The following is a 55,811-nucleotide window of genomic DNA, read 5'->3' on the forward strand; positions in this document are numbered from 1 at the left end:
TCGGCGTCTACCTCTCGGTCGACCAGGCGCTGATCACCCAGGTGCTGCCCGGCGCCGAGGACCGGGCCCGCGACCTGGGCGTCATCAACATCGCCAACTCCGCGCCCCAGGTCCTCGGCCCGGCCATCGCCTTCCCGCTGGTGTCCTACCTGGGCGGCTACCCGGTGCTCTACCTGGCGGCGGCGGCCGTGACCGTCCTCGGCTCGATCCTGGTCACACGGATTCGATCGGTCGAGTAGAAGGCCGTCGGCTGAACGGCACCGCCAGCACCAGCACGGCGGCCAGCACCATCACCGCGACCTCGATCCACGCGGCCGCGTGCAGGCCGCCGACGAAGGCGGACCGGGCCGCGTCCACCAGGTCGGCGCCGGCCGGGGACGGCATCTGCGCGGCGGTGGCCAGCGCGCCGCTCAGCGTCTCCCGGGCCGCGTCCGGCGCGCCGTCCAGCCCGGCCCGGTAGACCGCCGTGCCGATGCTGCCCAGGATCGCGATGCCCAGCGCCCCGCCCAGCTCCGAGGCCGTCTCGGTCAGCGCCGACGACGAGCCCGCCCGCTCCGGCGGGACCGCGCCCATGATCAGCTCGGTGGCGGTCGACATCACCACGACCAGGCCGCCCGCGTACAGGGCGGCGGCGATCAGCAGCCGCACCAGGCCCGCGTGCTGCGGCACCGTGCTCGCCACCAGGAAGCCCGCCGCCGCCAGGCCGAAGCCGGCGGCGATGATCCGGGCCCGGTCGACGCCGCGCTGGGCGAGCTTCGAGGCGATCGGGGCCGCCGCGCCGACCCCGATCGACGGGGCCAGGCTCCACAGCGCGCCCTCGAGCGGGCTCATCCCGAGCACCAGCTGGAGGTACTGCGTCACGAAGACGGCGAAGCCGACCAGCGCGAAGGTGCCGAGCAGGCTCACCACGACCGAGCCCGCGAACGCCGGCCGCCGCAGGATCGCCAGGTCGAGCAGCGGGTCGGGACGCCGCCGCTGGCGCCGGACGAAGACGACGGCGAGGGCCAGGCCACCGGCGATCGCCGCGCAGCGGACGGTGCTCATCCCGTACGCCGCAATCTGCTTGATGCCCCAGACGGCGGCGAGCACCGACACCATCGAGAGGGCCGCGCTGACCAGATCGAAGCGGCCCCGGGCCGGGTTGCGGTGCTCGGGCAGCAGGAACGGCGCCGAGACCAGCAGCAGGAGCATCGCCGGGATGTTGATGAGGAACACCGAGCCCCACCAGAAGTGCTGCAGCAGCACGCCGCTGATCACCGGGCCGAGCGAGATGCCCGAGGTCATCGCCGCCGTCCAGACCGCGATCGCGGTGGCCCGCTGCTTGGCGTCGTGGAACATGTTGCGGATCAGCCCGAGCGTCGAGGGCATCAGGGTGGCGCCGGCGACGCCGAGGATCGCGCGCGCCCCGATGAGCATGCCGGCGCTGGTCGAGTACGCGGCGAGGGCCGACGCCGCGCCGAAGCCCAGCGCCCCGGCCAGCAGCAGCCGGCGCCGCCCGATGCGATCGCCGAGCGCGCCCATGGTGATCAGCAGCCCGGCCAGCACGAAGCCGTAGATGTCGAAGATCCACAACTGCTCGGTGCTGCTCGGCGCGAGGTCGTGGCTGATGAACGGGACGGTGAAGTAGAGGATCGAGACGTCCATCGACACCAGCAGCAGCGGCAGGATCAGCACCCCGAGGGCGATCCACTCGCGTCGTCCGGCCTTTTCGAGCGTGGCTTGCATGACGGCCCCTCCGTGGAAGACTATTGCGTATGGCATACGCACTACTGCGTAATACATACGCAGTAATAGGATGAGCTGTCAAGACCGAGGGAGAAAGACGACACATGACCGACCTCAGCGCGCTGCCGCCGCCCCTCCGCGCGGCCTGGGGCCACCGGGAGCGGCCGACGCGGGGGCCGAAACCGGCGCTGAGCGTCGAGCGCATCGTCGGCGCGGCGGTGGCGGTCGCCCGGGCCGAGGGCTTCGGGGCGGTGTCGATGAGCCGGGTCGCGGCCGAGCTGGCGACCAAGCCGATGTCGCTCTACCGCTACGTGGCGAACAAGGACGAGCTCACGATCCTCATGCTCGAGGCGGCGTCGGGGGAGCCGCCCGCGCCGCGGGCCGAGGGCGAGAGCTGGCGGGCGGCGCTGGAGCGATGGGCGTACGCGATGATCGCGATGTTCCGTGCGGAGCGCTGGTTCCTGCAGGTGCCGGTCGCCGGGCCGCCCGCGACGCCGCGGCAGCTGGCCTGGATGGAGGCGGGGCTGGCGGCGCTCGACGGCACCGGCATCGACGAGCCGCGGAAGCTGTCGGTGATGCTGCTGCTGACCGGCTTCGTGCGCAACGAGGCGACGCTGCGGGGGCAGATGGCCGACGCGGCGGCGCACGACGGGCGCACGGTCGAGGCGACCATGGCCGAGTTCGGTCAGCTGATGCGGCAGCTGGTGCAGGCCGACCGGTTCCCGATGCTGCGGCGGGTGATCGACGCCGGGGCAATGGACGAGGCCGACGACCCCGACACCGACTTCGCGTTCGGCCTGGCCCGGATCCTGGACGGCGTCGAGGCGTACCTCTCCTAAAGAAGGCCGATCTCTTAAAGAAGGCCCAGCTGGCGGGCGCGCACGACGGCCTCGCGGCGCCGGGCCGCGCCGAGCTTGCGGTAGATCGCCCGCATGTGCGCCTTCACGGTGTTCACCGAGATGCCGAGGTTGCCGGCGATCTCGGCGGCGGTCAGCACGGTCGGCAGGAAGCGCAGCACGTCGTGCTCCCGCTCGCTGAGCGCGTCGGCCAGCGCGGCGGGCTCGGCCGGGTCCGGCGACTCCTCGAAGACCTCCTCGAGCCAGCGCTGCCGGCCGGTGAGGACCTCGATGCGGGACGCGTCGAAGCGGCGGAACGGGCGGCGGATGCCGTTGCGGCGGGCCAGCTGCCCGGCCCGGGACATCGCGTCGACCGAGCGGCTCACGTGCCCCTGCGCCTCGGCGACCAGGGCCAGCCCGATCCACGCGGTCACCGCCGCGACCATGTGCGGGCTGTTCGCGGCCCGGCTCAGCAGCTCCTCGGCCTTGTCCAGCGAGCCCAGCGCGAGGTAGGCGCGGCCCAGGCACACCTGCTCGGCCGGGCGCAGCCGCCCGCTGGGCGGGTAGAGCGTCACCACCCGGTCGGGCTGGTGCATGGCCAGCGCCACCTCGGCCTCGATCAGCCGCAGCCAGCGGTCCAGGCGGGGCGCGACCGGCATCGGGCCGGCCTCGTCGCGGGTGGACTCGAGCAGCGCGCGGGCCGCGACCGGGTCGTCGCCGGCCAGCAGCAGCTGCACCCGCACCAGCGAGGTCAGCACCGCGGTGACCGCCTCGGGCGGGTGCATGCCGGTGTGCAGGGCGCGGCGCAGCGCGGACTGGGCCTCGGCGATCCGGTGGCGCTCGAGCTCGATCAGCGCGACCACCAGGTGCGCCGTCGCGGCCTGCGGCGCCGACTCCATGGCCAGGCGGCGGGCCAGATCCTCGGCGGCGGCCGCGTGGTCGGCGGCCTCGCCGAGCGACCCCTGGAAGTACGCCAGCAGCCCCAGGTAGCCCAGGGCGTTCACCTCGACCAGTTCCGCCCCGGCCGAGCGCGCCGCCGTCATGCCCGACCACAGGAACTGGTCGGCCTGATCGAGCCGGCCGACCCAGAGCAGACCCACGCCCTTGTTGGCCAGCGCGAACGACCGCAGCTGCAGCAGCGCCGGCACCTCGTCGAGGCGGGCCGGGCGCAGCAGCTCGAGGATCGCGGTGGTGGCCCGCACGAGCTCGGGCATGTCGCCGGCGACCCGGATCACCGCGCCCGCCTCGAGCACGGCGAGCGCGGCGTCGAGGGCGATGCGCCGGGCCGGCTCGCGGGCGGCGGCCATCCGGCGGGCCTGCTCGATGCGGGCCGGGACCGCCGGGAGGTTCCCGCCGGCGTACATCAGCAAGGCGGCGCAGAGACTCAGCTCGGCGGTGGTGGGCAACTGCTCGGCGGGAATCGTGCGGATCGCGGCGAGCAGGTCGTCGCGGCGGCCGGAGAGCAGCATCGCGATCGCGCGCTCGGCGACGAGCCTTCCCGCGTACGCCCAATCGCCCGCCACCGCGGCATGCCGGAGCGCCTCGGGCACCGAGCCCTCCTGCGCGAACCACCGGGCGATCAAGCCGTGCAGCGCCGGGGTGGCGTCCGGCTCCTCCACCTCGAACTGCCGGCGCAGGGCCGCCCGCAGCTGGCCGTGGTAGCGGTACCAGCGCGGGTCGGCGGGCTGGCGCGTGACGAATCCGGTGACCCCGAGGTGGTCGAGGATCTGCCGGCCGTGCGTCTCGCCGGTCAGGGCGGTGGCCAGGTCGGCGCAGATCAGGTCGGGAAAGCAGGTGCGGAGCAGGAAGCGGCGTACGGTCGGGGGCTGTGCCGCCACCACCTCGCGCAGGAGGTAGTCGCGCGTCGCGTCGCCGGGATTCTTGGCCTCGGTCGCGAGGCGCAGGCCGAGCGGCCAGCCCTCCGCGTTCTTCGCCCCGCCCGCATGGAATGCCGCCGCCTCCGTCTCCTCGGCGTCGAAGGCCAGGTCGGTGGCGCCGATCTCGGTGAGGTCGCCGGTCGCGCGCAGGCGGTGCAGCGGCAGGCCCGGCTCGCTGCGGGTGATCAGCACGAAGTGCAGCCAGTCCAGCCCGCGGTCGATGAACTGGGCCAGCGCGTCGTTGGCGTCGGCGCCGTCGAGCACCTGGAGGTCGTCGAGCACCAGCCAGACCGGCCCGGCCGCGTCCTCGGCGCAGTCGTCGACGAGCGTGACGCCGGCCGGCTCCAGCGCCGCGCCGACCGCCCGGATCATGGTGGCGGTGTCGCGGTGCTCGGGACGCAGATCGAGCCAGGCCGTGTTCTTGCGGCGGGCGCCCGCCCAGGACCGGACCAGGGCCGTCTTGCCCCAGCCGGGACCGGCCCGCACCAGCGTCACCCGCAGGCGTGCGCCGTCGTCGAGGAGCGAAAACAGGCGTGGACGAGGGACGATTCCGGTCATGGCTACCATCCCGTCCGCCAATTCGGGGATATCCAGGGACCTCTTTGCGCTGGTCACGGATCATAAACTGGGGTTGATGGCCGCGCGTGCTTTGCGGTCGGCGTGTCGTGCTGTCCAGTTTCACTTGACGGGATCGGCCGTACCGCGTAAATAGACCCGCCGGCAGCGATGGACGCTGCCGGCGGACCCCCGATGTTTTCGTGCCAGGTCAGTTGTTCTCGAGCGGTCAGTTGTTCTCGAGCGGTCAGTTGTTCTCGAGCGGTCAGTTGTTCTTGAGCGGGAACCCGGGGATGGCCTTGGTCTTGCCGCCGGTCGGGTCGATCGCGAACCACTTGCCGTTCACGCCCTGGCCGTTGAGGTCCCCGGCCTTGGCGTCGGCGATGAAGTAGTAGACGGGCCAGCCGTTGATGGTCACCTGGCACGTGTGGTCGGCGCGCTCGACGTACCCGATGATCTTGGGGTCGATGCCGTCCGGGAAGATCTTGCCGGGCGATTTGATCAGCAGCGGCGGCCAGGCCGTGGCGCACGAGCCGTTGCAGTTCGACTTCGGCGGCTTGTTCTTGTCGCCGTCGAAGCGGTAGAGCGTGCGGCCGGCGCCGTCGGCCACGAACGTGCCGATCTGGTCGTTGTCGACCGCGTTGAGCTCGACCGTGTGGCTGCCCTTGGCCTTGTCGGCGTTGGGCGTGATGTCCTTGTCGGACGGCCCGCTGAAGATCTTCACCCACTTCTGGGTCTTGGCGACGGTGGGCTTCTCGATCGTGGCTTTCCGGCCGGAATCCTGACCGGTCGCGGACGCGCTGGGGGACGGATCCGCGGCCGCGCCGGTCAGGTCGCCGGGGCCTTCGGCCGGCGGAGGAGCGTCGGCCGACTTCGTCTGCGCCACCGGCAGCGTCAGACGATCGAACGACGGCGCATTCTGGCTGCCACAGGCGGTCAGACCGGACAGGCCCAAGCCGGCCAGCGTGACCATGATGATCATCCTGTGGTTCCTCATGGCTGCTCTCCTTCGCCACCCCGGCGGGAATCCGGGCATGCCTCCCACACGACCCCCGCGACGGGACGGTTCACCCCGGGATGCCAACTTCACAAGATCTTTGATCCGTCCGGGCGTACCTGCACGTATCTCAGGTAGCCGCGGCGCAGTACGTTCTTCGATGTCGCCTTCGGCGAGTCCGCCGCACCACGGAAGGGCGGCGGACCCGTACCGAAACGGCACCGTCGCCGGTGCCGCGGAAAAGAGAGACGCGATGCCGTCAGCAAAGACCAGACCGCGCCGGGAGGTGGCCGATGAAGCACTGGTCAGATCGCTGTTCAACGAACACGGCCGAGCCATGCTCGCGTATGCCACGCAGCTGACGCGGGACCGCGCGGCCGCCGAGGACGTCGTCCAGGAGGCGCTCGTGCGCGCCTGGCGGCATCCCGACAGCCTGGACAGCTCGAAGGGCTCGGTGCGCGGCTGGCTGCTGACCGTGGTCCGCAACATCGTGCTCGACCAGATCCGCGCGCGGAACCGCCGGCCGCCCGAGGTGCGGGAGAGCCCGCCCGACGCCGCGGTCGAGGGCGATCACGCCGAGCGCGTGGTGAACTCGATGGTGGTGGTCGACGCGCTGAGCCGGCTCTCCGACGAGCATCGCCAGGTGCTCGAACAGGTCTATCTCAAGGGCAACACGGTCACCGAGGCGGCCGCGGCGCTCGGCATTCCGCCGGGAACGGTGAAGTCCCGGTCCTACTATGCGTTGCGGGCCCTACGCGAGGCCGGCAGAGAACGGTTGGCATCATGAGCACGCCGGAGAACCCGACACCGACCAACGACCACGTCGACATGGCCGGCTACCTGATGGAGATGCTCACGCCCGAGGAGAAGCAGCGGGCCGACGAGCATCTGGCGGGTTGTGCCGCGTGCCGCGAGGAGATCGAGTCGCTGCAGGAGTGGTCGTCGGCCCTGCGCGAGATCCCCGACGAGATGCTGCTCGACGGCCCGCCGGAGGACGCCGACCTACTGTTGCAGCGCACGATCCGCCAGGTCCGCCAGGAGGCCTCGGGCGGCCGGATGCGCCGCATCGCGATGCTCTCCACGGCGGCGGCCGCGGTCATCGTGGTCGCCATCGGCGGCGGCGTGATCCTGGGCCGCGGCACGTCCGGCGACACCACCCCGCAGGCGCAGACCTCGTCGCCCGCCACCAGCGTCCCGCCCGGCACCCAGTTCGTGGCCGCCGCCGACCCGAACACGGGCGCCCACATCAACGCGACCATCACGCCCGCGATGGGCTGGGTCCGCCTGAGCGCGACGGTCGGCGGCATCCCCGCCGGCGAGCGCTGCCGCATCGAGGTCGTGGGCAAGGACGGCGAGGCCGTGCTGGCCGGCAGCTGGCTGGTCTCCCCGGCCGGCGAGGCGAACGGCACCACCTTGAACGGAAGCGCCCTGATCGAGCCGGCCGAGGTGACCGCCATCCGAGTGGTGAGCACCGAGGGCGAGCAGTACGTCAGCGTGAACGTCTGATCAGACGTAGTCGCCGAGGACGCCGGCCAGGACGTCGGTCGCGTCCTGGATGTTGACCTCGGTCATCTGCAGCGGGCCGCCGGTCTCGGTCAGGTACGCGGTGTCGGCGCGGCCCGTGAAGATCGGGGCGAAGCCCAGGTCGCGGATCAGCTTGGACGCGGTCAGCCGGGCGTCGACCAGGTCGGTGCAGACGAACTCGGCCAGCAGCGGGTCGTGTCCGCGGCGGCGGGTCAGCACGCTCGCCGGCAGGGTGTTGAACGCCTTCACCCAATGTGCCTCGGGCGCCCAGCCCATCAGCGTCTCGAGCCCGCTGCGGCCGTCCGGCGTCGCCTCGGTCGGGTTGGTCGCGTCGATCACGACCTTGCCGTTCAGCGCGCCGGCCGTCATGTCGATGGCCTGCCGGGCCGAGCTCCAGCTGGGCGCGAAGAGCACCGCGTCCGCGTACGCCGCCGCATCCGCCACCGGCATCGCCGTGACGTGATCGCCCAGCCGGTCGACCAGATCGCCGAGCCGCTCCGGATGCCGCGACGTCACCGCCACGTCGTGACCGCTCTCCGCGCACCACTCGGCGAGGGTCGCGCCGAGTCGTCCTGCCCCGATGACGCCGATGTGCATGACCTCAGCGTGCCATTTTCCGGGCCTCAGCAACCCAGCTTTCGGATTCCCACGCTCGCTGCGACCACTACCGGCACTGCCCAGGCCGGAGCCACGGTCGTACGCAGGGAAGGCGTCCAGCCTGCGTCGGCGGCCAGATCGGGGTCGTAGGCCGCGTTGTAGGCGGCGACCAGGTCGACCGGCTTGGCCTTGTTGCCGACCTGCACGAGCGACCCGATCGCGGTGATCCTCGTGCCCTTCCAGTAGTGGATCACGTTCGCCACCGGCACGTCCGCGCTGAGCTTGAAGTAGTTGTTCTCGGCGTAGATGCTCGACTCGACGCCGACGCCCAGCGAGTACTGGTAGCTGTCCTCGTCGGTGGCCACGTACAGGTTGTTGTAGACGTCGACCTGGCCGAACCGCACCCGCGGCGCCCGCTGGATCACGTTGCCGAACCGGTTGTGGTGCACGGTGACCCGCAGCTTGCCGACGTCCACGCCCGGGGTGTCGGTCGAGCCGATCAGCATCGTCTTGTCGTGGTCGTAGTAGTCGTTGTACGAGACCGTGACGTAGTCGGAGCCCTTGATGATGTCCGACGCCCCGTCGTGCACCTGGTAGGGCCGGCCGAGGTAGAGCGGCTGGTCCTCGTCGTGGTTGTTGCCGTCGCTGAGCGTGTTGTGGTCGATCCACACGTTGGTCGCGCCGGAGAGCGAGATCAGGTCGTAGAGCGAGTTCCAGTTGCCGGTCGAGCCGTCGGTCGGGTCCCAGGCCGGGAAGCAGTCGGCCGCGTCGGTGACCTCGAGGTTCCGGACGATCACGTTGCTGATCCCGGTCAGCACCAGGCTGCCGTGCGTGATCCGGCCGCCGTTGATGCCGATGATCGTGGTGTTGCTGCCGACGTTGACCTTGATCTGGTCGCCCTGCCTCTTGGCCGAGCGCACCCGGGCCTCCTCGAGGGGGCCGCTCGGCTTGCTCGCCCTGCCCCAGACGGCCGGGTCGTAGGCGGCCAGGAAGGCGTCCAGGCTGTAGGCCGGGTCGGCGTAGTCGGCGCAGGTCAGCGTGTTGCCCTCGGCGTCCCTGTTCAGGTCGATCTTGCCGCTCACGAAGACGATCTTCGGGGTGGCGTTCTGCCCGTTGGTGGCGGCGTCCCCGCCGAGCGCGGCGATCAGCTCGGCCCGGTCGTGCACGACGGCGACGTGCGCGTCATCGGCGGCCGAGCCGCCGGTGGTGCCGGTGCCGGCGGCGGCCCAGCCGTCGTTGGCGGGGAGGGCGGCGCGGCCGAGCCGCAGCGCGATGGGGGAGATGCCCTGGGCGCGCTGGGCGGCGGTCGGCGCGCCCTGCGCGGCTTGCGCGCCCTGCGCGGCTTGCGCGCCCTGCGCGGCTTGCGCGCCCTGCGCGGCTTGGAGGCCCAGCGCGGCGCGGGCCGCCTGGTCCGCGGTCATTCCGGCGGCCGCAAGCTCCGCGGTCACCCCGGCGGGCGCTGATCGGGCGCCCGCCGGGGGAGCGGCGCCGGCCGTGACGGCTTGCGGCGGGCCCGCCAACCCCATCGCGGCGACAGCGAGGAGGACGGCGGCGGTGGTGGCTGCTGCGGGCATGGCAACTCCCTCGAACGGCTCGGTGGGCGGCCGTTCCACGGCGGGGGCGCTCAGGAAAGCGCTTGCCTGGCAACGTTCACACGGAGGTCGATTGCAGTCAATGGCTAAAACGACGCAGAAAATTTGCAGTGGTTGACTGTCGGGGTGGGCATCCGCGCCAAGCTCTACATCGTGACCGGCCTGCCGTACGCCGGGAAGTCCGTCCTGTGCCGTGAGCTGGTACGACGCTTCCGGTTCGGCTATGCGTCGGTGGACGCGGAGATCGACGCGGCCGGCCTCGACGTGCGGTCGATGACCCAGCGGGATTGGGACGACGTCTACGCCCGCGCCTTCGACGGGCTGGCGCGGTTGCTGCGGGCTGGGCGGACGGCGGTGTTCGACGGCGGAAGCCTGAAGCGCGGTGAGCGCGACCGGCTGCGCGGGATAGCGGCGAGCTGCGGCGCGCCCGCGGTGCTGATCTACGTGAACACGCCGGCGGCGGAGATCGCGGCCCGGCGGCGGCGCAACGTCTCGACGGGCGAGCGCGCGCACCTGGCGGACGAGACGATGGCGGCGGCGGTGGCGATGTTCGAGGAGCCGGCGGCGGAGGAGAACCCGCTCGTCTACGACGCCTCGATGAATGTGGACGACTGGCTCGGGACGAACATCGCGCTGCGGTCCTGACCGGTGCGCCCAGCCCGGCGCGTTCCGGTCGTCGTGCCCGGTCACTCCGCGGCGGCGGAGTGCGGGCTCACTGCCTACCTACAGGACTGCTACTTACAGGACTGGGGGCGCCAGCCGTCGCCACCCCGCAGGAACGCGGCCATCGTGTAGTCGGACGCCTCGGCATCGGTCAGCTGCGGGCGGTCGGCCGACGGAATCGCTCCCGGTCCGCGGTTGTGGTACTCGGCCAGCCGCGCGTCGCGCCACGGCCACGTGCCGAAGTCGCTCCAGGCGGTCGCCCCGATGTGCGCGCCGATCCAGGAGTCGCGGATCAGCGTCTGCCCGATGGCGTTGGGGTCGTTGCTCGGGTGCCAGGGCCGCCCGAGGAACACCGTGCCGGCGGGGGCGTCCGAGGTGAGCATGCAACGGTGCATCAATAGCCCGTACGGGATGGAAATGTCCTGGCTCGGAGCGGTCACGTACCCGTTGGGGCTCGAATTGCGGTTGAGCGAGTGGATCCGGCACCGGTCGAAGACCGCCGTGCCGCGCCCGAAGATGAAGTCCACGTCCCCCTCGACGTAGCACTCGCGGAAGTACGCCCGGTTCGCCACCCCGGCCGCGCTGCTGTTGACGTAGAGCGTGTCCTGGTTGCCGAGGAACCGCACCCGGTCGAACTCCATCTTGTCCGCCCGCGTCAGCACCGCCACGGCCTGCTTCGAGGTGATCTCCGGATGCGCCGCCTCGTCGAACAGATTGGCGAACGTGAGATTGCGAGCCCGGAACCCGGCCCCGTCCACGGTCACCGACGCGCTGCCGGAGGTGCCCCAGGTCGTCCCGTCGGGCTTGAGGGTCCCGTTGGCCCGGTCGTCCCCGATGATCACGGCCTCGGGCACGGCCCCCATCCCGGTCAGCGTCACGAACGGCTTGCTCGACGGCACGACGACCTGACCCAGGTACGTGCCCGGCCGCACCGAGATCGCCCGCGGCTCGGTGTTGCCGACCGGCACCGCGTCGATGGCGGCCTGGATGGTCGCGAAGTCTCCGCTGCCGTCGGCGGCCACGACCGCGAACGGGGGATCGGCCCGGGCCGGGGAGCGGCGCCCGGCGCGGGCCGGATAGGCGGCCTGCGCCGGTGCGGCCACGGCCGCGGTAAGGGCCGTGCCGGCTAAGCCGCCGCCGGCCAGCTCGAGGAACCTACGTCTGCGCATCGGTGGAACCTCCTAAGGAAAGGCCTTTCCTGCGGAAGTTAGAACCATCGATGGCCGCCGTCAATACCAAACACCGGGACAGGATCCTCATTGCGCACCGGGAGCACATCGGCGCGGCCGCGACTTGGGCGATGTGCGAGATGCGAGATGTGCGAGTCCGCGCGGCATGCGAGACGCGCGGCGGGGGAGGCGGGTCGGGGGAAGGTGCGCGCGGTCCGGGGAGGCGGGCCGGCGGAGGGAAGCGGGGCCGGCGGAGGGAGGTGGGGCCAGGGGAGGTGCGCCGCCAGGGGAGGTGTGCGGCCAAGGGGGTGGGTGGCCCGGAGGTGACGGCCCGGGGAGGTGGGTGCGCGGGGGCGGTGGGCGATCACTCGTCCGGTCTGACGGGGCGGGCGGGCTCCGGTCGTACGGCCTAAAGAGCCCAAGTGCTCTCGCGCTGGACCAGCTCCGCCGGGATGGTCTCCACGCGCGGGCCCTCGCCGGCCGTGCTCAGCGCGAGCCTCATCGCTCGCTCGCCCATCTCGGTCAGCGGCAGCCGCACCGACGTCAGGGACGGGGTCACGTCGCGCGCGATCGGCATGTCGTCGAAGCCGATCACCGCCACCCGCCGGCCCGTGGGCCGCAGCGCCGCCAGGGCGCCGACCGCCATCGAGTCGTTCAGGGCCAGGATGGCCGTCACGTCGGGGAACGCGTCCAGCAACGCCGAAGTCGCGGCGACCCCGCCGTCCCGCGTGAAGTCGGAATGGACGATTCGCTCTTTGGCCAGCTTAAGCCGATATTTCCGTGCGGCCCGCCGGACGCCGGCCAAGCGGTCGAACGTGGTCGTCAAAGCCGGCGGCCCGGCGATCACCGCGACCGAGGTGTGCCCCAGCGCATAGAGATGCGAAGCCGCGAGGAACCCGCCCTCCTCGTTGTCCGGCACGATCGCGTCCCCGGTGTGCTCGTGCCGGCCGATCACCGCGATCCGCCCGCCGGTCGCCTCGAACGCGCGCAACCGGTCGTCGATCCGCCCCGCCGTCGCCGCGTCCAGATAGCCCGAACCCGCGATCACGATCGCCGCCACCTGGTGGGCGTGCAAGAGGTCGATGTATTCCAGCTCGCGGTCCGGCTGCCGGTAGCTGTTGCAGATGATCGCCAGCCGGCCGTCGGCCTCGGCCACCCGCTGGAGCCCCCGGGTGATCTCCGCGAAGTACGGGTCGGAGACGTCGTGGACGATCACCCCGACGGCGCTGCGGTGCGATCGGGCCAGCATCTGGGCGTGCGCGTTGGGCACGTACTTGAGCTCGGCCACCGCCGCCAGGACCCGCGCACGCAGGGTGTCCGCGACCGGCTTCGGGCTGCCGTTGATGATGCGGGACGCGGTCGCGGTGGACACGCCCGCGTGCCGTGCGACGTCCGCCAAAGTGGCCATGACCCGGGAGGATACCTGCGCCGGTCTTGCCCGCACGGCAGCGCGCCCGTTACGGTCTAGGAAAGCGCTTACCTAAGCGCCGAGGGCGAAAGCGGAGGACCAGCGGCATGGGCCGGACGACCATCGGAATCGTGCTCAACGGCGTCACCGGGCGAATGGGGCTGCGGCAACACCTGCTCCGCTCGGTGCTCGCCATCCGCCAGGACGGCGGCCTGCCGCTCCGCGACGGGTCGGTGCTCTGGCCCGAGCCGGTGCTCGTCGGCCGCAGCGAGACCAAGCTGCGCGACATCGCCGAGCGGCACGGCCTCACCGACTGGACCACCGACCTGCCGGCCGCCCTGGCCCGCCCGGACGTCCAGATCTACTTCGACGCCCAGGTCACCTCGGCCCGGGTCAAGGCCCTGCAGATGGCGATCGACGCCGGCAAGCACATCTACACCGAGAAGCCGGTGGCCGAGACCCTCGAGCAGGCGGTCGAGCTGGCCCGCCTCGCCGACGCGGCCGGCGTCAAGCACGGCGTCGTGCAGGACAAGCTCTACCTGCCCGGCCTGCGGAAGCTGGCCCGGCTGGTCGAGGGCGGATTCTTCGGAAAAGTCCTCTCGGTCCGCGGCGAGTTCGGCTACTGGGTCTTCGAGGGCGACTGGCAGGCGGCCCAGCGCCCGTCCTGGAACTACCGGGCGGCCGACGGCGGCGGCATCGTCCTCGACATGTTCCCGCACTGGCACTACGTGCTCGAGCAGGTCTTCGGCCCGGTCCGCGCGGTCACCGCCCGGGCGGTCACCCACATCGACCGCCGGTGGGACGAGGAGGGCGCGGCCTACGAGGCGACCGCCGACGACGCGGCGTACGGGATCTTCGAGCTCGACGGCGGCGTCATCGCGCAGATCAACTCGTCGTGGGCGGTCCGGGTCAACCGCGACGAGCTCGTCGAGTTCCAGGTCGACGGCACGCACGGCAGCGCGGTCGCGGGCCTGCATCACTGCCGCATCCAGCCGCGCGTCGCCACGCCCAAGCCGGTCTGGGACCCGGACGTGCCGACCACGCAGCGATTCCGCGAGCAGTGGCAGGAGGTTCCCGACAACGCGGTCTTCCCCAACGGCTTCCGGGCGCAGTGGGAGCAATTTCTGCGGTACGTCGCCGAGGACGCCCCCTACGCCGGTGACCTCTGGGCCGGCGCCCGCGGCGTGCAGGTGGCCGAGCTGGGCCTGCGGTCGTCCCGCGAGGGCCGCCGCCTCGAGATCCCGGAGCTGGCGAGATGAGTTTTCTGATCGCCGCGCGTGTCGCCCTTCTCGGCGCCTCCTCCCACTTCCTGGAGTTTCTCCGATGATCACCTTCAGCGGGCACGGCCTTGCCTACACGGCCGACAAGGTCAAATTCCGGAGCCGCATCGCGTACGCCGCGGCGCCCGTCACCGCCGACCAGCATGCGGAGAACATCCCCGGTGCGCCGGCCACCCTGGACTGGGACGCCACCCTGCGCTTCCGCCATCACCTCTGGTCCTACGGCTTCGGGGTGGCCGAGGCGATGGACACCGCCCAGCGCGGCGCCGGGCTCGACTATCCGGCCACCCGCGAGCTGATCCGGCGCAGCGCCGCCGAGGCCCGGGCGGCCGGGGGCGCGATCGTGGCCGGCGTGGGCACCGACCAGCTGCCCGCCGGACCGGCCACGATCGACGACATCCGGAAGGCGTACGCGGAACAGCTCGCCGACGTGCAGGAAGCCGGCGCCCAACCGGTCCTCATGTGTTCGCGGCATCTCGCGGCGGCCGCCACCGGGCCCGACGACTACCGCCGCGTCTACGGCGAGCTGCTGTCCGAGGCCGACGGCAAGGTCCTGCTGCACTGGCTGGGGGAGGCCTTCGATCCCGCGCTGGCCGGGTACTGGGGCGGCGACGACGTCGTTCTCGAGATCATCGGGGAGCACGCGGACAAGGTCGACGGCATCAAGATGTCCCTCTTGGACGCCGACCGCGAGATCTCGATGCGGCGGCGCCTCCCCGCCGGGGTCCGCATGTACACCGGCGACGACTTCAACTATCCGTCCCTGATTCGCGGTGACTCCGTCGGGCACTCGGAGGCGCTGCTCGGCGTCCTGGCCGTGATCGCCCCGCCCGCCGCCGCCGCGTTCCGATCACTGGACGCAGGCGACATTTCGGCATATGACCAGATTATGGAGGCGACGCTGCCTCTGGCCCGGCATCTGTTTAAGACGCCGACATATCACTATAAAACCGGCATTGTCTTCTTGAACTGGCTCGCCGGTCATCAAGAGCACCTGACGATGGTCGCCGGCGCGCAGGCCGGCCGTTCCCCGAGCCACCTGCTCGAGCTCATGCGCGTGGCCGACCAGGCCGGAATTCTCCCCGACGCCGACCTGGCCACCGCCCGTGCCCGGGCCTGGCTCACCACGGTAGGACTCGACCGATGAGTTTCTCGCTCAACCAGGCCACCACCAAGCGCTGGCCCCTCGACGACCTGGTCGCCGGGTGCGCCGCCGCCGGCGTCTCCGCGGTCGGCCTGTGGCGGGAGGAGGTCGCCGAATACGGCCTCGACAAGGCCGCCGCCCTGGTCCGCGACGCCGGGGTGACGGTTTCTTCCCTGTGCCGCGGCGGCTTCTTCCACGAGGCGGACTGGTACGACAACAACCGCCGCGCGATCGAGGAGGCGGCGACGCTCGGCACCGACACGCTGGTCCTGGTCAGCGGCGGCCTCCCGGGCCGGTCCCGCGACCTCGACGCCGCCCGGCGCCACGTCGGCGACGCGATCGGCGCGCTGGTCCCCGATGCGCTCGCCGCCGGCGTACGCCTCGCGATCGAGCCCCTGCATCCGATGTTCTGCTCGGACCGCTGCGTGGTCGCCACCCTCGGCCAGGCCCTCGCCCTGGCCGCGCCCTACCCCGCCGCCGCGGTCGGCGTCTGCGTCGACACCTACCACCTGTGGTGGGACGACCAGGTCTGGGACCACATCCGCGAGGCCGGCCGCCAGGGCCGGATCGCCGCCTTCCAGCTGGCCGACTGGATCACCCCGCTCCCCGAGGGCGTCCTGCTCGGCCGCGGCCTCCCCGGCACCGGCTGCATCGACATGCGCCGCTTCGCCACCGCCGTCCGCGAGGCCGGCTATCACGGCTGGACCGAGGTCGAGGTCTTCCACGAGGACGTCTGGTCCCGCCCCGGCGCCGAGGTCCTGGCCGAGGCCTACGCCGGCTACCGGGCGGCCACCACGTGAGCGCCACCCTGCGCGTCGGGGGCGCGGCCGTGGCCACCTACGAGCTCCCCGACCTGGACATCCGGCTGGCCCCGCGCCCGTACCTGCACCCCGTCCGCACACTCTCCGGAGTGGTGGTCACCGACGCGCTGTGTGCGGACCACCCCTGGCACATGGGCGCCTCGGTGACCATCGCCGACGTCGGCGAGTACAACTTCTGGGGCGGCCGCACCTACGTCCGCGACGGCGGCTACGTCTGGCTCGACGACCACGGCCGCATCGTCCCGGTCTCCTTCACCCCGGTCCCCGACGGTTTCGCCGCCACCCTGGAATGGCAGTCGGCCGCCGGCGAGGCGATCCTGCGCGAGCAACGCACGGTGACCGCCACTCCCGCGCCGCGCGGTTGGGAGCTGATTTTCCGGTACGCCCTGAGCACCCCCACCGACGCCGAGGTGACCCTGGGCAGCCCCGCCACCCACGGCCGCCCCGGCCAGGCCGGCTACGGCGGCTTCTTCTGGCGGTGCGCGCCCGGCCCCGCGGTGGCTTTCTCCTCGGCTTCGGACAGCCCGCACGGCAACGCCGACCCGTGGCTGGCCGTCGTCGTCGCCGACCGCTACACGCTGGTCTTCCGCGGCCTGGCCGACGCCGACCGCTGGTTCGTCCGCACGTCGGAGTACGTCGGCGTCTGCGCCGCCCTGGCCTTCACCGACCCGCTGCCGATAAAGCCCGACGCCCCGTTGGCCCGAACCATGAGAGTGCTGATCGCGGACGGCGCCCTGACCCGCCCCGAGATCGAGGAAGCCCTCGGCTAGTCAGACCGCGGATCTCCCCGCCGCCTGCTCGAGCACCGCCAGCAGCAACACCGCGACCAGCACCGCCGCCAGCCCGAACAGCGCCGCCTGCCCGCCCAGCGACGCCGACGACCGGGCGTTCCGGCTGCCGGCCACCACCCACACGCCGGCCACCACCAGGCATCCCGGCAGGAAGATGCCGCCCCACACCAGGCTGCCGGTCACCGCCGTCCGCAGCCCGTCGTCCACCCCGCCGCCGGCCGCCGCGAACGCCACGATCCCGGCCGCCAGCCCGGCCACGATCCAGGCGGCGGCGATGGCGAAGGCGCGCATCCGGCTCACCACGGCGGGCAGACTACTCCCTCAATCCACGACCGTCGATCACCGTGAGGAAGCGCGCCGCGAGGAAGCGCGCCGCGGGGAAGCGCGCCGCGAGGAAGCGCGCCGCGAGTAAGCGCGCCGCGAGGAAGCTCGCAACGACAAAGCCTGCCGCGGGCGAAACGCCGGCGCGCCCAGCCCGACCGGGATCAGCACAGGAAGAAGAACCCGAACGTCGGCGCCGGCAGCCCGGCCAGTCGCCGGTTCCCGGGGATCGGCGCACCCGGCGCCGAGAAGATCTGCTGACCGCAGAGGCGTCAGGTCACCGGCAGCCGCTGGGTGAACGGCCGCACCGCCCACGGCACGCCCATCTCGGACGGCAGCGCCATCGTCTCGACCACCTTGCGCAGCAGGTCGTTGATGCCCGGGATGGTTCGCGTCGCGCCCGAAGTGACCACCGCCGCGTCGTCGAGCAGATGCGGCGCCGGCACGTCGGGCACGGTCAGCGCCTCGAGCACGGCCGTGAAGTCGGCCGTCATCCCCAGCGGCACGAGCAGCGGCGCGCCCCCGGTGCGGTGCTCGACCAGGTTCGTCAGCAGGTCGGCCCGGCCCTCGACCGCGCGCATCTCGTCGTCGCCCGGCAGCAGCACCCGGTCGGTCGGATACTCCAGCACGGCCCGGCCGCCGGTCCCGCGCGCCGCGATCTCGCCCGGGATGAAGTCCTCGCCGGCCAGCGTCACCGCGATGACCACGTGCAGCCCACTGTCGAACGTGATCCGCGCGAACGCGGTGTCCTCGACCTCGATCGGCCGCACCCGGTAGCGCTCCGCGACCAGTTGCCGCGGCCGCCCGGCGCCGACCGCCCGCGCGCCGGCCAGAGCCTGCATGACCGCGTGGGCGAGCGGGTTGACCAGCGCGCCGTCGACCACGGGCCGGCCGGCCACGTTGCGCCGCCCGGCCCACGACGACCGGGCGTAATAGGCGTCGTCCCGCTGCCAGGACGCGGTCGCCGTGATGCCGGCGAGGTCGCCGAGCGCCGGCAGCGCCTCCCGGAAGAGCCGCCACGCCGCCGACCCGAGCGCCTGGAATCCGACCTGACAGGCACGCCCGGCCACGTCGAGGGAGGCGGCCAGCGTGTGATGCGCCGCGAGAGACGCCACCGGAGGCTTCTCGAGCAGCAGGTCACACCCGGCGGCGATGGCATCGAGCGCGATCGGCAGGTGCGTGTGCGGCGGCGTGCAGATCACCACCACGTCGGGCGCGGTCTGCGCGAGCAACGCACGGTGATCGGTGAAGACCGGCACCCCCTCCGGTACGGCCGGGTCCGTCTCGAGCGGCCGGACATCGGCGAGCCCGACCAGCCGTACGCCCCCGGCCGCCTCGACCTCGGCGATCCGCCGCCGATGCCACCGCCCGTGCCCGTTGGCCCCGATGAGCCCGACCGTCGTGGTCATGCCCCGGCCTCCAGGGTCGCCGCGACCCCGTGCTTCTCGAAATCGGTCAGCCAGTCGATCAGCAGCCGCCGCACCGTCTCGTCCCCGGCGAGCTCCGGCGCGAAGACCGTGTCGAGCCCGAGCAGCGTGTCCACCACGCCCGCCGGGGTGGCCGGCGCCGCCTTGAGCCGGGCCCGGATCGTCGCGGCCAGCGGGTCGTCGAGGGGGAGCGGGCTCCCGTCGTCGGCCGCGCCCCCGACGAACCGCATCCACGCCGCCACCACCAGCACACCCCAGCGCGGTGTGCCCCCGGCCGCCCGCCGGTCCAGGATCGTGTGCAGCACCCGCGGCGACAGCTTCTGCGAGCCGTCCATCGCGACCTGCACGGTCCGGTACTCGATGGCCGGGTTGGCGAACCGGCGCAGCACCTCCTCGCCGTACTCGATCGTGTCGACCCCGTCCGGCGGCTCGAAGCTCGGCGCGATGTCCTCGGCGATGAACCGCCGCATGGTGGCGGCCATCCCGGGCAGCGTGAGCGCCTCGGCGATCGTCGCGTGCCCGGCCAGCGCCCCGAGATAGGCGATGGCCGAGTGCACCCCGTTGAGCGTCCGCAGCTTGAGCCGCTCCCACGGCCGCGGGTCGCCGGTGAGCACGGCCCCGGCCTTCTCCCAGGCCGGTCGGCCGGCGGGGAAGTCGTCCTCGATGATCCACGCCGAGTAGGGCTCGCCCTGCACCGCGGCCTCGTCCCGGACGCCGAGCTCGCCGCACGCCACGGCCAGCGTCTCGGCCGTGCTGGCCGGGACGATCCGGTCGACCATCGTGCCCGGGCAGGTCACGTTCTCCCGCACCCAGTCGGAGAGCGCCGTGGCCGTCGCCAGGTAGTCGATCAGGCCTTGCATCCGGTGCCCGTTGGACGGCAGGTTGTCGCAGCTGACCAGCGCGATCGGCCCGCCGTCGGCCCGGCGGCGGGCCGCCAGCCCGCGGATCAGCAGCCCGGGCACGGTACGCGGCGGCCGGTCGGTCTCCAGGTCGCCGCGCAGCTCGTCGTCGAGCAGCAGCCGCCCGGTCGCCGGGTCGAGGCGGTAGCCCTTCTCGGTCACGGTCAGCGTGACCATCTTGATCGCCGGGTCGGCGAGCAGCGCGACGACCGCGTCCGGGTCGCTCGCCGCGTGCCGTAACCCGGCCACCGCCCCGATCACCCGGGTCGACCGTCCCCCGGGGGCGAGGGTGGTGACGCTGTACAGGCCGTCCTGGGCGCGCAGCGCGTCGAGAACGGCGACCGAGCGGGGCGCGACCTCGACGATGCCCCAGTCACCGCCACCGGCCGCCATCGCCTCCTCGGTGAAGACGGCCTGGTGGGCGCGGTGGAAGGCGCTGATCCCGAGGTGGACGATGCCCGGGCCGGCCGCGCCGGGGGTGATCCGCGGCCGGGACGCGGCCGGGACCCGGCCGAGGGTGCTGACGCCGAGACGGTCGCTCATCGCCACGCCTGCCCTTCGGGGAAGCGGAACTCGGTGACCGACTCGGGCTTGAGGTCGGAGCTGTAGCCGGGCCGGTCGGGCACCAGGTAGCGGCCGTCGCGCGTACGCACCGGATCCTGGAAATGCTCGTGGAGATGGTCGACGTACTCGATCATCCGTCCGTCGAGCGACGTGCCCACCCGCAGATAGTCGAAGATCGCCAGGTGCTGCACCAGCTCGCAGAGGCCGACGCCGCCGGCGTGCGGGCAGACCGGCACCCCGAACTTCGCCGCCAGCAGCAGCTCGGCCAGCACCTCGGGCACGCCCGCGACCCGGCAGGCGTCGATCTGCATCACCCGGATCGCGTCCGCCTGCAGCAGCTGCTTGAAGATCACCCGGTTCGCGGCGACCTCGCCGGTGGCCACCCGGATCGGCGCGACCGCCTGCTGGACGCGGGCGTGCCCGAGCACGTCGTCCGGATGCGTGGGCTCCTCGATCCAGTACGGGCCGGTCTCGGCCAGCCGGGCCATGTTCGCGATCGCCTCGTCGACGCCCCACACCTGGTTGGCGTCCATCATCAGCAGCGCGTCCGGCCCGACCTCCTCCCGGATGATCCGCGCCCGCCGGACGTCGTCCTCGATCGGGCCGCCCACCTTCATCTTCATCGCCCGCCACCCCTGCGCGTACGCGTCCCGGGTCAGCGCGCGCACCTTGTCGTCGGGATAACCGAGCCAACCCACACTCGTCGTGTACGACGGGAAGCCCTCCCGCCGCAGCTGGGCGAGCCGGTCCTCGAGCCCCACGCGGCCCTTGTCGAGGATGGCGGCCGCGTCCGCGGGGGTGAGCGCGTCGTCGATGTGCCGGAAGTCGACGCACGCCACCAGCTCGGCGGTGGGCATCTCGGCCAGCAGCCGCCACAACGGCTTGCCCTCGACCTTGGCCCGCAGATCCCACACGGCGTTGACGATCGCCCCGGTGGCCATGTGCAGCGCGCCCTTCTCCGGACCGAGCCACCGCAGTTGTACGTCGGCCGTCAGCGACCGGAGGAAGACCAGCGGCTCGGCGAACAGGTCGCCGAGCGTGCGTCCCTCGACGTGGTGGGCGAGCGCGCGCACCGCGGCGCAGGTGATCTCGTTGCCGCGCCCGTTGGTGAAGGTGAAGCCGGTGCCGGTGACGCCGGCGTCGGTGGCCAGCTCGACGTAGGTGGCCGAGTAGTCGCCGCGGTTGATCGCGTCCGACCCGTCGCCGGCCGCGGCGGTCGGGAAGCGGACGTCGTGGACGGTGAGCCCGGTGATGGTGGTCATGCCTTTCCCCCCGCGTTCGTGTCCAGGCGGAAGATCCGCTTCGGCAGGTGGTAGGCGAGGTCGGCCATCGTCTCGGCCGCCTCGTCCAGCGGAAGCCGGTCCTGCACCACGAGCGAGGCCAGGTACGCGGCGTCGGAGCGGCGGGAGATGTCGTGCCGCACCGGGATCGAGCAGAAGGCGCGGGTGTCGTCGACGAACCCGGCCGTGTTGTAGAAGCCGGCCGCGTCGGTCACGGCCTCGCGGAAGCGGCGCATCGCGTCCGGCGTGTCCAGGAACCACCAGGGCGCGCCCAGGAAGAGGGCCGGGTAGCCGCCGGCCAGCGGGGCCAGCTCGCGGCTGAACGTGTGCTCGTCGAGGGTGTAGACCACCAAGGTCAACCGCGGATTCATCCCGTACGTGTCGAGCAGCGGCCGAAGCGCATGGACGTAGTCGGTGGCCTGCGGGATGTCACCGCCGACGTCCTTGCCGTGCGCGGCGTGGAGCGTGCGGTTGTGGTCACGCACCGCGCCCGGGTGCAGCTGCATCACCAGGCCGTCGTCGAGCGACATGCGGGCGAACTCGAGCAGCATGTGCGCCCGGAACGTCTCGGCGTCCACCGCCGACGCCTCGCCGCGCAGCCCCCGCTCGTAGATCGCCGCGGCCTCGGCCCTCGACAGCACGACCGTGCGCGCCGTCGGGTGCCCGTGGTCGGAGCACGTCGTACCGGCCTCGATGAACGCCTCCCGCCGCCGCCGCAACGCGGTCAGATAGCCGTCGTAGGTGCCGGTGTCCTCCCCGGCGAGCTCGCCCATCCGCCCGACGCTCGCGAGCCAGTCCGCCCGGTCGAGGTCGACCACGTCGTCCGGCCGGAACGTCGAGATCACCCGCCCGCCGCGCCCGCCCCAGCCGTCCGCCGCCAGCTTGGCGTGCTGCCCGAGGTCGTCGGTCGGCGACTCGGTGGTGGCCAGCACCTCGATCCCGAACCGCTCGAAGAGAGCCCGCGGCCGGAAGCCGGGCTCGGCCAGCCGGGCGGCGATCGCGTCGTAGACCTCGTCGGCGGTCTCGCGGCTCAGCCGGGTCTCGATCGCGAAGACGGTCTCGAGGGTGCGCTCCATCCAGAGCCGGGACGGGGTGCCGCGGAAGAGGTGCCAGTTCTCGGCGAGCAGCCGCCAGATGACCCGCCCGTCGGTCTCGACGGGGCCGCCGTCGTGCCGCGGGACGCCCAGCCGGTCGGGCGGGATGCCCTGGCTGAGCAGCATGCGGGTGACGTAGTGGTCGGGCACGATCAGCAGCCGCGCCGGATCGGGAAACGGCTCGTCCTCCGCGAGCAGGCGCGGGTCGACGTGGCCGTGCGGGCAGAGCAGCGGCAGGTCGCGGGCGATGGCGTAGAGCTCGCGGGCGACCTGCGCGTGGCGCGGGTCGATGGCGAACGTCGGGTCGGACACGGTCACCTCTTCGGTTCCTCGAGCAGGTCGGACACGCGGACCCGCTCGCTCGTCTGCAGGGAGCGGTTGGCGGCGAGCCCGGTGAGCAGCGCCAGGGCGCCGTCGCGGGCGGTCGCCGAGCGGTGCATCGGGTCGGTCTGCGCCCCGAACAGCACGGCGGTCATCCGGCTGTCGGCGCCGCCGTGCCCCTCGCGGCGGTGCGGCTGGAGCTCGACCTTGTAGGGCGGCGCCCAGTACGGCCGGATCGTCAGCGTGACCCCGCCGAGCTCGGGCGCCTCGCTCACGCCGTGGACGGCCGCGCCCTTGAGCTCGCCGGCCGCCTGGAGACTGACGTGGTCGCTCTCGACGACCTCCAGCTCGAGCCGCCCCTTGCTGCCGTTGACCATGAGCCGGTAGCCCTCCCACGGCGCGTATGCGGTGAGGTGGTAGGTCATGGTCGCCCCGGTGTCGTACTTGACCACCACCGCCAGGTCGTCCTCGATCGTCACGCCGGGGGCGAACACGTTCTGGTCGCGGTGGTAGCCGTCCTCGTCCTCGGCGTCGAGGTACAGCTCGCGCAGCCGGGGGTTGGCCGCCAGGTCGAGGGCGAACGGGTCGCCCTGCGCCGCCGGGCTGGCGTGGGCGCGGTCGTAGTCGCGGGCATACCCGTGGCGCGCGCCCGCCTCGCCGTAGAAGAACAGCCGCCCGGACGCGTACACCTCGGCCGGCGCCGCCCCGAGCCACCAGTTCACCAGGTCGAAGTGGTGGCCCGACTTGTGCACCAGCAGGCCGCCGGAGTTGGCCTTCTCCCGGTGCCAGCGGCGGAAGTAGTCGGCGCCGTGCCGCACGTCGAGCAGCCACTCGAAGTGCACCGAGCCGATCTCGCCGATCTCCCCGCCGGCCAGCAGCGTGCGGACCATCTCGTGGACGGGGTTGAACCGGTAGTTGAACGCGACCGACACCCGGTGGCCGGTGCGCTGCTGGGCGTCCAGGATGCGGCGGCAGCTCTCGGCGTCGACGGTCATCGGCTTCTCGGTGATCACGTCGCATCCGGCCTCGAGGGCGGTCACGATGTGCCCGGCGTGGGTGCGGTCGACGCTCGTCACGATCAGCTCGTCGACGCGCTCGCGGGCGAGCATGGCGGCGAGGTCGGCGGCCGGGTAGGTGGGCACCGGCTCGTGCCCGGCGGCCTTGAGCCAGCGGTTGTGCGCGTCCATCCGGGACTGGTTGACGTCCGCGAGCGCGACCAGCTCGGCGGTCTCGGCCTGGTCACCGGTGACGGCGCGGACGAACATCTCGGCCCGTGCCCCGGCGCCGATCAGCGCGTACCGGCGGCGGCGATCTCGTGGCATGTCTCCTCCAAGCCGGGTCACTGCAAAGGTTTGCAGCGAAATTAAGCGGATCGATGAGGCGGAGTCAATGACCTCGCGGATGATTGTCCGGTTTTGTCCGAAGGAAAGCGCGTACCTCATGCCCGTTCGCAATCTTTATGCAACACAACCACATTGACAGTCGTGCAACCGCTTGCATTAATTATGGGCACCAGTGACCGGCGCCACAGGGTCGACAGAGGAGGTCAGAGCGTGTCCGTCACCATCCGGGATGTCGCTCGGGCGTCCGGCGTGCACATCTCGACGGTGTCGCGCACGTTCTCGGCGCCGCACCTGGTCAACCCCAACACCCGCAGCCGGGTGCTGGCCTGCGCCGAGGAGCTGGGTTACCGGCCCAACCGCGCGGCCCGCGCCCTGATCACCGGCCGCACGTACAACATCGGCCTGATCGTCGCGGACATCGCGAACCCGTTCTTCCCCCCGCTCATCAAGGCCGCCGAGAGCCAGGCCCGCAAGCACGACCACCACATCTTCGTGGCCGACACGAACGAGGACCCGGCCGTCGAGGAAGAGGTGGTGCGGGCCCTGGCCAAGCAGGTCGACGGCGTCCTGCTGTGCAGCCCGCGCATGAACAACGCGCTGATCGAGCAGCTCAGCCGCGAGGTCGCCCTGGTCGTCGTCAACCGCCAGATCGCCGGCATCCCCGCCGTCGTGATGGACGTGGCCCAGGGCGCCCGGCTCGCCATCGAGCACTTCACCGCCCTCGGGCACCGCAACATCGCCCTGCTCAGCGGCCCGCGCGGCTCCTGGACGAGCCGGGAGATCCGGCGCTCCGCGACCGCCACGGCCCGGGCCGGCCACGCCGGGCTCAGCGTCATCGGGCCCAACCCGCCGACCGAGGTCGGTGGTCTCACCGTCGCCGAGGACGTGTTGCAGGCCGGCGCGACGGCCGTGCTCGCCTACAACGACCTGATGGCGATCGGCCTCATCGAGGGGCTGCTGTCCGCCGGGGCACGGGTGCCCGAGGACGTCAGCGTCGTCGGAATAGACGACATCATGCTCAGCCGACTCACCCGTCCCAAGCTGACCACGGTAGCGACACCCACCGCCGCCGCGGGTCGGGCGGCCGTCGACATGCTGCTCGCGCATGGCGACGACCGTCGTTCCACCGCACATCTACATCTGCAGACCGAATTGGTCATTCGCGACTCGACGGGGCCGGGCCCGGGTCCGCACAGCCCTGCGGACCCGGGCTACGTGAACGTCCCCGGAGGTGTCGCCTCCTAAAAAGGAGCCAACCGTCATGGAATCCCTCTCGAGGAGCGCCACGCCCGATCAACCTACCCCGGCGCTCCACCGGACGCGCCGTCGCTTGCTCGCCGCCGCTCTCGCCATGCCCCTGGTACTCGGGGCCGCGGCGTGCGGCGGGGACGGCGACTCGGGCGGCGGTTCGGGCGACAAGGTCGAGCTCTCCGTCTTCTGGTGGGGTGCGGACGCCCGGGCCGAGCTGACCGAAAAGGCGCTCGCGCTTTACACCCAGAAGCACCCGAACGTCACGTTCAAGAAGACCTGGCAGGCCAACCAGGGCTACTACGACAAGCTCGCCACGCTCACCGCCGGCGGCAACGCGCCGGACATCTTCCAGATCGACGACAACGCGATCTCGGACTACGCGCAGAAGGGCGTGACGCTCGACCTCACCTCGTACGCATCGAACGGCAAGCTCGACGTCAGCAAGTTCTCCAAGGGCCTCAAGGAGTACGGCGAGGTCGACGGCAAGCTGGTCGGCGTCGCCATGGGCGAGAACACCCAGGGCCTGGTGTACGACAAGACGCTGCTCGACCAGCACAAGCTGCCCGCGCCCACGACGGGTATGAGCTGGGCCGACTTCATCAAGTGGGCGGCCAACGTCTCCAAGGTCGCCAAGATTCCGGGCACCCAGGACCCCAGCGCCGTCTACCAGGCACTCTGGGTCTACCTGCGGCAGAACGGCAAGGACCTGTACAAGGGCAACCAGATCGCGTTCGACGAGTCCGACATCACCAAGTGGTTCCAGATGTGGAAGGACGCGGGCACGCAGGGCGCCACCCCGACGCCGGACGTCATCCACGAGGGCAACGACTCCAGCGTCAGCAAGCAGCTGGTCGTCACCGGCAAGGCCGACACGTCGTGGGTCTGGACCAACCAGATGCCGGAGCTGAAGAAGAACACCAAGAGCGACCTCGGCCTCATGGCGTACCCGGGTGACCCGAGTGCTCAGTGGGCCCGTGCCTCGCTCTACTTCTCGGTCTTCCGGGGCAGCCCCAAGAAGGACGCCGCGGTGGACGTGGTGAACTTCCTGGCCAACGACCCGGAGGCGGGCGCGATCCTCGGCACCGACCGCGGCCTGCCGCCCAACCTCGACGTCCGCAAGCAGGTCGAGTCCACGGTCACCGACCCGAACATGAAGCAGACCATCGAGGTGCAGACCGAGCTCGCCACGAAGTTCGGACCGACCTCGCCGACCGTCCCGCCGAAGGGACACAGCAAGGTCAAGACCGAGCTGATCCGGATCGCCGAGGGGGTCACCTACGGACGGGCGACGCCCGAGCAGGGAGCCAAGGACTTCGTCACCGCCGCCAAGGCGGCCATCGGGCAGAGCTAGGACCGACTCCGTGACCATGGCTCAGATGCCGGTCCGCCCGACCGAGCCCGCGCCCCCGGTTCCCGCCGCTCAGCGGCGGGGCCGGGTGGCCCGCCGGCGCCGTCGCGAGGACCTGGCCGGATACCTCTTCCTCTCACCCTGGCTGCTCGGGCTGCTGGGCATCACCGCGATCCCGATGCTGATCTCGCTGTACCTCAGCTTCACCGACTACAGCCCGCTGATCCCGGTGACCGAGTCACAGTGGATCGGCCTCGACAACTACCGGCGGATGTTCACCGCCGACCCGTCGTACTGGCACGCCGTACGGGTCACGATCACCTTCGCGGTGGTCGCCGTGCCGCTCAAGCTCGCCGCCGCGCTCGGCGTGGCGATGCTGCTCAACAAGGCCATGCGCGGCATCGCGATGTTCCGCGGCCTGTTCTACCTGCCGTCACTGCTGGGCGGCAGCGTGGCCCTGGCCATCGTGTGGCGCGGCATGTTCTCCGGGGACGGCGCCTTCAACGCGTTCCTGTCGTTCTTCGGCATCGACGGCAAGGCCTGGGTCAACGACCCGACCTGGGCGCTGCCCACCCTGATGCTGCTGGCGATCTGGCAGTTCGGCGCGCCCATGGTGATCTTCCTGGCCGGGCTCAAGCAGGTGCCCGTCGAGCTCTACGAGGCGTCCTCGGTGGACGGCGCCGGGGCGTGGCGCAAGTTCGTCCACATCACGCTGCCGATGCTGTCCCCGGTCATCTTCTTCAACCTCGTGCTGGAGACGATCCACGGCTTCCAGGGCTTCACGTCGGCGTTCGTGCTCAGCAACGGCACCGGCGGCCCGGTCGACTCCACTCTCATGTACACGCTGCACCTCTACAAGGCGGGCTTCGTCGATCTGAACATGGGCTACGCCGCCGCGATGGCGTGGGTCTTCCTGCTGGTGGTCGGCGCGATCACCGTGGTGCTGTTCAACACCGGCCGGTTCTGGGTGCACTACTCCGACTCCGAGGAGCGGTGATGCGCTCGAAACTGCTGCGCCTGCTGGTGCTCATCGTCATCCTGGCGATCGTGCTGTACCCGCTGTTCTGGATGCTCGGCACGTCGTTCAAGTCCCCGCAGGAGATCGCCAGCAACATCGGCCTGATCCCGCAGGACTTCACGCCCCACAACTTCGTCGAGGGCTGGAACAAGTTCGACGTGCCGTTCGGCCGCTTCTTCCTGAACAGCGCCATGGTGGCCACGCTGACCGTGGTCGGCAACACGGTCTCCTGCCTGCTGGCGGCGTACGCGCTGGGCCGGCTCCGCTTCCGCCTGCGCGGCTTCTGGTTCGCCATCATGATCGGCACCCTGCTGCTGCCCGGCCACGTCCTGATCATCCCGCAGTACATCCTCTTCCGGACGCTGGGCCTGGTCGGCGGCGACTTCCCCTACCTGCCGCTGCTGGTGCCACACTTCCTGGCGACCGAGGCGTTCTTCGTGTTCCTGATGGTCCAGTTCATGCGCGGCATCCCGCGCGAGCTGGACGAGGCCGCCGTGATCGACGGCGCCTCGGCGTTCAGCGTCTTCCGCCACGTGGTGCTGCCCCTGAGCCGTCCCGCCCTGGTAACCACCGCGATCTTCTCGTTCATCTGGACCTGGAACGACTTCTTCCGGCAGCTGGTATACCTTTCCCAGCTCAAGGACTACACCGCCCCCGTGGCGCTGACCCTGTTCATCGACTCGACCAGTGAGAGCTCGGTCGGCCCGATGTTCGCCATGTCGCTTCTCTCGCTGGTTCCGGTGTTCCTGTTCTTCGTGGCCTTCCAGCGGCTGCTCGTCGAGGGCATCAACACCAGCGGCCTGAAGGGATAAGACCATGCCCCACGACTGGCGCGACTCCCTGCGGCTCGCCGCCGACCTGGCCCTGCTCGGCATAGTCGTAACGCTGCTGTCGCTCCCGCTGCTGACCGCGGGAGCGGCGGTGGCGACCGGCAGCCACGCCATCCGCCACATCATCACCCACGGCCGCTGGCCATCGTTGGCCGACTGCTGGACCGTGTTCCGCGAGCGTCTGGTTCCCGGCCTGATAGCCGGCCCCGCCGTGCTCATCGGCACCGCACTCGTCCTGATCGACATCGCAGGCCTGCGCCACGGCGCCGTCCCCGGCGGCGGCCCGGTCCTGACCATCGTGCTGGCCATCGGCGCCCTGGCCGCCGGCTACGTGGCGCTGGTGGCGGTCGAGGCCGGAACGCTCCGGCCGGAAGCGGGCCTGCTACGGCCGGAAGAGGGCCGGCCGGGCGCCGCCCGGTCGGCGCTCGCCCTCGCGTGGGCGCGGCCGATCGTCCCACTGGTCGCCGCGGGCGTGCTCGCGGTGGTGGCCGTGCTGGCCGTCCTGGTCCACCCCGCCCTGGTGCCGGTCCTCGCCGGCTACGCCCTCTTCGCACTGCACGTGGTGACACCGAAGGTGGCGGGCCGCAGCCTCATCCCGGCGGCGTAGCCGACCACCGCTCGCCGCCCGCCGCGGTTCAGGCGCGGGTCACCCGCGCCGCGGTTCAGACGCCGGCCGCGCGGGTCGCCCGCGCCGTGGTTCAGACGCCGGCCGCGCGGGTCGCCCGCGCCGTGGTTCAGACGCCGGCCGCGCGGGTCGCCCGCGCCGTGGTTCAGACGCTGGTCGCGCGGGTCGCCCGCGCCGTGGTTCAGACGCTGGTCGCGCGGGTCGCCCGCGCCGTGGTTCAGACGCTGGTCGCGCGGGTCGCCCGCGCCGCGGTTCAGACGCCTGCCGCGTGGGTCGGCGGGCCGTGGTTCAGACGCCGGCCGCGCGGGTCGGCCGCGCCGCGGTTCAGACGCCGGCCGCCCGGGCCGCGGCCAGCAGGTTTTCCGCGGCGTGCCGCAGTCCCTCGATCTGGTCGAGCTCGGTGTCCTCGTGCTCGATGTTCACCGCCATGTCGGGGTCGACCGCATGCAGCGCCCGCAGGAACGGCGTCCAGAACTCCTCGTTGTCGTGACCGCGGCCGACGGCCACGAACTGCCACGACGGCCGGGACGGCCATTGGTTGAGCGTGTTGCGGCCGCCGAGGTTGAGCGGGTTCTGGTCGGCGGGCGTTCGCGTGAACCGGTCGTCCAGCACCCCGAACAGCCGCACGTTCGCCTCGTTGATCCGGGTGTCCTTGGCCGCGGCGTGGAAGACCAGGTCGCCGAGGTATTCGACGGCGGCCACCGGGTCGATGCCCTGCCAGAACAGGTGGCTCGGGTCCATCTCGGCGCCCACGTGGGTGGCGTTGATCTGCTCGACCAGCCGCTGCAGGGTCGGCGGGTTGAAGACCAGGTTGTGCGGGTGCATCTCGATGCAGACCTTCACGTCGGCATCGGCGGCGCGGGCCTGGATGTCCCGCCAGAACGGCACGGCGATCTCGTTCCACTGGTACTCGAGGACGTCGAGCCACTGGCTGTCCCACGGGTTGACCACCCAGTTGGCCGCCGAGGAGCCGGGGTGGGCGCCGGGCAGGCCGGACATGGTGACCACCCGCTTCACGCCGAGCCGCGCGGCGACGTCGATCGTGCGGCGCAGGTCGGCGGCGTGGCGCGGCCCGACCAGCGGGTCGGGGTTGAGCGGGTTGCCGTTGACGTTCAGCCCGGTGAGCGTGATGCCGGCCTGGGCGAACCGGCCCAGGTAGTCCTCCCGGGCGGCGTCGCTGGCCAGGATGTCGTCGATCGGGATGTGCGGCGAGCCGATGAAGCCGCCGGTGTTGATCTCGGCGCTGGTCAGGCCCAGCTCACCGAGGATCTTGAGCGTCTCGTCGAGGGAACGGTCGTGGAGGCACGCGGTGTAGGCGCCGAGTTTCATCGGGGATCTCCTCAGAGCTGGACGGGCTTGTCGGTGGCCGAGACGACCGCGTCGAGGACGCGCAGGTTGTGCAGGCCGTGGGCCATGTCGGGGCACGGCGGGAGGGTGGTGGCGCCGGCGATCTGGTCGAGGAACGCGCGCGCCTGGTAGACGAAGAAGTCGTTCTGCCCGTGGCCGACGGTGGGGAAGTCCATGGGCAGGCCGCCCCCGACATAGGGGTGCCAGGGGCCGATGAAGACCGTCCGCACGCCGTTGACCTCGGCCGCCGGCCCGGCGTCGGCGATCGTGAACTCGGCCGGCCGGGTCAGGTCGAACGAGGCCGTGCCGTTCTCGCAGAACAGGTCGATGCGCAGCGTGTTGGCATGCCCGAAGGCGACGCGGCACAGGGAGAACGTGCCGACGGCGCCCGACTCGTAGGCCGTGGTGAAGGTGCAGACGTCCTCGTTCTCCACCGGGACGCGCTCGTCGCTGACCTGGACGCCGCCCGCGTGACCGACCGCGACGCCGAGCGGGCGGGGCCGGTCCTTCACCAGGGTGGTCATGGTGGTGCCCTGCACGGCGGTGGTCGGGCCGCAGAAGAACTCGGCGAGGTCGACCACGTGGCTGCCGATGTCGGCGAGCACGCCGCTGCCGGCGCCGCCGAGGTAGCGCCAGCTCATCGGGCGCTGCGGGTCGAAGCCGTAGTCGCACCAATAGTTGCCGACGAAGTGACGCACCGGGCCGAGGGCGCCCTCGACCTGCTGCTTGATCGCGTTGATCGCGGGGGAGCGGCGGAAGGTGAACCCGACCGCGTCGATCAGGCCGGGCGCCCCGGCGGCCGCCTCCACCATGGCCTGGGCGTCGGCGATGCTGGGCGCCAGCGGCTTTTCGCAGAGGACGTGCTTGCCGGCGGCCAGGGCGGCCTCGGTGATCTCGCGGTGCAGGCCGTTGGCGACGGCCACGCTGACCGCGTCGACGTCGGGGGCGTCGATGACGGCGCGCCAGTCGGTCTCGGCCCGGGCGAAGCCGTAGCGCGCGGCGGTGTCGGCGGCGAACGGCTCGTGCAGGTCGGCGATGGCGACGAGCCGCGGAGCGGGCAGATCGAGACCGAAGACGGTGGCGGCGCTGCGATACGCGTTGGCATGGGCGCGGCCGACCATGCCGGCCCCGATCACCGCTACGCCGATGGACGGCGCGGTTGACGGCCGAACGGTTGACGGCTGAGCGGTTGACGGCTGAGCGGCTGACGGCTGAGAGGACATGGGGTGGACCTCCAGAACGGGCTTCCTTTTAAAGCGCTTTAAGTCCCTGTACTATCTGAGTCGATCTCGATGCGTGTCAAGTGCTTCACGGGGAGTGAGTTAGTGGATCAGCGACCGCGTCTCGCCGACGTCGCCGCTCGCGCCGGCGTCTCGACCGCATCGGTGTCCCTCGTTCTCCGCGGGGCGCCCGGTCCGAGCGCCGACACCCGGGAGCGGGTCCTGGCGGCCGCGGCCGAGCTGTCCTATCGCGCCGACCGCACGGCCAGCCTGCTCGCCCGCCGTCGCCGGCACCTGCTCGGCGTGCTGCTCGACGTGCGCAACCCGTTCCACGCCGAGCTGGTGGAGGAGCTGTATGGCGAGGCCGACAAGGCGGGCTACGAGGTGGTGCTCTCCACGCTCACGCGCGACCGCGGCGAGGACCGCGCGATCGAGACGCTGCTCGACTTCCGCTGCGAGGCGCTGATCCTGCTCGGTCCCGACGCCTCCGACGAGGTGCTGGACCGGCTCGCCGCCCAGGTGCCGTGCGTGGTGGTCGGCCGCACGGTCGCCCGGGCCGACGTCGACGTGGTCCGTCCGGCCGACGACGTGGGGGTCGACGCGGCGCTGCATCACCTGATCTCTCTCGGACATTCCCGCATCACCTTTGTGGACGGCGGTCGCGGCGCGGTGGCCGCGATCCGCCGCCGCGGCTATCGCCGGGCGATGCGACGGGCGGGCTTGGTCGCGGAGGTCGTACCCGGCGATCACACCGAAGAAGGAGGCGTACGCGCGGGGCGCCGCATAGCCGCCGAGCACGTACTACCCACGGCGGTCGTCGCCTCCAACGACCGTCTCGCGGTCGGCGTGATGGATGCCTTCGTCCGGGCCGGCGTCGACGTCCCCGGCCAGGTCTCGGTGGTCGGCTACGACGACAGCATCCTCGCCCGCCTCGCCCACATCGATCTGACCTCGGTCAACCAGAACGCACCCGCCCAGGCCCGCGAGGCCGTGCTGGCCGCCGTCTCCCGCCTCGACGACGGCCGTCGGCAGCGCCTCGAGATGGTCCAGGTCCCGCACCTGGTCGTCCGCGGCAGCACCGCCGCCCCGCCCGCCGGCTGAGCAACGCCCACCGCCCCGCCCGCCGGCTGAGCAACGCCCACCGCCCCGCCCGCCGGCTGAGCAACGCCCACCGCCCCGCCCGCGCCCCCGCCCGCCGCCTAGCAACGCCCACCGCCCACCGCCCCACCCGCCGCCTGAGCAACGCCCACCGCCCCGCCTGCGGCCCCGCCCGCCGCCTGAGCAACGCCCACCGCCCCGCCCGCCGGCTGATCAACGCCCGCCGGCCGAACGACTCCCGGCCCACGCGGTCGCGGATGTGCCGAGGTGCGGAGCGCGGGTGCGGGCGGCGGTGTGGGGGCGGCGAGGCAGAGCGGTGCCGGAGCGCGGCGGGACGGCGCGGAAGGATCAGCAGTGCAGCAGGCCGGCCCGCTCCTTGGCCCGCAGCACGTGCCGGGTCGCGTCGGTCACGCGGGCGCGGAAGGCGGCGTCGTGGCTGGCCCGGTCGATCAGGGCGGCCGCCATCGGGGCCGCGTCGGTCGGGCGGATCGTGAGCACCAGGTCGCCGCCGGCCGCCACGAAGCGGACCGCCCGCTGGCCCACCGGCACCTGGTCCAGCGCCACCGCCGCGCCGAGGTCGTCGGACATCACCAGGCCGCGGAAGCCGAGCCGCTCGCGCAGCAGCCCGGTGACGATGGGCCTGGAGAACGCCGCGATCGCCGAGTTGTCGAGCTTCGGGTAGCGCGCCGACGAGATCATGACGCCGGCCGAGCCGGCCGCGATGCCCGCCTTGAACGGTCCCAGGTACGGATCATTCGCGGTCGCCGTGTTGTCGACGGCCTTGGTCGACAGGTCGGTGTTCTCCCGCACCCGCCCCAGCCCCGGGAAGTGCTTGAGCACGGTCAGCACGCCGGCGCCCTGGCTGGCCGGGACGACCGTGCGGATGTCGGCGGCCACTCGCGCCGGGTCGGAGCCGAACTGCCGGTGCCAGTACCCGATGGGCGGGTTGTCCTCGCCGATCGACGCCGGGACCGTGTCGGCGACCGGCGCCAGGTTCACCGTCACGCCGATCCCGGCGAGGCGGCGGGCGCTGTCCCGGGTCGTGGTGCTCAGTGTCGCCATCGGACCGGACCCCAGCTTCTCGGCCGAGGGCAGCAGCGGGAAGTCCGCGCCCTTGAGCGTCTGGACGTTGCCTCCCTCCTGGTCGAGCGAGACCAGCAACGGCAGCGGGGACTGCTTCTGCAACCCGGCGATGTCGCCGCGAAGCCGGCCGGCGCTGTGCGTGCTGCGCCCGTGCAGGAAGACGCCGCCCAGGTGGTAGCGACGCACCGTGTCGCCGAGCCCGCTCGGCGCGTTCACCGAGATGCCGATCATGAGTAGCTGCCCGGCCTGCTCGGCGAGCGAGAGCTTCCCGACCGTACGCGTCACGCAGTCGGCGGTGACCGACGGCGACGGTGACGGGCTCACCGACGACGGCGTCACCGAGGGCGACGGCAGCGACGGCGGCGATGGCGCGGCCGACAAAGGCGGCGACGGTGAAGCTGCCTCCGTGGACGGGGGCGTGGAGCCGCAACCCGCCAGGGCCAGCGCCGCGGCAAGGCCGATCATGACTCGGGTGCGCATCGGCGCCAACGCTAGCCGGTCTCCGCACCTCCGCGAAGGTCGACGATGCGCCGCATCTTGCCCATCGACCGCTCCACGCCGTCGGGCTCGATGACCTCCACCCGTACGCTCACGCCGATGTTGTTCTTGATCGCGGTGGCCAGATCGTTGCCCGCCTGGGCGACCACCTCGGGGTTCGTCCCGGCGCGACGCTCCACCTTGACCGTGAGCGCGTCGAGGCGGCCGTCGCGGGTGAGCACGCACTGGAAATGCGGCGCGAGCGCGGGCGTGCGCAGGATGAGCTCCTCGATCTGGGTCGGGAAGAGGTTCACGCCGCGCAGGATGATCATGTCGTCGGTGCGCCCGGTGATCTTCTCCATCCGGCGCATCGGGCGTGCCGTACCGGGCAGCAGCCGGGTGAGGTCACGCGTGCGGTAGCGGATCACCGGCATGGCCTGTTTGCTCAGCGAGGTGAAGACCAGCTCGCCGACCTCGCCGTCGGGCAGCACCTCGCCGGTGACCGGGTCAATGATCTCGGGGAAGAAGTGGTCTTCCCAGATGTGCGGGCCGTCCTTGGTCTCGATGCACTCGTTGGCCACGCCCGGGCCCATCACCTCGGACAGGCCGTAGATGTCGAGCGCGTGCATGTCGAGGCGTTCCTCGATCTCGCGGCGCAGATCTTGTGTCCACGGCTCGGCGCCGAAGATGCCGACCTGCAGCGAGGTGGCGCGCGGGTCGACGCCCTGGCGCTCCATCTCGTCGACGATGGCCAGCAGGTAGCTCGGCGTGACCATGATGATCTCGGGCTCGAAATCCTGGATGAGGCGGACCTGACGCTCGGTCATGCCGCCGGAGACCGGGATCACGGTGCAGCCCAGCTCCTCGGCGCCGTAATGCGCGCCGAGGCCGCCGGTGAACAGCCCGTAGCCGTACGCGACATGCACGCGATCGCCCGGCCGGCCACCGGAGGCGCGGATCGATCGGGCCATGAGCTTGGCCCAGGTGCGCAGGTCATCCCGCGTGTAGCCGACCACGGTCGGGCGGCCGGTCGTGCCGGAGGACGCGTGGATGCGGGAGATCTGCTCCCGGGGCACGGCGAACATGCCGTACGGGTAATTGGCCCGCAGGGTCGCCTTGTCGGTGAACGGGAACTTGGCCAGATCACCGAGCTCGCGCAGGTCACCCGGGTGCACCTGCCGCTCGTCGAACAGCTTGCGGTACTGCGGGACATTCTCGTACGCATGCCGCAGTGACCATCGCAGCCGGTCGAGCTGGAGCGCGCGCAGTTCGTCGACCGAGGCGCGCTCGATCGGGTCGAGATCTTCGGGTCGGGGGATGCGGTCCTGCACGGTGACCTCCTATATGCGCAGACCCTCGAAGGCGATCGTGGCGACGGTGTCGGCGATGGCGCCGGCGCCGCCGTGACGTGGCCTGTACCACTCGGTGAGCGAGTTGACCATGCCGAGCAGCAGGCGCGCGGCGGTCGCCGGATCGACATCGGGCCGGACGTCTCCCTCAGCCTGGGCCTGTTTGACCAGGTCGGTCACGACCGCGTCGAGCTCCCGGCGGCGGGCCATCGCGTGCTGCTCCACCTCGGTGTTGCCACGCACTCTCAGCAGCACCGTCACGTATTCGAAGCGATCGGCGAGCACGAGCACGCTACGCCGGATCAGCTGCTCGAGACGGTCGAGCGCGGGCAGGTCGAGATTACGCACTTCCTCGGCCACCTCGTAGAGCCCGTCGAGGGCGCGATCCATCGCCATTTGCAGCAACTGCTCCTTGCCGCTGATGTGGTGATAGATGCTCGATTTGGTGATGCCCAGCGACTCGGCGATGTCGAACATGCTGGTGTAGTCGTAGCCGCGCTCGTTGAACAGGCGCACGGCGGCGGCCAGCACCGCGTCCAGGTCATGGCCGGGGCGTCCGCGGCGGCGCGGGGCGGTCATGCCGGCGCTCCGGGACTGATCACGCGGCTGCGCCCGCGGAACTCGGCGACCACGTCGCCCTCGCAGGTCACGGTGACGTCGTAGATCCCGCTGCGACCCTGGGTCACCTTCTCTTTCGCGTACGCGATGAGCACGTCGCCGATGCCGGTCGGCCGCAGGAACGTGACGTCGGCGCCGGCCGCGACCGTGACCGGGCCATGGCTGTTGCATGCACACGCGAAGGCCGTGTCGGCGAGCATGAAGACGTAGCCGCCGTGGGTCATCGCGTGCCCGTTGACCATGTCGCCGGTGACCGTCATGCGCACCGTGGCCTGCCCGTCGCCGGCGTCGAGCAACTCGAGGCCGGCGGCCTTGGACGCGGTGTCGCGGTCGAACATGTCGTGCGCCGGGGTTCGTGCCACGTTGACCCCCAAGGGCTTGATAACGATCTCCCGCTGGACTTAAATTACCAACCGAGCGTTCGGTAGAGAAATAGCCAACCGCAATGGAGCGCAGATGACAACCCCCACCGAGTTGTACGAGACGCATCGCGAGCTGCTCGACCGGGCGATCAAGGCCGCCCGCGAGCGCGACTACTGGTCCGCCTTCCCGGAGTCGCCGAGCAAGTCCGTCTACGGTGAGGACGCCGCGCCCGCCGGCGAGCGCGCGTTCACCGCTCTGCTCGGCTCGACGTTCCCGATCGACGTGCCCGGCGCCACCGGTACGGTGTCGACCGAGCGCTCGCCGTATGGCATCGAGCTCGGCATCGGCTATCCGAAGGCCGACCCGCTGGCCCTGGTCGCGGCCGCCCGCGCGGCCACCCCCGCCTGGCGCGCCGCCGGTCCGGAGGGCCGCGCCGGCGTCGCCGCCGAGATCATCAAGCGGATCAATGCGCGCAGCTTCGAGCTGGCCCACGCCGTCCAGCACACCACCGGCCAGGCGTTCGTCATGGCGTTCCAGGCCGGCGGCCCGCACGCGCAGGACCGCGCCCTCGAGGCGGTGGCCTACGCGCTGGCCGCCTCCACCCGCATGCCGGCCGGCGCCGACTGGGCCAAGCCGCAGCGTGGCGCCGATCCGCTGCGCCTGGAGAAGACCACCACCGTGGTCGGCCGCGGCGTCTCGCTGGTGATCGGCTGCACCACCTTCCCGACCTGGAACAGCTATCCCGGCCTGTTCGCGAGCCTGGTCACGGGCAACCCGGTGATCGTCAAGCCGCACCCCGGCGCCGTGCTCCCGCTCGCCATCACCGTGCAGATCTGCCGCGAGGTGCTGGCCGAGGCCGGGCAGAGCCCCGACCTGGTCACGCTCGCCGTCGAGGAGCCGGGCGACGGCATCGCCGCGACCCTGGCCACCCACCCCGACGTGCGGATCGTCGACTTCACCGGCTCCAGCGACTTCGGCAACTGGCTGGAGGCCAACGCCCGCCAGGCCGTGGTCTACACGGAGAAGTCCGGCCTCAACACGGTGATCGTCGACTCGACCGACGACTACAAGGGCATGCTGCGCAACCTGTCCTTCTCGCTCTCGCTCTACAGCGGCCAGATGTGCACCACCCCGCAGAACATCCTGGTTCCGCGCGACGGCATCGAGACCGACGCCGGTCACAAGAGCTTCGACGAGTTCGCCGCCGACCTGTCCGGCTCCCTCGACAAGCTGCTGGGCGACCCGAAACGCGCGGCCGGCACGCTCGGCGCGATCGTCAACGACGGCGTCCTCGGCCGGCTCGCCGAGGCCGGCACGTCGCCGTCGATCGTGCACGCGTCGACCGTGGTCGCCGACGAGCAGTACCCGGACGCCACGATCCGCACGCCCGTGGTGGCCCGGCTCGACGCCGGCGACGACAAGGTCTACACCCGCGAGTGGTTCGGCCCGGTCTCGTTCCTGATCGCGACCGACTCGACGCCGCGCAGCCTGGAGCTGTTCGTGGAGACGGTGCGGGCGCACGGCGCGCTCACCGCCTCGGTCTACTCGAGCTCGCCCGACGTGCTCGCCGCCGCCCGTGAGGCCGCCCTCGACGCCGGTGTGCACCTGTCGGAAAACCTGACCGGCGGCGTCTTCGTGAACCAGACGGCGGCGTTCAGCGACCTGCACGGCACCGGGGCCAACCCGGCCGCCACCGCGTCGCTGACCGACGACTACTACGTCGCCGGCCGCTTCTTCGCCCTCCAGTCCCGCCACCACGTCGCGGCGGGTGAGAACGCCGATGCCTGAGGTGTTCCTGGTCGGCGGCGTCCGCACCCCGCAGGGCAAGTACGGCGGGGCGCTCGCCGGAGCCCGTCCCGACGATCTCGCGGGCCTGGTGGTCCGCGAGGCGGTGACGCGCGCCGGCGTGCCGGCCGAGTCGATCGACGAGGTCGTGCTCGGCGCCGCCAACCAGGCCGGCGAAGACAACCGGAACGTCGCGCGCATGGCCGTCCTGCTGGCCGGCCTGCCCGACACCGTCGCCGGCTACACCGTCAACCGGCTCTGCGCGAGCGGCCTCACCGCGATCGTCTCGGCCGCCAACACGATCCGGGCCGGCGAGGCCGACCTGATCGTGGCCGGCGGCGTCGAGTCGATGACCCGCGCGCCCTGGGTGATGCAGAAGCCGGGCACCCCGTGGGCCCGTCCCGGCGAGGTCGTCGACACCTCGCTGGGCTGGCGCTTCACCAATCCCGCGTTCAAGGAGCACGACCGGACGGCCGGCGCCGGGCCGGAGGACCGCCGCATCACCCTCAGCATGGGCGAGACGGCCGAAGAGGTGGCCGCCCTCGACGGCGTGACCCGCGCCGACAGCGACGCGTTCGCGCTGCGCAGCCACCAGCGGGCGATCGCCGCGATCGACGCCGGCCGGTTCGCGGGCGAGATCGTGCCGGTCGGCGACGTGGCCACCGACGAGATCCGGCGCCGCGGCTCCACGCTCGAGAAGCTCGGCGGCCTCAAGCCGGTCTTCCGGGCCGGCGGCGTGGTCACGGCCGCCTCGTCGTCGCCGCTCTCGGACGGCGCGGCCGCCCTGGTCGTGGCGAGCGAGGCCGCGGTCGAGCGGTACGGCCTGACGCCGCGCGCCCGCATCGTGACCGGCGCGAGCGCGGGCGTCGCCCCGCAGCTGATGGGCCTCGGCCCGGTCCCCGCCACCGAGAAGGCGCTGTCCCGGGCCGGCTGGGTCGCCGGCGACCTCGACGCGGTCGAGCTGAACGAGGCGTTCGCGGTTCAGTCGCTCGGCGTGATCCGGCGGCTCAAGCTCGACGACGAGCGGGTCAACGCCGACGGCGGCGCGATCGCGCTCGGCCACCCGCTGGGCTGCTCGGGCGCGCGCATCACGGTGACCCTGCTCGGCCGGATGGAGCGGGAGGGCGCCCGGCGCGGGCTCGCCACCCTCTGCGTCGGTGTCGGCCAGGGCGTGGCGATGCTGGTGGAGCGGCCGTGACCACGCTGACCGTCGAGGAGCTCGACGACCGGGTCGTGGTGACCCTGTCGCGGCCCGAGGCGCGCAACGCGATCGACGCGGCCATGGTGCGCGCGCTGCACGACGTCTGCGACGGCCTGGAGGAGCGGCCCCGGCTGCTGCTGCTCACCGGGGCGGGCGGCACCTTCGCGGCCGGCGCCGACATCGGGGAGCTGCGCGAGCGCGGTCGCGACCAGGCGCTGCGGGGCATCAACAGCCGGGTGTTCGACCGGATCGCCCGGCTGCCGATGCCGACGGTCGCCGCCGTCGACGGCTACGCGCTGGGCGGTGGGGCCGAGTTGGCGTACGCGTGCGACATCCGCCTCGCCTCCCCGGCCGCCGTCTTCGGCAACCCCGAGCCGGGCCTGGGCATCCTCGCCGCGGCCGGCGCCTGCTGGCGGCTCCGCGAGCTGGTCGGCGCCTCGGTGGCGAAGCAGGTGCTGCTGGCCGGCCGGCGGCTGGACGCGGATGACGCGTACCGGCTAGGGCTGGTCTCGGAAATCGTTCCCGCCGGTGATCTGCTCAAGCGGGCGCACGCGCTGCTCGACCGGATGGCGCGGTCGGGTCCGCTGGCGCTGCGGCTCACCAAGCTCGTCGCCGACGCGCCCGGCGGCCACCCGGTCACCGACGACCTGGCCCAGGCCATCCTGTTCGAGTCGGCCGACAAGCGCGACCGCATGGACGCGTTCCTCACGAAACGCGGGGGAGACCGCTCATGACCACTCCTCGGCCTTCCGTGCCCAAGGTCGTCGGCGTGATCGGCGGTGGCCGGATGGGTGCCGGCATCGCGCAGGTCTTCGCCGTGGCCGGCTCCGTCGTCTGCCTCGCCGAGCGCGACCCGGCCGCCGCCGTCGCCTCCCGTGACCGCGTCGCCATGGGCCTGCTGCGCGCCGCCGAGAAGGGCAAGCTCGCCGAGTCGGCCGACGCGGTGCTCGAACGACTGGTGCTGGTCGACGACGTCTCCGCGTTGCCGCCCGACACCACCCTGGTCGTCGAGGCCGTCCCCGAGGACCCCGGGCTCAAGGTTCGGGTGCTGGCCGCCGCCGAGGACGCGGTCGGCGAGCAGGCCGTGCTGGCCAGCAACACCAGCTCGCTGTCGATCGCCGGCATCGCCGAGGGCCTGCGCCGGCCCGAGCGGTTCCTCGGCCTGCACTTCTTCAACCCGGTGCCGGCCAGCAGCCTGGTCGAGGTGGTGATCGGACCGGCGACCGGCGACGACACCGCCGAGGCGGCGCGCTCCTGGGTCGCCGGGCTGGGCAAGACCGAGGTCGTGGTGCGCGACTCGCCCGGCTTCGCCACCAGCCGGCTCGGCGTGCTGCTCGGCCTCGAGGCGATCCGCATGCTCGAGGAGGGCGTGGCCGACGCCGCGTCGATCGACCGGGCGATGGAGCTCGGCTACCGGCACCCGATGGGACCGCTGCGCTCGACCGACCTGGTCGGGCTCGACGTGCGGCTCGCCATCGCCGAACACCTGCACCGAGAGCTGGGGGAGCGGTTCGCCCCGCCGGCGCTGCTGCGCGACAAGGTGGCCCGCGGCGAGCTGGGCCGCAAGACCGGGCAGGGCTTCTTCACCTGGGAGGCATCATGAGCGATCTGATCGAGCAGGCCGGTGAGCGCGTCTTCACCGAGACGATCGAGAAGGACCAGCGGGTCGAGCCGCGCGACTGGATGCCGGAGGGTTACCGCAAGACGATGATCCGGCAGATCGCGCAGCACGCGCACTCCGAGATCATCGGCATGCAGCCCGAGGGCGCCTGGATCACCCGGGCGCCGTCGCTGCGCCGCAAGGCGATCCTCCTGGCCAAGGTGCAGGACGAGGCCGGACACGGGCTTTATCTGTATTCGGCGGCCGAGACGCTCGGCGCCGACCGGGGCGACCTGACCCGGCGGCTCATCGAGGGCCGGCAGAAGTACTCGTCGATCTTCAACTACCCGACGCTCAGCTTCGCCGACGTCGGCGTGATCGGCTGGCTGGTCGACGGCGCGGCCATCTGCAACCAGGTGCCGCTATGCCGCAGCTCCTTCGGGCCGTACGCGCGCGCCATGATCCGCATCTGCAAGGAGGAGTCCTTCCACCAGCGGCAGGGTTACGAGCTGCTGATGACGATGATGCGCGGCACCGCCGACCAGCGCGCGATGGTGCAGGACGCGGTCGACCGCTGGTGGTGGCCGTCGCTGATGATGTTCGGGCCGCCCGACGCCGACTCGCCCAACAGCGCCCAGTCGATGGCCTGGAAGATCAAGCGGCACAGCAACGACGAGCTGCGGCAGCGGTTCGTCGACATGAGCGTCCCGCAGGCCGAGGCGCTCGGCGTCACGCTGCCCGACCCCGCCCTGCGGTGGAACGAGGAACGGCAGCACCACGACTTCGGCGAGATCGACTGGGCCGAGTTCAAGCGCGTCATCTCCGGCGGCGGCCCGATGAACGAGGAGCGCATCGCGCACCGGAAGCGTGCCGACGACGAGGGCGCCTGGGTGCGCGAGGCCGCGGCGGCTCATGCCGCGAAACAGAGCGAGCGATCGGAGAAGCGGGCATGAGCGACGAGATCCGGCACGAGTGGCCGCTGTTCGAGGTGTTCGTGCGGGCCAAGCGCGGCCTCAACCACGTGCACGTCGGGTCGCTGCGGGCGGCCGACCACCAGATGGCGCTGCATCACGCGCGCGATCTCTACACCCGGCGCAACGAGGGCGTGAGCATCTGGGTGGTCCGGTCCGACGACGTCGTCTCCTCCGGGCCCGACGACAAGGAGGCGTTCTTCGCGCCGAGCGGCGACAAGATGTACCGCCACCCGACGTACTACTCGATTCCCGACTCCGTTCCGCACATCTGAGGCCGCCATGTCCTTCGACGACGACGCGTACGGCGCGCTCACCGATCATGACGACGACTCCCGCTGGGCGTACGGGACCGGGTTCGCCGACCCGCTGGCCGGGGTGCCGACGGCCGTTCCCGACGGGATCGACCGGGCCGACCTGGTCGCCTACTGCCTGATGCTCGGCGACGACGCGCTGGTCCTGTCCCATCGGCTCCAGCAGTGGGTGACCCGCGCGCCCGAGCTCGAGGACGAGCTGGCGATCGCCAACATCGGGCTCGACCTGCTCGGCCAGGCGCGGCTGCTGCTCAGCCGGGCCGCCGAGGTGGAGGGCGAGGGCCGCGACGAGGACGGGCTGGCCTACCTGCGGGGTCCGCACGAGTTCCGCAACGTCCGGCTGGCCGAGCGCGCCGACGAGGACTTCGCGCATCTGGTGGCGCGGCTGCTGGTCTTCGCGGCGTGGCGGCTGTCACTGCTCGACCGGCTGGCCGGCTCGCGCGACCCGGTGCTGGCCGCGATCGGCGCGAAAGGCGTCAAGGAGGTGACCTACCACCGGGAGTACGCGGCACAGTGGGTGGTCCGCCTCGGCGACGGCACCGACCTCTCGCACCAGCGTATGCAGACGGCGATCGACGCGATCCTTCCCGCGGCCGCCGAGCTGTTCGTCCCGCACGAGGTGGAGTCCCGCCTGGCCGCGGCCGGGGTCGCCGCCGACCCGGCGTCCTTGCGCGACGAGTTCGATGCGGCCCTCGCCCAGGTGCTGGCCGCCGCCACGCTGACCGACCCCGACCCCGACCCCGACCCCGACCCCGACCCCGCCGCTCCGGCGGCCGGCGGGCGGGGGCGCGACGGTCAACACGGCCCCGAGCTCACCGCGATCCTCGACGAGATGCAGGAGCTGGCACGCGCGCTACCCGGCGGTGTCTGGTGAGTGCGACCGCCGCCGAGGTCGTCGCGACCGTGACGGACCCCGAGCTGCCGATGGTGACGCTCGGCGAGCTCGGCATCGTGCGCGCCGTCGAGGAGGGCGCCGACGGTGTGCTCGTCGCGATCACCCCGACGTATTCGGGATGCCCGGCCATGGAGGCGATCCGCGACGACATCGTGAGCGCGTTGCGCGGCGCCGGATTCGGGCGCGCCGAGGTGCGTACCGTCCTGTCGCCGGCCTGGACCACCGACTGGATCAGCGAATCCGGAAAGGCCAAGCTGGCCGCGGCCGGCATCGCGCCGCCGGGCGTGGCTCCCCGGCGCGCGTCCGGGCCGGTGCCGCTGCTGCTGGGCGTGCGCCGGGAGTCCGTGGCCTGTCCGCAGTGCGGGCACGGTGAGACCGAGCGGATCGCGGCCTTCAGCGCCACCGCGTGCCGTGAGCTGCGGCGCTGCCCGGCGTGCCGGGAGCCGTTCGAGCACATGAAGGAGATCTGACGTGGTGGTCCGCGACTTCCACCCGCTGCGCGTCGCCGGGATCGAGCGGCTGTGCGACGACGCCGTGGCGGTCACCTTCGACGTGCCGGGGGAGCTGGCCGAGGTCTACGCCTTCCGGGCCGGGCAGTCGCTCACCGTGCGCCGGCCCGAGGACGCGGCCGACGAGCGGCGCAGCTACTCGATCTGCGCGCCGGTCGGCGCCCGCCCCCGGATCGGGGTGCGCGAGGTGCCCGGCGGGCTCGTGTCGTCCTGGCTGGTGCACGACCTGCGGGTGGGTGACGCCGTCGAGGTGGCGCCGCCGACCGGGACGTTCACGCCCGACATCGAGGCGGGCGGCCGGCACGTCATGATCGCCGCCGGCTCGGGCATCACGCCGGTGCTGTCGATCGCGACGTCGCTGCTGCGGCGGCCGGGGGCGCAGGTGAGCATCCTGTACGGGAACCGCCGCGCCGACACGGTGATGTTCGCCGAGGAGCTCGCCGACCTGAAGGACAGCCACCCGTCCCGGCTCGAGCTGGTGCACCTGCTGTCGCGGGAGGCGCGCGAGGTCGAGCTGCTGAGCGGCCGCCTCGACGCGGCCAAGATGCGGGCGTTGCTGCCGATGCTGATCGACGTGTCGGCGGTGGATCACTGGTGGTTGTGCGGACCGTTCGGGATGGTCACCGACGCGATCGAGGTGCTCGGCGAGGCCGGGGTGCCGGCCGCGCGGATCCACCGCGAGCTGTTCTGGGTGGACGAGCTGCCGCCCGAGCCGCGCCGCGAGGAGCCCGGTATCGAGGGGCCGAGCAGCGAGGTGACGGTGATGCTCGACGGCCGGTCGACGACGGTCACGGTCGCCGAGGGAGACACCGTGCTGGAGGGGGCGCAGCGGGCGCGGCCCGACCTGCCGTTCGCCTGCAAGGGCGGCGTCTGCGGCACGTGCCGGGCCCGGGTGATCGAGGGCGAGGTGACGATGCGGCGGAACTTCGCGCTGGAGGAGGCCGAGGTGGCGGCCGGGTTCGTGCTGACGTGCCAGTCCCAGCCGGCGACCCCGAAGCTGGCGGTCACCTTCGACGACTGAGGAAAGAGGCGGCGCGGGGCGAGGCGGTGCGGGGCGAGGCGGGGCGAGGCGGTGCGGGGCGAGGCGGGGCGAGGCGGTGCGGGGCGAGGCGGTGCGGGGCGAAGCGGCGCGGGGCGAAGCGGCGCGGCGCGGGCGAAGCGGAACCCGGCGAGCGCGAGGGGCTGACCGCTGGGGCGCCCCAACAACGCCCCAGCGGCCGCCGATCAGGCCGGGCGCCGGGCCGCCCGGAGGGGGCCGTGCGCCGGGGCAATGATCACCGTCGCGTTGGTGAAGACCTTACGGCCATCGTGCAAGTGGAGCGCTCCCAGGTCGGGTTCTGGATAGAGGGAGGGCGCTCTCAGCGGCAGGCTACCGGGAAACGTTGTTGATCTCCACTGGGCGTTCGGTCCTCAGTAGAGTGCCGAACGGCGGCGTTCCCGATGCCGGCGGGTGGGTCAGGCGAAGACCTTCGTCACTCGCTCGGTGGCCACTCGCTCGTCGAGCCGGGCGCGGTCGAGATTGGCGCACAGCACGATCGACGCCCCGGCGGCCAGGGGCGCCATGAGCCAGAGCATCGGCTGCTCCGTGCGGGAAACGTCGATGAGCACCCGGTCGCCGCGGGTGATTCCTTGCGATTCGGCGGCGCCGCGGGCGACCGCCTCGTACTCGCCGAAGGTCACCCCGGGGGTCGCCCGGTCATGCGCGCCGACCGGCGACCCCGAGGCGGCCCGGTCGTGTGCGCCGGCCGGCGGCCCGGATGCGGCTCGGTCGTGCGGCCCGACCGACGGCCCCGAGGCGGCCCGGTCGTGTGCGCTGACCGGCGACGACGGGGGAGCGGCGCCGAAGTGGGGCCGCACCGCGGAGAGATAGTCGCGGTAACCGGCGGGGACCGGCGACCCGAGAGCGAACTGGTGCCGACCGGCCGGAACGTCGTCGAGCCAGCTGCCGGCCCGCCGGGACTCCACGAACGTGGCATCGAGCGGATCGCCGGCCGGTGACAACCCGGCCGTGGCCCAGCCGCGGAACGACACCTCGAGGCCGGCCGACCATGCGCCCAGCAGTACCGCGGCGGTCTGCCAGTGTGGCGGCAGCAGCACCGCGACCCGGTCGCCGTGCGACAGGCCGCACTCGGCGGTGAGCAACGCGGCCGTGGCCGCCGCCCAGTCGCCGACCTCGCTCGCCGTCAAGCCGGCGCGCTCGCCGGTCGCGTCGTCGTAATACGTGATCAGCTCGGCCGGCGCGGGGACGACGCTCGTCATGCCGGGCACCCTACCGGGCCGCACTCAGGCAGCCATGCCGAGCCGGAGCTCGCGGATCTCCTTGGCGTAGCGCGCCAGCAGGTGCACCGTGCGGGGCCCGGCCACCCCGTCGACGTCGAGGCCGGTGCGGCGCTGGAACGCGCGTACGGCATCGGACAGCTCCTCCTCGCTCTCGCCGGCCGGGATGCCGACCTCGGCGAGCAACGAGCGCACGATCACCGGATCGGCCGGCGGCGGCGTGTCGGACCAGCCGATCAAGCCGCCCACCGCGGTGCCGACGACGCTCAGCATTCCCCGTGCGGACATCGAAACCTCCTCCAGAAACCCCGGGGGTGGGGCTTCCTCAAGGTTCCGCGGGAAGGCTGTGCCGCGCATCGGACCAGGGTCTACGGTCCCTGTGGCAAGACTGCGACTTTCGGCCGACCCAGGGGGCGGCGACTACGGGCAGGCCGTCTGGTCGGCCAGCGTGACCAGCTTCCGCGCGTCGGCCGCGGCGACGCCCTCGTCGGTGATCTCCCCGGCCACCGCCGTGGGCTTCTCGCCGGCCGCGAGGCCGTCGCAGGCCTGCTCGCCGAGCGCCTCGACCTCCTCGTCGCGCCGGTCGAGGGCCACCGCCGGCAACTGCTTCTGCACCGCCGCCACGAATCGATCAAGCCCGGCGTCCCCGCTTCCCGCGCCCGGCGCGTCGGTCGCGGTCCGCGTCGGGCGCGGCGCCGACAAGGTGCGGTGCGGCCTGGGTGCCGCGGTCGGAGGTGGCGTCGTCGTCATTTCCGGTACGGGATGCAGCACCGTCTCCGGCGAGGCGACCAGCGCCGGGGCGGGCGCCGCCGCGGGGCGAGGGGAGTCCGAACACCCGGCGATCCCGAGCGCCAGCAGCCCGAGCCCGGCAAGCACCGGAGCCCGGCGAGTGACCGGGCGAGCAAGCCGGGCCGGGCGGGCCAGCCAAGCCGGGCGGGCCAGCCGGGCGGCGCGGGCAAGTCGGGCGACGCGGGCCAGCCGGGCGACGCGGGCCAGCCGGCCGAGGCGAACCACCCGGACGAGGCGGGCCAGCCGGGCGGGGCGCGACTGACGACCGGCCGCCCGGATGCGCAACACCGTCAAGACCGCGAGAAAACGGGCGAAAGACACCCGGCGACCCTAGGACCTCCGACCGAGACCGCGCCCCGCCGCGCCCACGGGGGAGTGGTGACGCGACCCGGACGGGTGATCAACCGCGTACAGGCAACCCACAGACGGCTCACTGCTGGGGAACAAGCTGCCGGGCGAATGTTGACGCACCAGCCAATCGAAGCGAGGCGCGCGATGACCGATCTCATGACCCGGCCCCCGTACTACCGCAACGACGACGCGTACTCCGGCGATCGGGACGAGTACCAGGCGCCCCCGCCGCCGTCTCCGCCGTACGGGATGCCGCCCTCCTCGGGTGATCGGCGCTGGCCGCGTCGCCTGGCCGGTGGGGCCGCCCTGCTCGCGCTCGTCGCCGGGGGTGGCATCGCGGGTGGCGTGCTCGCCGACCACTACCTGATCGACCACGGGACCGCCACGACCAGCAGCACCACGGCGACCCCCGCGACCGCCACCGTGACCGAGGGTGACGACCTGGCCGCCGTGGTCAAGGCCGTTCAGCCCAGCGTCGTGACGGTCATGGTCGACGGCGCGAACTCCTCGGCCATCGGCTCGGGCGTGGTGATCGGCTCGGACGGGCTCATCCTCACCAACAACCACGTGATCGCCGAGGACGGCACGGTCAGCGTCCGGCTCTCGTCGGGCAAGACGGTGCCGGCCAAGGTCGTCGCCACCGACACGACGCACGACCTCGCGCTGGTGCAGGCGACCGGGCTGACCGGACTGACCCCGGTCACGTTCGGCACCGACTCGAGCGTGGTCGTCGGCGACACCGTGCTGGCGTTCGGCGCTCCGCTCGGCCTCGAGAACACGGTCACCTCGGGCATCGTCTCGGCGCTCGACCGCGGCGTCGACACCGGCACCGAGAAGCTGTCCGGCCTGATCCAGACCGACGCCGCGATCAACCAGGGCAACTCGGGCGGCGCGCTGGTCGACACGTCCGGCCACGTGATCGGGATCAACGTCGCGATCGCCACCGCGAGCGAGAGCGACAGCGGCAGCATCGGCGTCGGGTTCGCCATTCCGGCGGGCACGGTGACCAGCGCGATCAAGCAGATGGAAAGCCAGATCAGCTGACCGGCGCGTGGCCGCCGCCTTTCGCGCCGGCGGCGACCACGTGTTCTCCGGAAACCGTCAGCGCGGATCCCCGAACCATTTCACCAATGCGGTGCGCAAGCTTTCCACATTCGGCGCCGGCTCATCCGAAGCCCACGCAACATAACAATCCGGCCGTACGAGCAAAGCTTTCGCCCCCTCGACCGGAGCGGTCACCACATCGACCCGATCACGCCACGGCGCGGCCACCTCGGCGAGGGTTCCGGTATTGTCGACCAGCAATGGCCGTCCCGACCGCGTCGCCGGCCCGAGGTCCGGCACGAAGGCGCCGGTCAGCGGTGATTCCGGGCTTTCGCCGTACCGGATGTCGGCTCCGGAAATGAGGTTCGCGATGTGCTGGAGCACCACCGGTTCGCGCAACAACTCGCCGAAGAGCGTGCGCAGCGCGGTCACCTCCGGACCGGGCCCGATCAGCACCGATTGCGCCTGGGTCTGCATCGTGACCCGCTCGCCGGCGGGGCGCCGCTCCGCTTCGTAGGTGTCGAGCAGCCCCTCCGGCGCCCACCCGCGGACGGTCGCGGCCAGTTTCCAGCCGAGGTTCACCACGTCCTGGAGGCCGAGGTTGAGCCCCGGCCCGCCGATCGCCGAGTGCACGTGCGCGGCGTCGCCGACCAGCAGCACCCGGCCGTCCCGGTAACGCTCGGCGAGTCGCGTGTTGCCGGCGCTGAGCCGGCGCAGCATGTGCGGACCGTCGCCGGGCGGCGGCCCGAGCGGCACGTCCGCGCCGAGGACGTGCTTCAACGCCCGCTGCAGCTCGTCGATCGTGAACGGTTCGTCGCCCTCCGGCATCTCGGTCGTGCTGACGTTGAGCATCGTCCGGCCGTCCCGGAACGGAATGTAGGCGACGAGCCCGTGCTCGGTGCGATGGTGCATGAACGGCGGGAGCACCCCGTAACCGGGCACGCGCAGACCGCCCGTGTTCGGGTCGAAGAACTCGGCCGGCACGGTGACGTGCGCGGAACGGGAGACCGTGCGGTCGTTGACGACGCCCGGGAAACCGATGCCGGCGAGCTTGCGGGTGAGGCTCTTTCCGCCGTCGGCGCCGACCAGGTAACGCGTCTCGAGCCGGTAGGCGCCGTCCGGGCCGTCGACCTCGACGATCACCAGGTCGTCCTTCTGGGTGAGGCCGGTGAGCGTGTGACCGGAGCGGATGTCGACGCCGAGCTCCTCCGCTCGCTCGGCGAGAATCGCCTCGATCCGCTGCTGCGGCACCATCACGGTATAGACCGGGCTGTCCGCCAATTGGTGCAGCGGAAGGGGGAAGGCGGCGAACATGAACTGCGGAACGGGAACCGGTTTCTGCGTGTTTCCGGTGATTCTCTCGTACAGGCCGCGCCGGTCGAAAAGCTTGACGACCTGGCCGACCATTCCGTTGGCGCGCTGGCCGTCGGACGGGCCGGTCCGCTGTTCCAGGACGAGCGGCCGGACGCCGGCCAGCGCCAGTTCGCAGGCGAGCATGAGCCCATTGGGACCGGCGCCGGAAATGACCACATCGAAAGTCATGACAACCCCATTGATCAGTTGTTTTCGGGCAGGGGCGAGCGTTGATTCTTTTCGGGCAGAGTGAGCGGCAATTCTGTTTCGGGCAGGGGCGAGTGGTAATTCTGTTTCCGGGCAGGGGCGAGCGGTAATTCGTCAGGATCGATTCGGGGGTGGCAGGCCCTCGGAGATCTGGCGCAGGGCGTCCGTGATCACTGGGCCCATGCCCTGCTTGGTGACGAGGAACGACTGGCTTGCCACGTTCTGCGCGGCCAGCACGGTGGCGGCCACCAGGTTGGGGTAGAGGTCGGTCGCGGGATCGGTGCCGGTGCGGGCGGCGACCGCGGCGGCGACCACGGACTCGGCGCCCGCGCCGGCCCGGAGCGTCTCGGCCTGGATGGCCGGGACCTCCATCATGAGGCGGAGCCCGGCCACCCACGCGTCCCGATCGGGAATCGGGTGCGCGGTGACCTCCGGCCCGGGCTTGAGCTGCTCGAGCATGGCCTGGGTGAGCGCCTCCCAGAGGGGCTCACCGACCGGTCGCTCCCGCAGCGTGTCGGCGAAGCGAAGAACACGGTCGAGATGCCGCGACGCCACGGCCTCGGCCTTGCTCCCGAAGTAGTTGTTGAAGGTGCGTGGCGAGACGCCGGCCTCCTTGGCGATGTCCTCGACCAGCACCCGGTCGTAGCCCCGTTCGACGATCAGCCGGATCGCCGCCCAGGCCAGCGCCGAGCGAGTTGCCTGCTTCTTCTCTTCTCTCAGCCCCACTGCCGCAACGTTAGCAAAGATTGCGTACCCCGCAAAGATGCGGGCCCCGCACTTTTCTCAGCTCACCCTCAGCCGGCCCGGGCGATGGCATCGGCGGCGGCCAGCATCTGGGCGGCGACCGGCTGCACCCCGGCGACGGTGAGCGTGAGCCCGGTGGCCACCCGGTCGGCGAGGCCCCACTCCCAGATCGCCCGGGCGTCGGTGCCGGTGCGGCCGGCCAGCCATCGGCATCGGTCCCAGGGGTCGCCGGCCATCAGCTCGAGCGGGTCCTCGCGCATGAGGACGCCGAGGTCGCACTCGGGCTCGGCGAGCAGGCCGTCCGGGTCGACCAGCTTGAACGTCCCGTCGCCGGCGCTGAGCGCGTTCCACTGGTGGATGTCGCCGTGGGCGAGGGCCGCGCGGCCGGGATCCCAGGCCCGGCGGCGGCTCTCGGCGGCGGCGAGCGCCTGCTCCACGGCAGCGCGGTCGCAGGGCTCGCCGAGATCGGACCACTTGGCCCGGATATATCGGATAAATCGGTTGGCGCGATCGGCCGCGGTGGGGAGAAGGGAAGGGGAAGAGGGGGCGGTTGCCGGGACGCGAGGGTGGGGCGCGGCCGGGTCGACGGCGTCGGCGCGGGTCGAGCGGCGGACCGCGGGAGGTGGGGCGGCGGACGGCGGTGGCGCCGGCGGGGCAGGGCGGCGGACCGCGGGAGGTGGGGCGGCGGACGGCGGTGGCGCCGGCGGGGCAGGGCGGCGGACCGCGGGAGGTGGAGCGGCGGACGGCGGTGGCGTCGGCGGGGCAGGGCGGCGGACGGCGGTGGCCAGGTCGGCGAGCAGGCGGAGGCGTTCGGGCTGGGGGAGGGCCAGGTCCGACATCGCGGGACCCAGGCGCTCCAGCAGGAGGGCGCCTTGAGCGGCATCGTGTTCGAGCAACCGGGCGCAACTTCCGCCGGCGACCGAGCGCAGGAACGCGATCTCGTGGGCGGCGCCCTGGTGGGGGATCAGGAGCTTCAGGACCGCGGGGCTGGTGTCGCGGCGGGTGGTGCTCACGACGTACGCCTCGGTCGCGTCCTTGAAAGGGTCGCCCAGGCGCAAGTCCCATCGCTCGGCGCAACTCTCGATCAGGCCGGGGAGGTTTTCGAGCCACGCCAAGGCGCCGGCGTCCTCGGCCTTGGCGCGGACGGCCGCCGGAAGATCTCGCACGAGTGCCGATGGTGACATAGATGATATTTGGCGGCGACGTAATTCCGTTGAAGACCTTCCGGCGCCCCCGCAGGATGAGAGGACCGCCCACCAGTCTTTGAGCAACGAGGTGTCTGATGCGTCTGTTTCGTGACCTATGGGCCACGTCCCGGAGCCGCACGGCGCTCGTGGCTACCCTCATCGTCCTCGGGGCCGCGGGGCAGGCCGGGGCGCTCGCGCTCGCCGGCGCCGTGCTCGTCGATCGGTCGATGCCGCTGTTCACGCTGCTCGCCGCCGCGCTGGTCGCCTCGGTGCTCAGCGACGTCGCGGTCGGGCTGATCGCGGCCGGCCTCACCGCCGACTGGGCCGCCCGGGTGCGCCGCGGGCTCAACCGGGTCGCGTTCGGGCAGGACCTGCCGTCGCTGGAGAACACGCCGGTCGGCGAGCTGCTCGACCGGATCGACTCCGACGTCTACCAGGTCGGCTCCGAGCTGCGCGGCAGCGGCGTGCGGATCGTGCAGTCGGTGGCGGTGGCGACGCTCTCGATCGTCACGGCCTTCCTCGCCTGGTGGCCGGCCGGCGTCGGCATGGTGTTCGTCTCGATCCTGCTGTTCCTCACCATGAACAAGCCGATCCAGCGACTGTCGCCGCTGCGGATCTCCGAGGAGGAGTCCTGGTCCGACCTGGCCGCGGTGATGGAGGAGTCGATCCACGGGCAAGATGACGTGCGTACGAGCCTGGCCGCGCCGTACGTGCGCCGCCTGTATGCCCAGCGTGCCGCGGAGGTCTTGCGCCGCGGCCGGCTGGTGTGGCACTCGAGCTCGCGGATCACCATGGCCGCCGGCACGATCACCCGGTCGCTCATCGCCGCGCTCGTCGTGGTCGGCGCCTGGGCGCTGTACACCGGCAACATCGGCGGCGCGCGGCTGACCGCGGTCTGGCTGCTCGCGCTCGGCTTCGGCGGCACGCTGGAGCACGTCACCCGGATGGTGCCCGAGCTGCAGAACGCCCTCGGCGCCTGGAGCCGGGTGCAGCTGCTGCGCGACGTGCCGCAGGAGCCGCTGGGCGGTTCCGATCCGGTCGACGGCGACCTTCAGGTGCGAGATCTGACCTTCCGGTACGGCGAGACCGACAGCGGCCGTCCGCCGGCGCTCCGGGACGTGAACCTGACCTTCGCGCGCGGCCGCTCGTACGCGCTGATCGGCCGCACCGGATCCGGGAAGAGCACCCTGGCCAAGGTCCTCACCCGCGCCGTCGACGTGCCCCGGGGCACGGTGTTCCTCGGCGGCGTCGATCTGAACGACCTGGACGTCGAGGCGCTGCGGCGGTTCACCGCGATCGTGCCGCAGCGCACCGAGATCCTGTCCGGCACGCTCGCGGAGAACATCGCGCTCTTCGACCCGGCGCTGCTGCCGCTGGCCGGCCGGGCGCTCGACGAGCTCGGGCTGACCCCGTGGTCGTCGAGCCTGCCCGAGGGCATCGACACCAAGCTCGGCGAGGGCGGCTACAAGCTCTCGGCCGGGCAGGAGCAGCTGGTCGCGTTCGCCCGGATCCTGGTCCGGGACCCGCACGTGGTGATCCTCGACGAGGCCACCGCGCGGATGGACCCGGTCACCGAGACCTGGGTGCAGCGCGCGACCGACCGCCTGCTCGCCGGGCGGATCGGCGTGATCGTGGCGCACCGGCTCTCCTCGGTGCAGCGCTGCGACGAGGTCGTGGTGCTGGCCGACGGCGAGGTTCTCGAGGCGGGGCCGCTGCGGTCGTCGCGCCGGTTCGCCGACCTGATGGCGTCGAGTGCGGTCACGGTCTCGTCGTCGTCGGCTTCTGGCGCCGTTCTCGTCGAGGAACGTGACTGGGACACGGCGGCGCAGGTCGAGCTGGGGGCGGAGGCGCTGGCGAACACGTTGCCGCCGGTCGAGCCGCCGCCGCTGCCGGACGAGCCGCCGACCCGCACCATGCGGGAGATCGTGCGGCTGGCGACCAACGACCCGCGTTACGGCCTGGGCGCGGTCGCGCTGTTCGTCGTGCTGATCCTGCTCGGCCTGGACGGGGCGATCCTGCCGCTGCTCTGGTCGAACGTGGTCGACGGCGTCGGCAACCCGCTGTTCCCGGCGATCGGCATCGCGGCCGGCCTCATCGTGGCGATCCCGACGCTGTACTACACCGGCGCCTGGTTCCCCGAGTGGTGGGTCCGGCAGATGCTGCGGATCAGCCTGCGCCTGGTACACGGCCAGATCGGCCCGCGCCGGGTCAGCAAGCACACGCCGGCCGAGGTGGTGGCCCAGGGTGGCGACACCGAGCGGGTCGTCATGCTCGCCGACAACCTGATCGACAACGTGTGCAGCCTGGTCCTGATCGCGGCGATGACGGTCGCGTCGCAGTCGATCGTGCCCGGCATGTTCTTCCTGGGCACGATGGTGATCTCCGGACTCGCGGCCACGCTCTTCGGCCCTCGTCTGGAAAAAGCGGCCCGGCGTACGGTGGCCGCCCGCGCCGCCTTCGCGACGGCGCTGGTGTCGTCGCTGTCGGCGGCGCGCACGGTGAAGCTGGCCGGCGCGACCGAGCCGGTCCTCGACCACCTCGCCCGGCTGGACGCGGTGCGCAGCGACCGGCAGCGGCGGGAGATCGCGATCCAGGTGTGGGCGCGGTCGACCCCGTCGATCGCGAGCGGGCTGCTGCCGATCGCGGCGTGGGCGCTGTACCTGGGCGGCCACCTCACGTCGGCGGCGACGCTGATCGCGGTGGCCACGCTGGGTGCGGCCCGCTGGTTCGCCTGGACCACGGCGTCGCTGGTCTCCCAGCTGCCGTCGGCCCGGGTCTGGACCAGGCGGACGGTCGCCATGTCCGGCATCTCCGAGTACACGGCGGAGGTTCCGGGCGTCGACATCTCGGCCGGGACCGCCCCGGCGCCGCCGACCGCGCCCCGCAACCCGCTCGACCGTCTCGAGCTGCGCCAGTTCAGCGCGGTCCACGAGAACGGGACGGTGGGCGCGCAGGACGTGGACCTGGTCGTCGACCGCGGCCAGCTGGTGCTCGTGGTCGGCCCCGTCGGCTCGGGCAAGTCGTCCCTGCTGCGGGCGCTGGCCGGGATCGTGCACCACACGGGTTCGCTGCGCTGGAACGGCCGGCCGGTCGACGAGCCGGAGCTGTTCCTGCGGCCGAACCAGGTGGGGTACGTGGCCCAGCTGCCGCGCGTGCTCTCCGGCACGGTGGCCGAGAACATTCAGCTCGGGCACGAGCTGGACGCGGCGGACGCGGTGTCGACGGCCCAGCTCGAGCACGACCTGAAGGCATCGGGTGGCGGTCTGCAGTTGCTGATCGGCCACAAGGGAACCCGCTTGTCGGGCGGCCAGCTCCAGCGGCTGGCGCTGGCCCGGGCGCTCGCGCCCCGGACCGAGCTGCTGATCGCCGACGACGTGTCCTCGGCGCTGGACGTGACCACGGAGCTGGAACTCTGGCGCGCGTTGCGCGCGCACGGGGTGACGGTGGTGGGCTCGACCTCCAAGCGCGCGGCGCTGAACCAGGCCGATCACGTTGTGGTGTTGATCGGGGGTCGCGTCGAGGAGCAGGGGACCTGGCGGGAGCTGGAGGATCGCTGGGGTCACCTGGCGGGCTGAGCGTGAGGCGGCGCCGGGACCGATTGGTCTCGGTGCCGCTTTGCGTTTCGCGCGGCCGGTGTTCCGCGCGGCGCGGCATTTTGCGTTCGCCGTCGACTTTCGCGCGTGATGCCGTGTTGCGCGCGCCGGCGTCTTCCGCGCGCAGTGCCGTGTC

51 protein-coding genes (1 of these 51 only partly in view) are annotated in these 55,811 nt (G+C 72.1%); 26 read left to right on the forward strand and 25 right to left on the reverse strand.

What is annotated here, in order from left to right; genetic code table 11:
- Positions 1–239, forward strand: the 3' end of a protein-coding gene (locus ACZ6TB_RS07435; protein WP_465551667.1) for an MFS transporter. It extends 952 nt beyond the left edge of the window; 239 of the gene's 1,191 nt are visible here — the last part of the coding sequence; its start codon lies off the left edge, out of view; its stop codon occupies positions 237–239.
- Here the strand turns inward: ACZ6TB_RS07435 and ACZ6TB_RS07440 are convergent.
- A complete protein-coding gene (locus ACZ6TB_RS07440) occupies positions 214–1,725 on the reverse strand; it encodes an MFS transporter (RefSeq protein WP_465551669.1) in 1,512 nt (503 codons plus the stop codon). The two genes, ACZ6TB_RS07435 and ACZ6TB_RS07440, sit on opposite strands and share 26 nt — an antisense overlap.
- 104 nt (positions 1,726–1,829) lie before the next feature.
- Here ACZ6TB_RS07440 and ACZ6TB_RS07445 point away from each other — a divergent pair, with 104 nt between their 5' ends.
- The gene (locus ACZ6TB_RS07445; protein WP_465551671.1) at positions 1,830–2,564 is read left to right on the forward strand and encodes a TetR/AcrR family transcriptional regulator C-terminal domain-containing protein; all 735 of its coding nucleotides are present in this window, start codon (positions 1,830–1,832) and stop codon (positions 2,562–2,564) included.
- A 14-nt stretch (positions 2,565–2,578) separates the two neighbouring features.
- Here the strand turns inward: ACZ6TB_RS07445 and ACZ6TB_RS07450 are convergent, their stop codons facing one another.
- Together ACZ6TB_RS07450 and ACZ6TB_RS07455 are read right to left on the reverse strand one after the other, a co-directional pair.
- Positions 2,579–4,996 carry a winged helix-turn-helix domain-containing protein gene (locus ACZ6TB_RS07450; protein ID WP_465551673.1) on the reverse strand — a complete coding sequence of 806 codons (2,418 nt, stop codon included), beginning with the start codon at positions 4,994–4,996 and terminating at the stop codon, positions 2,579–2,581.
- A gap of 262 nt (positions 4,997–5,258) precedes the next feature.
- A complete protein-coding gene (locus ACZ6TB_RS07455; RefSeq protein WP_465551675.1) occupies positions 5,259–5,990 on the reverse strand; it encodes a hypothetical protein in 732 nt (243 codons plus the stop codon).
- Between the two features lie 253 nt (positions 5,991–6,243).
- Here ACZ6TB_RS07455 and ACZ6TB_RS07460 point away from each other — a divergent pair, with 253 nt between their 5' ends.
- Together ACZ6TB_RS07460 and ACZ6TB_RS07465 are read left to right on the forward strand one after the other, a co-directional pair.
- Entirely contained in the window at positions 6,244–6,777 is a 534-nt protein-coding gene (locus ACZ6TB_RS07460) for a sigma-70 family RNA polymerase sigma factor (RefSeq protein WP_465551676.1), read from the forward strand.
- Positions 6,774–7,496, forward strand: a complete 723-nt coding sequence (locus tag ACZ6TB_RS07465; RefSeq protein ID WP_465551678.1) for an anti-sigma factor family protein — start codon at positions 6,774–6,776, stop codon at positions 7,494–7,496. The genes ACZ6TB_RS07460 and ACZ6TB_RS07465 overlap by 4 nt, the downstream gene beginning before the upstream one ends.
- Here the strand turns inward: ACZ6TB_RS07465 and ACZ6TB_RS07470 are convergent, their stop codons facing one another.
- Complete coding sequence (locus tag ACZ6TB_RS07470; RefSeq protein WP_465551680.1) at positions 7,497–8,111, reverse strand: NADPH-dependent F420 reductase; 615 nt, start codon at positions 8,109–8,111, stop codon at positions 7,497–7,499.
- A 26-nt stretch (positions 8,112–8,137) separates the two neighbouring features.
- Positions 8,138–9,637: a pectate lyase family protein gene (locus tag ACZ6TB_RS07475; protein ID WP_465552519.1), complete on the reverse strand. Its 1,500-nt coding sequence runs from the start codon at positions 9,635–9,637 to the stop codon at positions 8,138–8,140.
- Positions 9,638–9,817: 180 nt separating this feature from the next.
- On the opposite strand from ACZ6TB_RS07475, the gene ACZ6TB_RS07480 reads away from it, so the two are divergent.
- On the forward strand, positions 9,818–10,348 hold the full coding sequence (locus ACZ6TB_RS07480) for a P-loop nucleotide/nucleoside kinase family protein (RefSeq protein ID WP_465551682.1): 531 nt from the start codon (positions 9,818–9,820) through the stop codon (positions 10,346–10,348).
- A gap of 89 nt (positions 10,349–10,437) precedes the next feature.
- Here the strand turns inward: ACZ6TB_RS07480 and ACZ6TB_RS07485 are convergent, their stop codons facing one another.
- Together ACZ6TB_RS07485 and ACZ6TB_RS07490 are read right to left on the reverse strand one after the other, a co-directional pair.
- On the reverse strand, positions 10,438–11,535 hold the full coding sequence (locus tag ACZ6TB_RS07485; protein WP_465551684.1) for a pectinesterase family protein: 1,098 nt from the start codon (positions 11,533–11,535) through the stop codon (positions 10,438–10,440).
- A 409-nt stretch (positions 11,536–11,944) separates the two neighbouring features.
- Entirely contained in the window at positions 11,945–12,943 is a 999-nt protein-coding gene (locus tag ACZ6TB_RS07490) for a LacI family DNA-binding transcriptional regulator (RefSeq protein ID WP_465551686.1), read from the reverse strand.
- Positions 12,944–13,050: 107 nt separating this feature from the next.
- On the opposite strand from ACZ6TB_RS07490, the gene ACZ6TB_RS07495 reads away from it, so the two are divergent.
- The 4 genes from ACZ6TB_RS07495 (at position 13,051) to ACZ6TB_RS07510 (ending at position 16,958) form a co-directional block, all read left to right on the forward strand.
- On the forward strand, positions 13,051–14,202 hold the full coding sequence (locus ACZ6TB_RS07495; RefSeq protein WP_465551688.1) for a Gfo/Idh/MocA family protein: 1,152 nt from the start codon (positions 13,051–13,053) through the stop codon (positions 14,200–14,202).
- 64 nt (positions 14,203–14,266) lie between these two features.
- Entirely contained in the window at positions 14,267–15,370 is a 1,104-nt protein-coding gene (locus ACZ6TB_RS07500) for a dihydrodipicolinate synthase family protein (RefSeq protein WP_465551690.1), read from the forward strand.
- Positions 15,367–16,167: a sugar phosphate isomerase/epimerase family protein gene (locus ACZ6TB_RS07505; protein WP_465551692.1), complete on the forward strand. Its 801-nt coding sequence runs from the start codon at positions 15,367–15,369 to the stop codon at positions 16,165–16,167. The genes ACZ6TB_RS07500 and ACZ6TB_RS07505 overlap by 4 nt, the downstream gene beginning before the upstream one ends.
- A complete protein-coding gene (locus ACZ6TB_RS07510) occupies positions 16,164–16,958 on the forward strand; it encodes a DUF6807 domain-containing protein (protein ID WP_465551694.1) in 795 nt (264 codons plus the stop codon). The genes ACZ6TB_RS07505 and ACZ6TB_RS07510 overlap by 4 nt, the downstream gene beginning before the upstream one ends.
- On the opposite strand, the gene ACZ6TB_RS07515 is transcribed toward ACZ6TB_RS07510, so the two are convergent.
- From ACZ6TB_RS07515 to ACZ6TB_RS07540, 6 genes are all read right to left on the reverse strand, one after another.
- Positions 16,959–17,270: a hypothetical protein gene (locus tag ACZ6TB_RS07515; protein ID WP_465551696.1), complete on the reverse strand. Its 312-nt coding sequence runs from the start codon at positions 17,268–17,270 to the stop codon at positions 16,959–16,961.
- Positions 17,271–17,572: 302 nt separating this feature from the next.
- Positions 17,573–18,709, reverse strand: a complete 1,137-nt coding sequence (locus ACZ6TB_RS07520) for a Gfo/Idh/MocA family protein (protein ID WP_465551698.1) — start codon at positions 18,707–18,709, stop codon at positions 17,573–17,575.
- Positions 18,706–20,169 (reverse strand): mannitol dehydrogenase family protein, encoded by a 1,464-nt coding sequence (locus tag ACZ6TB_RS07525; RefSeq protein WP_465551700.1) that lies wholly within the window; start codon positions 20,167–20,169, stop codon positions 18,706–18,708. The genes ACZ6TB_RS07520 and ACZ6TB_RS07525 overlap by 4 nt, the downstream gene beginning before the upstream one ends.
- Positions 20,166–21,452, reverse strand: coding sequence for an enolase C-terminal domain-like protein (locus ACZ6TB_RS07530; protein WP_465551702.1), 1,287 nt, complete (start codon positions 21,450–21,452; stop codon positions 20,166–20,168). The genes ACZ6TB_RS07525 and ACZ6TB_RS07530 overlap by 4 nt, the downstream gene beginning before the upstream one ends.
- The gene (gene uxaC, locus ACZ6TB_RS07535) at positions 21,449–22,882 is read right to left on the reverse strand and encodes a glucuronate isomerase (RefSeq protein ID WP_465551704.1); all 1,434 of its coding nucleotides are present in this window, start codon (positions 22,880–22,882) and stop codon (positions 21,449–21,451) included. The genes ACZ6TB_RS07530 and uxaC overlap by 4 nt, the downstream gene beginning before the upstream one ends.
- Positions 22,879–24,207 (reverse strand): Gfo/Idh/MocA family protein, encoded by a 1,329-nt coding sequence (locus tag ACZ6TB_RS07540; protein WP_465551706.1) that lies wholly within the window; start codon positions 24,205–24,207, stop codon positions 22,879–22,881. Before ACZ6TB_RS07540 ends, uxaC begins: the two co-directional genes overlap by 4 nt.
- A gap of 231 nt (positions 24,208–24,438) precedes the next feature.
- Between ACZ6TB_RS07540 and ACZ6TB_RS07545 the strand changes: the two genes are divergently transcribed.
- The 5 genes from ACZ6TB_RS07545 (at position 24,439) to ACZ6TB_RS07565 (ending at position 29,282) form a co-directional block, all read left to right on the forward strand.
- The gene (locus tag ACZ6TB_RS07545) at positions 24,439–25,473 is read left to right on the forward strand and encodes a LacI family DNA-binding transcriptional regulator (protein WP_465551708.1); all 1,035 of its coding nucleotides are present in this window, start codon (positions 24,439–24,441) and stop codon (positions 25,471–25,473) included.
- 106 nt (positions 25,474–25,579) lie between these two features.
- Positions 25,580–26,830 (forward strand): ABC transporter substrate-binding protein, encoded by a 1,251-nt coding sequence (locus ACZ6TB_RS07550; RefSeq protein WP_465551710.1) that lies wholly within the window; start codon positions 25,580–25,582, stop codon positions 26,828–26,830.
- Positions 26,831–26,846: 16 nt separating this feature from the next.
- On the forward strand, positions 26,847–27,824 hold the full coding sequence (locus tag ACZ6TB_RS07555; protein WP_465552521.1) for a carbohydrate ABC transporter permease: 978 nt from the start codon (positions 26,847–26,849) through the stop codon (positions 27,822–27,824).
- Positions 27,824–28,657, forward strand: coding sequence for a carbohydrate ABC transporter permease (locus tag ACZ6TB_RS07560; RefSeq protein WP_465551712.1), 834 nt, complete (start codon positions 27,824–27,826; stop codon positions 28,655–28,657). Before ACZ6TB_RS07555 ends, ACZ6TB_RS07560 begins: the two co-directional genes overlap by 1 nt.
- 4 nt (positions 28,658–28,661) lie before the next feature.
- Complete coding sequence (locus tag ACZ6TB_RS07565; RefSeq protein WP_465551713.1) at positions 28,662–29,282, forward strand: hypothetical protein; 621 nt, start codon at positions 28,662–28,664, stop codon at positions 29,280–29,282.
- A gap of 342 nt (positions 29,283–29,624) precedes the next feature.
- Here ACZ6TB_RS07565 and ACZ6TB_RS07570 read toward each other — a convergent pair whose 3' ends face one another.
- Complete coding sequence (locus tag ACZ6TB_RS07570) at positions 29,625–30,629, reverse strand: sugar phosphate isomerase/epimerase family protein (protein ID WP_465551715.1); 1,005 nt, start codon at positions 30,627–30,629, stop codon at positions 29,625–29,627.
- A gap of 11 nt (positions 30,630–30,640) precedes the next feature.
- The gene (locus ACZ6TB_RS07575) at positions 30,641–31,783 is read right to left on the reverse strand and encodes a Gfo/Idh/MocA family protein (protein ID WP_465551717.1); all 1,143 of its coding nucleotides are present in this window, start codon (positions 31,781–31,783) and stop codon (positions 30,641–30,643) included.
- A gap of 189 nt (positions 31,784–31,972) precedes the next feature.
- Between ACZ6TB_RS07575 and ACZ6TB_RS07580 the strand changes: the two genes are divergently transcribed.
- Positions 31,973–32,968 (forward strand): LacI family DNA-binding transcriptional regulator, encoded by a 996-nt coding sequence (locus ACZ6TB_RS07580; protein WP_465551719.1) that lies wholly within the window; start codon positions 31,973–31,975, stop codon positions 32,966–32,968.
- Between the two features lie 345 nt (positions 32,969–33,313).
- On the opposite strand, the gene ACZ6TB_RS07585 is transcribed toward ACZ6TB_RS07580, so the two are convergent.
- From ACZ6TB_RS07585 to paaI, 4 genes are read right to left on the reverse strand one after another with little or no spacing between them, the layout of a single operon-like run.
- Positions 33,314–34,528, reverse strand: a complete 1,215-nt coding sequence (locus tag ACZ6TB_RS07585; protein WP_465551721.1) for a glycoside hydrolase family 3 N-terminal domain-containing protein — start codon at positions 34,526–34,528, stop codon at positions 33,314–33,316.
- Positions 34,529–34,539: 11 nt separating this feature from the next.
- Positions 34,540–35,856, reverse strand: a complete 1,317-nt coding sequence (paaK, locus tag ACZ6TB_RS07590; RefSeq protein ID WP_465551723.1) for a phenylacetate--CoA ligase PaaK — start codon at positions 35,854–35,856, stop codon at positions 34,540–34,542.
- 9 nt (positions 35,857–35,865) lie between these two features.
- Positions 35,866–36,453 (reverse strand): TetR family transcriptional regulator, encoded by a 588-nt coding sequence (locus tag ACZ6TB_RS07595; RefSeq protein ID WP_465551725.1) that lies wholly within the window; start codon positions 36,451–36,453, stop codon positions 35,866–35,868.
- Positions 36,450–36,830, reverse strand: a complete 381-nt coding sequence (gene paaI / locus ACZ6TB_RS07600; RefSeq protein ID WP_465552523.1) for a hydroxyphenylacetyl-CoA thioesterase PaaI — start codon at positions 36,828–36,830, stop codon at positions 36,450–36,452. The genes ACZ6TB_RS07595 and paaI overlap by 4 nt, the downstream gene beginning before the upstream one ends.
- A gap of 118 nt (positions 36,831–36,948) precedes the next feature.
- Here paaI and paaN point away from each other — a divergent pair, with 118 nt between their 5' ends.
- Genes paaN through paaE form a run of 9 tightly spaced genes read left to right on the forward strand, consistent with a single transcriptional unit; the run spans position 36,949 to position 45,151 of the window.
- The gene (paaN, locus tag ACZ6TB_RS07605) at positions 36,949–38,643 is read left to right on the forward strand and encodes a phenylacetic acid degradation protein PaaN (RefSeq protein WP_465551727.1); all 1,695 of its coding nucleotides are present in this window, start codon (positions 36,949–36,951) and stop codon (positions 38,641–38,643) included.
- On the forward strand, positions 38,636–39,838 hold the full coding sequence (locus ACZ6TB_RS07610; protein WP_465551728.1) for a thiolase family protein: 1,203 nt from the start codon (positions 38,636–38,638) through the stop codon (positions 39,836–39,838). The genes paaN and ACZ6TB_RS07610 overlap by 8 nt, the downstream gene beginning before the upstream one ends.
- Complete coding sequence (locus ACZ6TB_RS07615) at positions 39,835–40,575, forward strand: enoyl-CoA hydratase/isomerase family protein (RefSeq protein ID WP_465551730.1); 741 nt, start codon at positions 39,835–39,837, stop codon at positions 40,573–40,575. The genes ACZ6TB_RS07610 and ACZ6TB_RS07615 overlap by 4 nt, the downstream gene beginning before the upstream one ends.
- Complete coding sequence (locus tag ACZ6TB_RS07620; protein ID WP_465551732.1) at positions 40,572–41,444, forward strand: 3-hydroxyacyl-CoA dehydrogenase family protein; 873 nt, start codon at positions 40,572–40,574, stop codon at positions 41,442–41,444. The genes ACZ6TB_RS07615 and ACZ6TB_RS07620 overlap by 4 nt, the downstream gene beginning before the upstream one ends.
- Complete coding sequence (gene paaA, locus ACZ6TB_RS07625) at positions 41,441–42,394, forward strand: 1,2-phenylacetyl-CoA epoxidase subunit PaaA (RefSeq protein WP_465551734.1); 954 nt, start codon at positions 41,441–41,443, stop codon at positions 42,392–42,394. The genes ACZ6TB_RS07620 and paaA overlap by 4 nt, the downstream gene beginning before the upstream one ends.
- Positions 42,391–42,687 carry a 1,2-phenylacetyl-CoA epoxidase subunit PaaB gene (gene paaB, locus ACZ6TB_RS07630; protein ID WP_465551736.1) on the forward strand — a complete coding sequence of 99 codons (297 nt, stop codon included), beginning with the start codon at positions 42,391–42,393 and terminating at the stop codon, positions 42,685–42,687. The genes paaA and paaB overlap by 4 nt, the downstream gene beginning before the upstream one ends.
- A 7-nt stretch (positions 42,688–42,694) precedes the next feature.
- Positions 42,695–43,600 (forward strand): 1,2-phenylacetyl-CoA epoxidase subunit PaaC, encoded by a 906-nt coding sequence (paaC, locus tag ACZ6TB_RS07635; RefSeq protein ID WP_465551738.1) that lies wholly within the window; start codon positions 42,695–42,697, stop codon positions 43,598–43,600.
- Entirely contained in the window at positions 43,597–44,091 is a 495-nt protein-coding gene (gene paaD, locus ACZ6TB_RS07640) for a 1,2-phenylacetyl-CoA epoxidase subunit PaaD (protein WP_465551740.1), read from the forward strand. The genes paaC and paaD overlap by 4 nt, the downstream gene beginning before the upstream one ends.
- 1 nt (position 44,092) lies before the next feature.
- Positions 44,093–45,151: a 1,2-phenylacetyl-CoA epoxidase subunit PaaE gene (gene paaE, locus ACZ6TB_RS07645; protein ID WP_465551742.1), complete on the forward strand. Its 1,059-nt coding sequence runs from the start codon at positions 44,093–44,095 to the stop codon at positions 45,149–45,151.
- Between the two features lie 434 nt (positions 45,152–45,585).
- Here paaE and ACZ6TB_RS07650 read toward each other — a convergent pair whose 3' ends face one another.
- The 3 genes from ACZ6TB_RS07650 to ACZ6TB_RS07660 all read right to left on the reverse strand — a co-directional run bounded on the left by ACZ6TB_RS07650 (position 45,586) and on the right by ACZ6TB_RS07660 (position 47,517).
- Entirely contained in the window at positions 45,586–46,389 is an 804-nt protein-coding gene (locus ACZ6TB_RS07650; protein ID WP_465551744.1) for a TIGR03089 family protein, read from the reverse strand.
- Between the two features lie 24 nt (positions 46,390–46,413).
- Complete coding sequence (locus tag ACZ6TB_RS07655) at positions 46,414–46,695, reverse strand: peptidoglycan-binding protein (RefSeq protein ID WP_465551746.1); 282 nt, start codon at positions 46,693–46,695, stop codon at positions 46,414–46,416.
- Between the two features lie 132 nt (positions 46,696–46,827).
- On the reverse strand, positions 46,828–47,517 hold the full coding sequence (locus ACZ6TB_RS07660; protein WP_465551748.1) for a DUF732 domain-containing protein: 690 nt from the start codon (positions 47,515–47,517) through the stop codon (positions 46,828–46,830).
- A 174-nt stretch (positions 47,518–47,691) separates the two neighbouring features.
- Here ACZ6TB_RS07660 and ACZ6TB_RS07665 point away from each other — a divergent pair, with 174 nt between their 5' ends.
- Positions 47,692–48,591, forward strand: a complete 900-nt coding sequence (locus tag ACZ6TB_RS07665) for a S1C family serine protease (RefSeq protein WP_465551750.1) — start codon at positions 47,692–47,694, stop codon at positions 48,589–48,591.
- A 57-nt stretch (positions 48,592–48,648) separates the two neighbouring features.
- Here the strand turns inward: ACZ6TB_RS07665 and ACZ6TB_RS07670 are convergent, their stop codons facing one another.
- The 3 genes from ACZ6TB_RS07670 to ACZ6TB_RS07680 all read right to left on the reverse strand — a co-directional run bounded on the left by ACZ6TB_RS07670 (position 48,649) and on the right by ACZ6TB_RS07680 (position 52,061).
- Positions 48,649–50,133: an FAD-dependent monooxygenase gene (locus ACZ6TB_RS07670; RefSeq protein ID WP_465551752.1), complete on the reverse strand. Its 1,485-nt coding sequence runs from the start codon at positions 50,131–50,133 to the stop codon at positions 48,649–48,651.
- A 132-nt stretch (positions 50,134–50,265) separates the two neighbouring features.
- Positions 50,266–50,877 carry a TetR/AcrR family transcriptional regulator gene (locus ACZ6TB_RS07675; protein ID WP_465551754.1) on the reverse strand — a complete coding sequence of 204 codons (612 nt, stop codon included), beginning with the start codon at positions 50,875–50,877 and terminating at the stop codon, positions 50,266–50,268.
- A gap of 68 nt (positions 50,878–50,945) precedes the next feature.
- Positions 50,946–52,061: an aminoglycoside phosphotransferase family protein gene (locus ACZ6TB_RS07680; RefSeq protein ID WP_465551756.1), complete on the reverse strand. Its 1,116-nt coding sequence runs from the start codon at positions 52,059–52,061 to the stop codon at positions 50,946–50,948.
- Positions 52,062–52,177: 116 nt separating this feature from the next.
- On the opposite strand from ACZ6TB_RS07680, the gene ACZ6TB_RS07685 reads away from it, so the two are divergent.
- Positions 52,178–55,657 (forward strand): ATP-binding cassette domain-containing protein, encoded by a 3,480-nt coding sequence (locus ACZ6TB_RS07685; protein ID WP_465551758.1) that lies wholly within the window; start codon positions 52,178–52,180, stop codon positions 55,655–55,657.
- Positions 55,658–55,811: the final 154 nt, after the last annotated feature.

It is taken from the genome of Actinoplanes sp. NPDC051537 (assembly GCF_055586105.1).

Bases quoted from the DNA above. Each gene is read 5' to 3' on its own strand.
- ACZ6TB_RS07505 (WP_465551692.1), top strand. From the start codon at position 15,367: ATGAGTTTCTCGCTCAACCAGGCCACCACCAAGCGCTGGCCCCTCGAC.
- ACZ6TB_RS07460 (WP_465551676.1), top strand. From the start codon at position 6,244: ATGCCGTCAGCAAAGACCAGACCGCGCCGGGAGGTGGCCGATGAAGCA.
- ACZ6TB_RS07565 (WP_465551713.1), top strand. From the start codon at position 28,662: ATGCCCCACGACTGGCGCGACTCCCTGCGGCTCGCCGCCGACCTGGCC.
- ACZ6TB_RS07650 (WP_465551744.1), bottom strand. From the start codon at position 46,389: ATGACGAGCGTCGTCCCCGCGCCGGCCGAGCTGATCACGTATTACGAC.
- ACZ6TB_RS07570 (WP_465551715.1), bottom strand. From the start codon at position 30,629: ATGAAACTCGGCGCCTACACCGCGTGCCTCCACGACCGTTCCCTCGAC.
- ACZ6TB_RS07470 (WP_465551680.1), bottom strand. From the start codon at position 8,111: ATGCACATCGGCGTCATCGGGGCAGGACGACTCGGCGCGACCCTCGCC.
- ACZ6TB_RS07485 (WP_465551684.1), bottom strand. From the start codon at position 11,535: ATGCGCAGACGTAGGTTCCTCGAGCTGGCCGGCGGCGGCTTAGCCGGC.
- ACZ6TB_RS07455 (WP_465551675.1), bottom strand. From the start codon at position 5,990: ATGAGGAACCACAGGATGATCATCATGGTCACGCTGGCCGGCTTGGGC.
- ACZ6TB_RS07495 (WP_465551688.1), top strand. From the start codon at position 13,051: ATGGGCCGGACGACCATCGGAATCGTGCTCAACGGCGTCACCGGGCGA.
- ACZ6TB_RS07665 (WP_465551750.1), top strand. From the start codon at position 47,692: ATGACCGATCTCATGACCCGGCCCCCGTACTACCGCAACGACGACGCG.
- ACZ6TB_RS07610 (WP_465551728.1), top strand. From the start codon at position 38,636: ATGCCTGAGGTGTTCCTGGTCGGCGGCGTCCGCACCCCGCAGGGCAAG.
- paaI (WP_465552523.1), bottom strand. From the start codon at position 36,830: ATGTTCGACCGCGACACCGCGTCCAAGGCCGCCGGCCTCGAGTTGCTC.
- ACZ6TB_RS07520 (WP_465551698.1), bottom strand. From the start codon at position 18,709: ATGACCACGACGGTCGGGCTCATCGGGGCCAACGGGCACGGGCGGTGG.
- paaA (WP_465551734.1), top strand. From the start codon at position 41,441: ATGAGCGATCTGATCGAGCAGGCCGGTGAGCGCGTCTTCACCGAGACG.
- ACZ6TB_RS07525 (WP_465551700.1), bottom strand. From the start codon at position 20,169: ATGAGCGACCGTCTCGGCGTCAGCACCCTCGGCCGGGTCCCGGCCGCG.
- ACZ6TB_RS07490 (WP_465551686.1), bottom strand. From the start codon at position 12,943: ATGGCCACTTTGGCGGACGTCGCACGGCACGCGGGCGTGTCCACCGCG.
- ACZ6TB_RS07530 (WP_465551702.1), bottom strand. From the start codon at position 21,452: ATGACCACCATCACCGGGCTCACCGTCCACGACGTCCGCTTCCCGACC.
- ACZ6TB_RS07620 (WP_465551732.1), top strand. From the start codon at position 40,572: ATGACCACTCCTCGGCCTTCCGTGCCCAAGGTCGTCGGCGTGATCGGC.
- paaB (WP_465551736.1), top strand. From the start codon at position 42,391: ATGAGCGACGAGATCCGGCACGAGTGGCCGCTGTTCGAGGTGTTCGTG.
- ACZ6TB_RS07445 (WP_465551671.1), top strand. From the start codon at position 1,830: ATGACCGACCTCAGCGCGCTGCCGCCGCCCCTCCGCGCGGCCTGGGGC.
- ACZ6TB_RS07540 (WP_465551706.1), bottom strand. From the start codon at position 24,207: ATGCCACGAGATCGCCGCCGCCGGTACGCGCTGATCGGCGCCGGGGCA.
- ACZ6TB_RS07585 (WP_465551721.1), bottom strand. From the start codon at position 34,528: ATGCGCACCCGAGTCATGATCGGCCTTGCCGCGGCGCTGGCCCTGGCG.
- paaC (WP_465551738.1), top strand. From the start codon at position 42,695: ATGTCCTTCGACGACGACGCGTACGGCGCGCTCACCGATCATGACGAC.
- ACZ6TB_RS07550 (WP_465551710.1), top strand. From the start codon at position 25,580: ATGCCCCTGGTACTCGGGGCCGCGGCGTGCGGCGGGGACGGCGACTCG.
- ACZ6TB_RS07685 (WP_465551758.1), top strand. From the start codon at position 52,178: ATGCGTCTGTTTCGTGACCTATGGGCCACGTCCCGGAGCCGCACGGCG.
- paaN (WP_465551727.1), top strand. From the start codon at position 36,949: ATGACAACCCCCACCGAGTTGTACGAGACGCATCGCGAGCTGCTCGAC.
- ACZ6TB_RS07560 (WP_465551712.1), top strand. From the start codon at position 27,824: ATGCGCTCGAAACTGCTGCGCCTGCTGGTGCTCATCGTCATCCTGGCG.
- ACZ6TB_RS07500 (WP_465551690.1), top strand. From the start codon at position 14,267: ATGATCACCTTCAGCGGGCACGGCCTTGCCTACACGGCCGACAAGGTC.
- ACZ6TB_RS07450 (WP_465551673.1), bottom strand. From the start codon at position 4,996: ATGACCGGAATCGTCCCTCGTCCACGCCTGTTTTCGCTCCTCGACGAC.
- ACZ6TB_RS07475 (WP_465552519.1), bottom strand. From the start codon at position 9,637: ATGGGGTTGGCGGGCCCGCCGCAAGCCGTCACGGCCGGCGCCGCTCCC.
- ACZ6TB_RS07465 (WP_465551678.1), top strand. From the start codon at position 6,774: ATGAGCACGCCGGAGAACCCGACACCGACCAACGACCACGTCGACATG.
- ACZ6TB_RS07670 (WP_465551752.1), bottom strand. From the start codon at position 50,133: ATGACTTTCGATGTGGTCATTTCCGGCGCCGGTCCCAATGGGCTCATG.
- ACZ6TB_RS07440 (WP_465551669.1), bottom strand. From the start codon at position 1,725: ATGCAAGCCACGCTCGAAAAGGCCGGACGACGCGAGTGGATCGCCCTC.
- ACZ6TB_RS07515 (WP_465551696.1), bottom strand. From the start codon at position 17,270: ATGCGCGCCTTCGCCATCGCCGCCGCCTGGATCGTGGCCGGGCTGGCG.
- ACZ6TB_RS07655 (WP_465551746.1), bottom strand. From the start codon at position 46,695: ATGTCCGCACGGGGAATGCTGAGCGTCGTCGGCACCGCGGTGGGCGGC.
- ACZ6TB_RS07595 (WP_465551725.1), bottom strand. From the start codon at position 36,453: ATGACCGCCCCGCGCCGCCGCGGACGCCCCGGCCATGACCTGGACGCG.
- ACZ6TB_RS07555 (WP_465552521.1), top strand. From the start codon at position 26,847: ATGGCTCAGATGCCGGTCCGCCCGACCGAGCCCGCGCCCCCGGTTCCC.